Below are 57,671 nucleotides of genomic sequence, written 5' to 3' on the forward strand. Positions count from 1 at the left end.
CAACGTCGCCATGAGTCTGCCGTCGGAGCGCAGCGACATCGTCACGATCTACGACGCCGAGGACATTCCGGACCCGCTCCAATTGCGTAAGGCGGCTGCGGTGTTCGCCGCCTCCCCGCCGGACGTCGCCTCCGTGCAGGCGCGTCTCGGCTATTACAACGAGCGTGAGAACCTGCTGACCCGTTGGTTCGCGATCGAATACGACCAGTGGTTCTCCTACATGCTGCCGGCGCTGAGTGCGTCGAAGTGCGTCATTCCGCTCGGCGGGACGTCGAATCACATCCGCACCCACGTGCTGCGTGAGGTCGGCGGGTGGGACGCCTACAACGTCACCGAGGACGCCGATCTCGGAATCCGTCTAGCGCGCTACGGGTATCGAACCGTGGTCCTGGATTCGCTGACCGGTGAAGAGGCCAATGCCGACGTGGTGAACTGGGTCCGCCAGCGGTCGCGCTGGTACAAGGGCTATCTGCAGACGTTCCTGGTCCACACCCGCCGGCCACTCGACATGGTTCGGGAGATCGGACTCGTTCCCGCGCTGCGCATCTCGAACCTGACCGCGGGGATGCCGATCGCCAACACCCTCAACCTGTTGTTCTGGGCGCTGCTGCTGGTGTGGTTCGCGGGCAAGCCCGACTTCATGCACTCGTTGTTCCCAGGGCCCATCTACTACCTGTGCCTGCTCATGTTCACCGTCGGCAACCTGGCCACCATCATGCTGGGCGTCGTCTCCGCGCGCACCCAGGGCAAGCCGTTCCTGCTCGGCGCAGCTCTCCTCGTCCCCGGCTACTGGTTCCTGCAGTCCATGGCGGCGATCAAGAGTATGGCCCAACTCATCTACAAACCCTCCTACTGGGAAAAGACCGTGCACGGGCTCTCTGCCATGCCCGGTGTCCCCGCACCGCCGAAAGGTTCTGAAGATGCCTAGCAAGACCCGTGTCCTCCGCCGCATCTGGTGCGCCGTCGTGGCGGCCCTGATCGTCGGAGGGGTTGCGGTGGCACCTGCCGTCGCCGCCCCGGGGGACGGACCCACGACGCTCGACTGGCGACAACTCGGGATGGGCAACTCGGTGTCGTTCGACAGCGCCGACGTCCCGGTCGGTGTGAGCATCCCGGTGCCCGAGGGGATGTCACCGACCAGGCTGTCGGGAGTGGTGGCGTCGGCGACCAATGTGTCCGATGCCTTCATCCAGGTCGCCCGCTCCGATGGCACGATCGTCGGCACCGTCGTAGTCCCGCGATTCGGTCCGCGGCAGCTGAGCACACCGTTCTCGGTCCCGCTCTCTGCGGTGCCCGTCGGTGACAACGGCCGTGCGGATCTGCGTCTGACACTGCGGAACGGCGACGACGACTCCGTGTGTGGACCCATCCCGGACGTGTCTCTGACCGGCCTGAACGTCGCCTATGCCGGTGTTGCGTCGTCGCCCCGCACCATTCAGGAGTTCTTCGGCACCGTGGTCGGTGACGTCACGATCGTCACGCCCCAGGACCCGAGTGCAGCGGTCGCGCAGGCCACTCTGGGTACGGTTGCCGCGATCACGGATCACTATCGTCCGCAACGGGTGTCGATCGATGTCGTCGAGTCGGCCGGGACGCGCGTGCCGACCCCGGGCGGCCCCCTGGAGCGAACCGTCGTCATCGGCGAGGAGGATGGTCCGGGAGGTGTTCGTCTGGAACGTGCCGGACAACCGTCGGCTGCTCTGGTGATCGGCGGCAACGCCGACTCGCTGCCGGACCAGGTGGCGTTGTTCCGCGACGGGCTCACCGATCTGGCCCAGACCGGTTCTGCCGCCGTCGAATCGGTGTCAGGGCGTCCGGTACAGGGGTCGGATTCGGTGACCTTCGGCGAGTTCTCGGATCGATTGTCCACCGAGGTGCTCGGAATCACCACGCTGGTACTGGGTTTCGACCCGACGATGCTCTCGCTCGGACGTCCGGGTCTGGTGAACGTGCACCTGCTCGCGCGCTACACCCCGGTCCGGGAGGACGAGCGGGCGAACGTGCTGGCGGTCAGTGGCGGGGAGATCCTGCACACGAGCGCCCTGAACGCGTCGGGAAGCCTCGACACCGAATTCACCATTCCGGCTGCCCAGGTCGCGGCCAACGAACCGCTGGAGTTCCGGATCTCCTACGAACCGGGACCAGGTGCGTGCTCGCCGCGGAGTGTGCCGCTGAGCTTCCAGATCGACCCGTCGTCGACGGCGTCGTCGAGCACGACACCGGTTCGGATGGGCGGGTTCTCGTCGATCCCGCTGGGCTGGCAACCGACTGTTCAGGTCGCGCTGGACGACACGAACCCCGCCCAGCTCGACGCAGCTGCCGAGCTGATCGCGTCGGTGCAGCGGAGTTCGGTGACCCCGTTGGCGCCGGTGCTCGTCCCGCTCGAGCAGGCGATCGCCAGCAACACCGGCGCGCTCGTGGTGGCGTCGGCAGCGAACGCGCGTCCGCTGAATCCGCCGATCAACTCCGAGGATTCGTCCACCCTCGTCGATCTGCCGGCGCAGGTCCGGCTGGCGATCCCCGAGGGGCTGGGAACCATCCAGGCGTTCGCGCAGAACTCACGAACGGTCGTTCTCGTGAGCACATCGGGCTCGTGGGATCTCGTCGAGCCGCTGTTCACCTACCTTGATGAGCAGCAGGGTGATCTGGCGAATCTTCGAGGGGACGTGGTGGTGGCCGGGCGAGCGGGTCAGGCCGAGCTGATGACGATCCGGGCCGACGGCCCGCGGGCACAGGTCGATCAGGTCGGCACCAGCTGGCTGATGTGGCTGGGGATCAGCATCGCGGTGGTGGCAGTCGCGGTCCTCGTCGCGGTCGGGATCACCGTCTATCGCAGGCGTTCCGACGATCCGTCCGACGACGCCGGGCTCGACTCCCCGTGACAGTCGAGGTCCGTGAGCGTGCCGCGGAGACGACGACCGGTCCGGGGGCTGTCGCCTCGGGCCGTCGTCGGCTCACCCGGGTTCAGTGGTGGGGGATCTCCCTGTTCACCGGGCTGGCGTTCGCGTACCTCGCGGTCGGCGTCTATCTGTACCTGATCGTCGGGTACATCAACCCGGATGCGAGCAGTCGCGTCGGCAACGCCGGTTTCACGATCTGGAGCCGCGACCCACACCTGGGTGCGATCGGCTTCGTGTGGAATCCGCTGCCCAGTCTGGTCGAGATCCCACTGGTCGAACTGTCGGCGCACTGGCCTCTGAACCGGTGGCCGGAGCTGCGTCGCGTCGGGTTCGCCGGTGCGGTCATGAGTGCGTTGTTCATGGCCGGTGCGGGATGGCAGGTTCGACGCATCGCACTCGATTACGGCGTGGGCCGAGTTCTCCGGTGGGTGGCGGTTGCGACGTTCGCACTCAACCCGATGATCGTCCTGTATGCGGGAATGGGGATGAGTGAGGCCCCGTTCCTGTTCTTCTTGCTGTGGACCTGTCGTCGAATCCTGCTGTGGGTGAATCGGTTCCGCGTTGTCGATCTCGTCGTCGCCGGGGTTGCGCTGGGGCTGGCCTACCTGACCCGATACGAGGCGTTGCCGGTGGCCGCGGGTGTGGCGCTCGGCGTGTTCGTGATGTCGACTCGGCGGCACCGCCCGGCAGGGGTGAGAGGGCGCACTGCATGGCGGGCCGGCGCACCGTTCGGTCTGCACGATGCGACGATCGTGGCGTTGCCGACCGTGTTCGCGTTCGTCCTGTGGGCGGGGCTCGGATGGCTGCTCGACGGCAATGCGTTCTCCCAGTTCTCCTCCCAGTACGGCAACGCTGCTCAGGTGGAGGCGGCGGGGATCATCTCCGCCGAGGACGTCGGCGCCGGTCCGCTGGCCGAGGTCATCGCAGGCAATCTGCTTGGCATGCAACCGCTGCTGTTCGCGGTCCTGCCGATCGTCGGCTGGATCGCCGTTCGTCGGCACCGCGTCGACGCCGCCGTGGTGGGGGTGGTCTTCGGTTCGGTCCTGCTGTTCCAGATGTCTGCGGTGATCCTGGGGTCGACCTTCGGCTGGTTCCGCTTCTACATGGCGGCAACACCCCTGGTGGTAGTCGCCATCCTCGTCGCCCGAGGCCCCGGCTCCTTGAACCCTTTGCTCCCTGAGGTGCGAGGAGCGCAAGCGACGAGCCTCGAAGGGTCCTCCCTCGCCAACCCACGCTCCTTGAGCAGCGACCGGAGCTTGCGGAGGTCGCGTGTCGAAAGGACTTCGCTCACCGCATTCATGGCGCTCGTCCTCGTGACATCGCTGCCGGTAACCGCGACGTCGATGCTGACCCCGTCGCTCGGCAAAGAGGAGTACGGCCTGCGGTCGGCATTCTGGCCGGACCGATACCCGTCGTCGGAGTTCTGGTTCTACTGGTTCGGCGACGTGTCACGCAACGTCGCGGGATGGTTCGACGATCAAGCCCTGCCGCCGGGTTCGGTGCTCGTCGACACATTCGGCATCTCCCGGATCTGGCTGTTCTCCGACCGACCGGAGCAGTTCGTGGTCCGCAGCGATTACGACTTCTTCGCCAAGCTGAACGAACCGCGAGCGCAGGGCGTCCAATACATCCTGACCCCGCGGCCCACCGGCCTCGGCCGGCTCGACGCCATCAACGTGCGCTACCCGACGCTGTGGGACGACGGTGCCGAGATCGCCACCCTGGAGATGACGGTCACCAGTCCCAGCGGGACGCCGCAATTCCGTATCTATCGGATCAAAGGGTCGGGTTGAGCCTGATCTTCGCTGGTTGAGCGGCCACTGCTGGTGAGCGGCCACTGTGGGTGAGCCGCCTCGGTTAGTTGAGCGGCCTGCTGCTGGTTGTGCGGCCCGCTGGTTGAGCTTGTCGAAACCACCCCACCTAGCTACCGTCATGTTCTCTTGCCGCGCTCCCGCGCCCGATAGACCGTGACTGCTGCGATGGCGACCGCCAGCACCGACAGCATGTCGGATTCCGTAATCCCATGCTCGATGCTGAACGACACGAGGACACGACCCTCGATCGGCTGGTTCCACAGCGCCCAGCCCACACCGGTGGCCACCAGGAGCGCGGCGGCGGCAAAGCTCGGTCGGGCCAGACACCAGGCACCGACAACGAAGAGCAGGTTCATCAACACGAGGGCGTGGAACGGGTCTGGCATCAGGACAGTATGGGCATTAGGGCATCTTCGTGCTCGGTCCCCATATGCTAGTTGTGCTGGGCTCGGTCACGAATAGGCTGTCTGAGTTTCAGAGTCCGCCCAAAGCGACCTTCTGCTTCCTACGCCGTTTGACACCTAGCAGGTACGGCGACATCGCTGTGAGAGCGAGTGTGAGGGCGGCGGTCCAGGGCAACAGCAATGCAGCTCCGAAATCGGCCCAGCTACCGGTTGATGGGGTCCGCAGGAGCCAAAGGACCGCCGCGTGCGTCAACACAACCATGAAACCCGCGGCAGCAAGTCTCGTCGTCCAATCGGACTTCTGCCCCGTCCAGTGAACCGTAGATTCCGCCACTAGTATCAACCCGCCCGAGATCGCCGCTGCGACAATCACGCTGAGCGCGGGTGTGCCGAAGTCTGCTTGTTTCATGTCCATGGGGCTGCTCAGGCCAGAAACAACAAGAGCTGACGAAACACACAAGGCGGTGAGACCTAGCAGGGTGGGGTGCTTCAGATGTGTTCGTATGGAGCGGAATGCGATGCCCGCGAGAACAAAAAGCATCGCTGGCACGGCGACACCCAGGGATAGTGGTAGTGCAGCGACGACTGACCTGCTCGCGTAGCACACGACGAGCCCGACCGCAGCTACGAGCCACGGCATCCAAGTTGGCAGACGCTGCATAGACCGCAGAAGTACGGCGGCAAAGAATAGGGCTGTGACAAACCAAAAGGCCGAGTAGGGACGACCGAGCTCAGCTCCACCCCTGAGAATGTCGAGAATAATAGGTACCGGTTCTTTCGAGTCTCGAATTACCGACAGGATTAGATATGGGACTGAGATGAGAAGGAGCCAGCAAACGTAAGGGACGAGAAGGGTGCGTGCGCGTTTCTGCACCTCCGTGTTTAGCGGTCGCGCTGTTGTCCACAGGTAACCCGTTAGGAAAAAGAACAGCGGCACGTGCCACGTGTAGATAGCCTCGCGGGTGAACAGGTTATCCCAGACATGTCCCGCGACAATCGCAACGATTCCGAGAACGCGGAGAAGGTCGATGGACACCGACCGACTTACGTTAGGTGTAGCCCTAGTGCTCAGGGTACTTGCCTTCCACGCGCCGGAAGCGACGAGAGATAGTGTCCGTAACCGGACTTCATCAGCTTTTGCGCACTCGCAAGCAGTTCCTCATCGCTGATGAAGCCCTGTCGCCACGCAATCTCTTCCGGTGCAGCGACTTTCAGCCCTTGCCGTTGTTCGACGGTGCGTACGAAGTTGCCGGCGTCGAGGAGGCTGTCGAACGTTCCGGTGTCGAGCCAGGCCGTTCCGCGGGGCAGTACTCGTACTGACAGTTTGCCGCGGTCGAGGTAGTGCGCGTTGACGTCGGTGATCTCGTACTCGCCGCGGGCGCTCGGTTTGAGATTCCGGGCGATGTCGATGACGTTGTTGTCGTAGAAGTACAGTCCCGGCACCGCAAAGTTGCTCTTCGGCTTAACGGGCTTCTCCTCGAGTGAGAGAGCGTTCCCGTCGGCGTCGAAGTCGACGACGCCGTAGGCCTCCGGGTTGGCCACCCAGTAGGCGAAGACCGCACCGCCATCAATCTCCTCGAATCCTCTAAGCCGGCTACCCATCCCGGGGCCGTAGAAGATGTTGTCGCCGAGCACGAGTGCGACCGACTCGGTCCCGATGTGCTCGGCGCCGAGGACGAAGGCCTGGGCGAGGCCGTCGGGCGAGGGCTGGGTCTTGTAGGTCAGGTTGATGCCGAACTGGTCCCCGTTGCCGAGCAGGTTCTCGAAGGCCGGGGCGTCGTGCGGGGTGGTGATGATCAGGATGTCGCGGATGCCGGCCAGCATGAGCGTCGAGAGCGGGTAGTAGATCATCGGTTTGTCGTAGACCGGGACGAGCTGTTTGCTCACCCCCTGCGTGATGGGGTGAAGCCGGGTGCCCGTACCGCCGGCCAGGATGATGCCCTTCATTCGCTTAGATTAAGCCTATTGTGTACATTTCGCAGAATTGCGAATCGTGCCGCAAGTTCGCGACTATTCGCTGTGATCAATGTTAGTTAATACGGGTCAGGGGCCCGGTGGTCCAAGGAGTCCGTATGCGAATCTTCGTGACCGGGGGTGCCGGGTTCATCGGCGCCAACTTCGTGCTGCGCACGCTGGCCACCCGCCCCGACACCTCGATCCGGGTCCTGGACAAACTCACCTACGCCGCCAACCCCGACACCCTCGCCCCGGTCGCCGACCGCGTCGAACTCGTCGAGGGCGACATCACCGACGCCGCCCTCGTCGACCGCCTGGTCGCCGAGGCCGACCTCGTCGTGCACTTCGCCGCCGAATCCCACAACGACAACTCCCTGGCCGACCCGTCGGCCTTCGTCACCACCAACCTCGTGGGCACCTACACCCTGCTCGAAGCCGTCCGCACCCACCAGGTGCGCTACCACCACATCAGCACCGACGAGGTCTACGGCGACCTCGACCTCGACGACCCCGCCCGCTTCACCGAGACCACCGCCTACAACCCGTCGAGCCCCTACTCCTCGACCAAGGCCGGCAGCGACCTCCTCGTCCGTGCCTGGGTCCGCTCCTTCGGCGTCGCCGCGACCATCTCCAACTGCTCCAACAACTACGGCCCCTACCAGCACATCGAGAAGTTCATCCCCCGCCAGATCACCAACGTGCTCTCCGGCGTGCGCCCCAAGCTCTACGGCGACGGCCGCAACATCCGTGACTGGATCCATGTCGACGACCACAACGACGCCGTCTGGACCATCATCGACCGCGGCCGGATCGGTGAGACCTACCTCATCGGCGCCGACGGCGAAGTCGACAACCGCACCGTCGTGGAAACCATCCTCGAACTCCTCGACCAGCCCACCGACGCCTTCGACTTCGTCACCGACCGCCCCGGCCACGACCGTCGCTACGCCATCGACTCCACCCGCCTGCGCACCGAACTCGGCTGGACCCCCTCCTACCTTGACTTCCGCACCGGCCTGGCCGCCACCATCGACTGGTACCGCGACCACCCCGCCTGGTGGCAACCCACCAAAGAATCAGTCGAACAGAAATACGCCGCCACCGAACGCGTCACCGGCTGAAATAGTCGATCAGACCGAATATGTCACATACTGTTCATCGCCCATCTACAGCGAGATGCCTGACCGGGAAAGTTAAAGCATTTACTTCGCCCGCCGCTAGAAGTAGTTAATATGCGCTGGAGTGTCAAATTCGCGATCGCGAACACTCGTTAGTATATGTCTGGCGTCTTAGATTTGTCCCTATTTTGTAGTACGAGCCAAACTGTTGAGCGTTCGATCGCTGTTCGGGTGCCACGATGCGGTCAGGACCTTTCTCAACCTGAGTGAAAGGCCAGTTCAGCGAACATGTCGCGGTGCGTCCGATCGCTTCGTCGGCAAGGCCTGAGTCCGACAGTTGCGAGGAAGTAAACGAACCGCGCACGCCTCACCAACTGGGAAATCGACGGTGCGCGGTCGAGTTGTCAGCGTGATCGAAGTGAAATAAGCTCGCCGCACAGGACGCGTCTTCAATGTTGAGAAACGTTCGCTTATGGCGTTTGGGGAGTTCGCCTTTTCCTTCAGTATTCGGGGTCCTTTGGAAGGTGGGCAATGGCCGATCGTCAGGCCTACCAACGGCCGGTGCGGAGCACTGGCCGCCGCAGTCAGCGGCTCCGGTTTGTCGATCGTGCACAGGACCGTTCGCGTTCATGGATGCGGACGTACCTCATTCGGGTATCAATCTCTGATGCTGCAATCGTCGCACTCGCGGTGGCGGTGGCTCAGCGGGTTCGGTTCGGCGCCGATGGCGCCATGACCCCGAATGGTGCGGTCGGAGCACCGGCGATCTACGTCTCCGTAGCGTTGGCAATCTCGTGGCTCCTCGCTTTGCGGGCGTTCCAGAGCCTCGACCGCCGCATAATCGCCTCCGGCTCGCAAGAGTATAGCCGCGTTGTTACTGCGTGCTTGTCGGTCTTCGGCGTTCTTGCGATGTGTGATCTGCTGTTTAAACTCAACATCGCACGCGGATTCTTGGCCCTCGCGCTGCCGATCGGCACGTTTGGGCTCGTGATGTCCCGGTGGCTGTGGCGACGTGTTCTGCTGATTCAGAGGCGAAGGTCGGAGAATCTCGAGCGCGTCTTGGTCGTTGGCACACGGAGTTCAGCGGTACCTCTGATGGAGCGTCTGGTTGAGCACCCGGAGTTGGGCTACCGCGTTGTCGGCATCTGTCTTCCCGAGCGCAGTGGGCGACCACGTCTGATGGCGGTCGGCAAGACGCAAGTGCCTGTCCTTGGAAACTTCGATGAAGTCTGCGATTCAGTTTTAGATTCGGGCGCTACCACCGTCGCAGTTACCTCGGCCGAGGCACTGGGACATGATGCGATGCAGGCGCTTTCATGGGATCTCGAGGGGCTCGATGTTGACATGATCGTGTCTCCTGGCGTCACTGACGTCGCCGGACCCCGTGTCATGGTGCGCCCGGTCGCCGGGTTACCGCTACTCCATATCGACAAGCCTCGCTACGAAGGAGCAAATCGCTTTCGCAAAGCCTTCGTCGACAGAGTCGGGTCAGTAGCAATTTTGACCGTTCTGGCCCCGGTCTTCTTCGCGGTGGCAGTCGCCATCAAGCTGGATTCACCGGGCCCAGTGTTCTACCGTGCGACACGGGTCGGAGTCAACAACGGTCCATTCCGCATGTGGAAGTTTCGGTCGATGGTTCAGGACGCGGACAAGCGCAAAACCGAACTCGTGGAACTCGACGAGGGTGCCGGTCTCTTATTCAAGATGCGGGACGACCCGCGCGTGACAAAAGTGGGCGCCTTCATCAGGCGTTACAGCATCGACGAGATACCGCAATTGCTGAATGTGCTTGGCGGCACGATGAGCCTCGTCGGTCCGCGCCCACCTTTGCCCGAGGAAGTCGAGCAGTACGACGGACGGGTGGCGCGGCGTATGCTCGTCAAGCCAGGAATGACTGGTCTCTGGCAGGTGTCGGGGCGTTCCGACCTCTCTTGGGAAGAATCTGTCCGACTCGACCTTTCGTACGTCGAGAACTGGTCCATCATGCAAGACGCCCTGATTCTATGGCGCACCATTCGCGCGGTACTTCGCAAAGACGGAGCGTACTAAGGGATGGGTGGTCCAGCGGCCCGCGCGCTCGCATCCAGGATGGATGTCAACGAAAGCTTGAGGAGCCCGGAAGCGATGGACGTTCGTGTCCTTAGCGTGATGCTGCCTGTTGTACTGCTTTTTGCGTCGTGTGCAGCGCATGACTCTAGACAGTCCGTGCAGGCGCAGATGCTCGGGGAGTCGGGATACGGGTTTGTCTCGGACAGTGTTGGCCTGTCCATCGAATCCTCAACCCTGGCCGGCGATGGCAAGGCAATCCAGAGGCAGGACCTAGTCAGTCTGTTCAAAGATTTTCGTCCGGGGATGGTGTTGCGGGTCGGTGGGAACACCTCGGACCAGATGTTCTGGACCTCGGCCGGCGAGCCGCGGCCGTCTGGCTACCGATTCACCGTCACCCCGAAGGGCTTGAACCGGCTTGCGGAACTAACCAAGGAGCTTGGCTGGCGCGTAGTGATGGGCGTCAACCTTCGGGCCAGAGACCCACAGCGTGCTGCCGATATGGCTAGATACGCGCGGTCGATCTTCGGGGAGTGGCTGACGGCGATTGCAATCGGCAATGAGCCCAACGTGTATTACCCTTCGAACCCTCCGTTCGGCACATACGCGAGCGACGTTCGTCGGTATGGGAACGAAATCCGCGCCGCAGTTCCTGACGTCAGCATCCAAGGCCCGGACGCTAGTGGTAACAGGAGTGACTTCATCTGGAGTAGCGCCTCCCAATTCGCTCGGTCGCCCGCGATCGCGCCGGACGTCTATGCTGCACATTTCTACGGGTCTCAAGGATGTGATACCGAGACCATGCGCCCGAGTGCGTTGTTCACGGAGTTTGCCGATGAGAGAAGAAAGTCATCGCTGACAGATATCTACCGCGCTTCTTCGTTGTCGAACTCTCCGAAAGCGGTTCTGTCTGAGGTAAATTCAATCAACTGCGGCGGGATGGCGGGCATCAGCAACCGGCTTGCCGGAGCGCTGTGGATGCTCGACTTCGCCTTCTATGCGGCGACACAGGGGTTTAACGGAGTCTATTTCCATGGAACCCTCACCGACTGCATCGCCTACTCGCCGGTCTGCGTTGCCGATGATCGTGAGATCAACACGGCGGATCCGTTCAAGGCGTTGCTCTTGCTGAATCGCATGGCAAACGGTATGGCAATGCTCTCGGTTGCGCCTTACGGAGCGAACTCAAACATTCGACTCTATGGTTTACGGGGCCGAAACTCGCTCGCTCTGGTTGCGATCAACACCGGGGAAGGTGACGGCGACTGGGTCGACGTCAACGTCGATCTTCCCGGGTCTGGTTTTGCTGAGCTGGCATCCGCGGAGCTCTTCACCAAGGACGAGACATCGACTGACGGAACAAGACTTGCTCGAATGACATCGATGGACGGTATGCCGCCGGATCTCGACAAAGAATGCGCATCCGGCCAGATCGACATTGAGCCTGTGGCCACGGCTCGCGTTGCCAGTCGACCGGCATCAGCAAAGGTCGTCTTTTTCTGTGAACGTAACGACTAGAGATCAGCTGCAAACGCTGGTCCCGATCAAGGCATTGAGAAGGGAAATCGGATGAGGATTGTTGTCTTCGGGCTCGGTTACCTCGGCGCGACGCATGCGGCCTGTATGGCCGAGCTCGGTCACGAGGTCCTGGGTATCGAACTCGACGATTTCCGCCGGGAAGAACTAGCACGGGGCGAGGTCCCGTTCTACGAGCCCGGGTTGCCGGACCTGGTCCGAAAGCACCTGGAATCAGGGCTACTGAGGGTGTCCGCGAGCTACGAGGAAGCCGCGGAGTGGGGTGGGGTGTACTTCATCGCGGTCGGCACACCGCAGCGCAAGGGTGAGTACGCTGCCGATCTCCGCTATGTGGACAGCGTGGTCGAGGGTCTGGTGCCGCTGTTGACAAGGGACGCACTCATTCTGGGTAAGTCCACAGTGCCCGTCGGCACCTGCGAACGCCTCGCAAACCGCGCGCAGGATCTGGCCAAAGACGACGTGACCGTCCACCTCGGATGGAACCCCGAATTCCTCAGGGAGGGGCATGCGATCGACGACACGCTTCGGCCGGACCGTATCGTCGTTGGCGCCGAGCGGGGAAGTGAACTCGAGGGCGCGGCGCGTGAGGTGTACGCCCGGATGATCGAGGCCGGGACGCCCTACATCGTGATGGACCGTCAGAGTGCCGAGATGGTCAAGGTCGCCGCCAACTCGTTTCTCGCAACGAAGATCTCGTTCATTAACGCGATCGCCGAAGTTTGCGAGGCCGCCGGTGCTGATGTGACCGCCGTAGCAGATGCGATCGGCCACGATGACCGAATCGGACGCAAGTTCCTCAACGCCGGACTCGGTTTCGGCGGCGGGTGCTTGCCGAAAGACATCAGAGCTTTCATGGCGCGAGCCGGCGAGTTGGGCGCGTCCGAGGCGTTGTCGTTCCTCAGAGAGGTCGACAACGTGAACATGCGTCGTCGAAACCGCATGGTGAACCTGACGAAGCGCTCATGCGGCGGTTCTCTGCTTGGAAAGCGCGTGGCGGTACTCGGAGCGGCTTTCAAACCAGAGTCCGACGACGTGAGAGATTCGCCTGCGTTGAACGTCGCCGGTCAGCTACAGCTCCAGGGTGCTTCGGTGGTGGTCTACGACCCGAAAGCGAACAACAATTCCAAGCGCCTGTTCCCGACTCTGGACTATGCGGCGAGTGCTCGTGACGCCTGCCAGGACGCCGATGTGGTGGCCGTGCTGACGGAGTGGAAGGAGTTCCGTTCCCTCAAGCCCGTGGACCTGAACCCGATCGTGCGGGGTCGCACCATTATCGACGGCAGGTTGTGCCTTGAGAAGTCGGTGTGGGAGGCCGCCGGTTGGTCGTTCCTCTGCTGATCGCGAATTGCAAAGAGACATACGGAAGCGGGAATCGAAAATACATGCAGTTCAACAGTATTGGAGATGAGCGGTCGCGGTTTCGACGTGCGGTCGGCGGTGTGAAGTTCCGCGCTCAGAAGCAGTCACTGATTATTCGGATCAGGATTACCAACGCTCTGCCACTGCGGCGGTCCGCGCTGGGTGACCACGGCGCTCCCATCGTCAGCCTGACGAGCTACGGAGATCGCATCACCCTGGCCCATTTCGCGATCGAGTCGATCCTGAGGGGGAAGCTTCGGCCGTCACGGATAGTTCTGTGGGTAGACGACCAGCAGGCGGTTGAATGCCTGCCAAAGGAGCTGAAGCGGTTGCGCAAGGTGGGCCTCGAGGTCCGCGCCGCCGACGGGGGCTCTGGTCCGCACACAAAGTATTTCGACGCTCTCGCGCTCGCCCTCGAGGACGGTGTGCCGCTGGTGACAGCGGATGACGACACGGTGTACCCGGCGCACTGGCTCCACAGACTTTTCGCCTTCCACCTCGGCCACCCGGACGGAATTTCCTGCTATCGGGCTCGGCGCGTGGTCGTCGACACTTCTGACGTGGACCGTGGGCCACGTTTGACCCCTTATTGCCGGTGGCCGCTCGTCCAGGACTCGTTCGTGTCGAACCGGAACTTCGTGACCGGGGTGTCTGGTGCTTTGTACCCCGCCGAACTGATGCGTGCACTTGTTGCCCGTGGCACCCAGTTCAAAAGAGAGTGTCCCAGGGCAGACGATGTGTGGATCAACCACACGGCACTTCAGGCGCAGATTCCGATTCGCGTCGTCGACGGTCGAAGTCGGGACTTCATTTCCCTCGAACCTGCTCAGGCGACAGGACTGAAACACGCGAACGTGACGCAGGGAGGGAACGACGTGCAGATCGCAGCGACGTACTCGGAACTGGACCGGAAGCAGTTGGCCGGCTCGTCATGACTGTGCCGAAGATTGCGGAGGCGATGGATGAAACCGTCGTGGCTGGCACCAATCGGGACTCCACGCGTGATGTCGGTCGAAGCATCGCGATCGTCACTCTCGGAAATCTGACGCCACTGCTGGCGTCGCTCATCACGGCGCCTCTGCTAGCGCGCGCGCTGGGCGCGGAGGGTCGCGGTCTCGTCGCCGCTGCAACGGCTCCCTTGCTGGTGGCCTCAGCTGCACTCACCATGGGAATGCCCGACGCCGTGACGTACTTCGTAGCGCGTCGCGTTCGGACGCTGCGAACACTCGGTCTTGGGCTGCTGGTCGTGTGCATCGTGGGTCCACTCGGTAGTGCCTTGATCACGTCGATATCCGGGATCTTGGCGGGAGACCACCCGGACATCCAGGGTTTGATGTCGATGATCAGCTTGATGCTCACGCCGGCCCTCGTTGCACTTGTGATCCGTGGATACGCCCGAGCTGTGCAGGCGTGGTTCCTCGTAGCATCCGATCAATGTCTCGCGAGCGTGTTCCGCGTTGGTGCGTTGGGAGTACTTCTCGCGATTGATGGGCTGACGGTTACCTCAGCTGCTTGGGTGCTTGCGATCGGCAACTGCGTGGGAATCATCGCGTACCTCGGGTTGCTCGGGAGGTACCGCGGGCTGTCCACAACTCAAGATTCGGACCTGCAGGTAGGGAGGCATGCCGCACAGCTGACACGATTCGGGCTTGGTGCTTGGATCGGTTCCGCTGCTGGGGTGGTTCTCGCGAGGTTGGATCAGGTTCTGTTCCTGCCGCTGTCCTCAGCCGAACAGCTCGGCATTTACATCGTCGCAGTGTCGTTGGCTGACATGGTGCGAACCTTCAATGCCGCAGTCAGGGACGTAGTGTTCTCGGTGCAGTCAGCGAAGAATGACGACGAGAGCCTCGGACGCGCCGCGCGGCTGTCCACCATCATCACTGCCACGGTCGGAGTGGCTGCGGTGCTTGTGGGGTGGTGGCTCGTTCCGCTGGCGTTCGGACCTGAGTTCGGCTCGGTCACTGGAGTTCTCGCGGTCGTCCTCGTCGGTACCATCATCGGAAATCCGGGATCTGTAGCTGCAGCGGGTATGACGGCCCGCGGGCGCCCGATCCTGCGGAGCATCGCGATTCTGTCGTCCGTAGTACTGAATATTGCACTGCTGATTCTACTTCTGCCGACGATGGGTGCCATGGGCGCCGCGATCGCATCGATGGTGGCCAACGCAATATGTGGCTTGTTTGTTCTGGTTCTCGCCAACCGCGTGTTCGGCATGAAGCCGGCTCTGTTCCTGCGGGTTCGACGCGATGACTTCGTGCTCCTCGGCCAGAAGGGCCGGGGCTTTGCAAAGCGCGCGACCGCCGTCGTGCGAAAGCGACACGATGTCAAGCGCTCGGGAGATTGATATGACAGTGCAGGAGAGTGCGGCACAACGCGTCCGCTGTTCTTACTTGATCTCGGTTGCCACCTATATGCGTCCCGATGGCTTGAAGCGTCTGCTGGACAGCCTGACCGCGGTCGGCGAGGTCGCCGATGTTGTGGTGGTGGACAACGACCCTGATGGTTCAGCCCGAACGATCGCCGAAGAGCATCCCGCCGTTACGTTTTATGCGATTCAACCTGAGGCCGGAATTGCTCAGGCGCGCAACGCCGGCTTGGACTACTTCACTGCGGGGTACGACGGGATCATCTTTGTTGATGACGACGAATGGGTTGAGCCCGAGTGGTTTTTCACGCTTACCTCCTATCTTGAGTCCAACGACGCTGATGTGGTTCAGGGGCCCGTGATCACCTGTCTGCCAAAGGATTGCCCTGCCTGGATTCGGCGCGGCGGATTCTTTCAGCGAGAGAGGGTTCCGAGCGGAACTCCCTTGTTGTCGGCGGCGACCAATAACACCGCGCTCGCCCGTGAAGCGTGGGTACGAGCTGGTGAACCTCGGTTCGATCCGTCGTTCAGCGAGACGGGTGGCAGTGATTGGGACTTTTTCTGGGGTTTGCGAAGAAGCGGGGCGCGTATCGCCTACTGCAACGACGCCGTCGTCTCCGAGGATGTACCTGCGTCGAGACTCAGTGCCAAATGGCTTGTACGAAGAAGTATGCGTAGCGGAATCGTGCATTCACGGGTTCGCCTAAAGTACGGCGACAGCCCGGTTCGTGCACTTTTCAAAGGTGCGCCGCGAGCGGGCTACTACGGTCTACTGCTCGTTCGCGGACTGGTCTTCGACCGCAGAATAGCCGCCAAGCCGTTCACCGTAGTGAGTTTTGAGATTGGAAAGGTACTCGGACTGATGGGTTACCGGACCTACGAGTACCGCCGAACCGACAATGGAGCACCCGTTGCGTAGATTAGCGTCCGAGGACACGAAGGTAGCGCTCATGGCGTTTCCTATGCACGGCCAGCACAAGCTGAGCCGGGAAGGCTATCGAACTCGCGACGGGCACTTGATCGAGTGGTTTGGGCGGTTGCTCGCCGGGACAGGGAGCACCGCGGTGATCTCGCGTCCTGAGCCGCACTTGACCGGTGCTTCCGTGAGATCCAGGAACCTGAGTCTCGCGGAGAACACGATGGCGCTCAACACCTTCACGTGGATGTTGCCTCGCCTGTCCGACCGCCAAGCGTGGTGGGTGGATTCGCTGCCTAAGTACCCGCGGCTCGGTGCTGAGATGGCTGTCGCGGACGCGGCGGTCTGGAACCCGTTCGTGTCTTTGAGCTCTTCCTGGGCGGATCTGAGTGGGGGAGACCGGGTGCTTGTCTTCGATCTATTGGATGACTGGACGGTGCACTTCGCGTTTCAAGGGATCAGTGACCAGGTCCATCGGGCATACGAGCGGATGTTCTCTCGGGCGGACTACGTAACAGCTAACTCGGAAGCGACGGCTGAACTGGCGCAGCGTTTCGGGCGCTCCGACGTGCATCTTGTACTCAATGGGTGCGACCCCGAGCGGTTCACACAGGAGTCTCGCGCTCAGGGGGCGATCACCGTCGGATATGTCGGAAAGATTGGTCGTCGCCTCGACCTCGACCTGATATGTCAGACAGCGGAGAGACTTCCGGATGTCGACTTCGTATTCGCCGGCCCCATTCTCGATCGGGAATACCGTGGCCCCCTCGCCGCGGCGGGCAACATTCGTCTGCTTGGAGACGTCCACTACGAACAGGTGCCGGACCTGCTTACCACGTTTGACATCGGATGGGTTCCCCATCGGGTGGGTCGCGGTGAGGTCGGTGGTGATGTGATCAAGACATACGAATATCGAGCCGCCGGGCTCCCGGTTCTGACAACGCCAGTATTGGGAACCGCGAATCGAAAGCTCGACGATGGAGTCTTCGCCGTCGACGCGGATGGGCATCAGGCGTGGCTGAACGAACACTTACGAGGAGGCCGGCCCAAGCGCATTACGGCCTGTATCCCGGATTCCGTGACGTGGCGTCACAAAGCGCAGTTCATTCTCGATCTGCTTGGGCGGTGAGTCGATTGGTGGAGGACAACTACCGGGTTCACCTCGTTGCAGCCCCGCTGATGGCCCGGAGCGGGGTGTACAATTCGCTCTTCGACTTGATCGAGGAAGCGCGCAGTCAGGGTATGCCCTGGACGGGCACGGTCGCGATGAGACCAGGGGCGCCCGGGACCGTACGTCAACATTATGCGGTTACTTCTGCCGAGGTCCATCGTCACGGATTGGCAGTGGTCCCCGAAATTCGGCGGCTTCTCGCGTCGGATGAGAGCTATGCGCGCGCTGACTGGGTCGTCACACTGATCACGCAGTCCGACGTCGCCGTGTTCTTGGACACGCTCGCGGGGCGCAGGAACAGGGCGACCTGGGTCTCATACATCCGGGGGCTCCCGTGGCCTGCGAAGGGGGAACAGAAAGCTCCACGCCGGCAGCTCCTCCGTCTCCTCGAGACAGTGGCACTGCGTCGCGCGCGGGATGTCTGGGTCACCACTCAGACGCTTGGCGAGGACGTTCGTCCGTGGATCGCGCCCAGCGTCGTCCAGCCCGGGATCAAGTCACTACCGAAGAGCAACAGCGGCCGAAACGTGTCTGGCTACTTGGTGTGGGCGGGTCGTCTCGACGTCGACAAGCGACCTGCATTGTTCGCTGAAGTCTGCGAGACCGTCCAACGCGACGGACGGATCTTCGGCGACGGACCGTTACTGGGGGAACTGCGTGCGGCGACCCGGGTCTTCTCCGAAGTCATGGGCTGGGCGACGCCCGAGGACATGTGGCCGGCGGCATCGATCTATGTGGGCACGTCGTATCGCGAGGCGTTTGGCCGGAGTGCTGTCGAGGCGAGTCTCGCGGGAGTGCCGATCGTCATCGGCCACAGGTACGGTGCCGCCCGCATGCTGATCACCGATCCAGACATCGCGGCGTTGTGCGTCGTCGAGTCGACGGACCCGGCGGTGTGGTCTCGGGCAATTCGTCGGCTGCTTGACGATCCCGACTTGATGGCGCGGGTCTCCCAGCACACTTACACGAACGCCCAGAAGCTGACGATCGAGAGCTCAGTCCTGGGTATTGCCGAGAGATTGACTGGTCTGCAGGAGTCCGCTGGACGTCAATCTGCCATGCACGTACAAAACTCGAAGGATTGACAATGGCGAGCACATCCAAGCCGACCGTGGCGATTGTGGGTACGCGCGGTTACCCGAGCTATTACGGGGGATTCGAGACCCTGGTCCGTAAACTGGTTCCCTTCCTGACGGAACGCGGGTGGAGGGTAGTAGTTTACTGCCGATCGGGAGTCGACCGTATAGGTGATGACACAGATGATGCCGCTGTTGTCCAAGTTTTCACTCCCGGAATCGAAAAAAAATCCCTCAGCACGCTTTCATATGGGCTGACGAGTTCTATTGACGCGGCGTTTCGAAACGTCGACGTGGCGCTTGTCATGAATGTCGCCAACGGCTACTGGCTGCCCATCCTGAGGGCACGTGGCATCCCCGTGGTCCTGAACGTCGATGGCATCGAGTGGGAGCGTCAGAAGTGGGGTAGCCTGGCCAAGCTGGTTTTCCGAACGGGCGCCGTTTTGACTGGTCGTTACGCCGACCGCATCGTGTGCGACTCTCTAGCCATCCGCGACCGCTGGGTGGCCGAATTCGCGCGCGTGGGTTCATACATCCCCTACGGCGGAACGGAGACCGGCCAGCTTGCCCCGGTCCGAGGGTTCGGTTCGGGAAAGTACGTTCTATATGTCGCACGGTTCGTCCCGGAGAACTCGGTCACGGAGTTCGTTGAAGCTGTCAAGCGTCTTCCCGACGATATGCAAGTAGTCATAGTGGGCTCCTCGGGTTATGGCGGCGAAATCGAAGCGCAAGTTGCAGCGCTGGCAAATGCGTGCGAAAGTGTGACCTGGTTGGGTCACATATCGAATGACGATGAGCTCCTCGCTTTGTGGCAGAACTGCGGTGCATATTTCCACGGTCACAGTGTCGGAGGTACTAACCCCGCACTGGTCCAGGCGATGGCGTGTGGAGCGCCGACTGTAGCCCGTGACACCAAGTTCAATCGAGAGGTTCTGGGTGACGCAGGAGTGTTCACCCCGGCGGATCCAGGATTGATTGCGGAGGCACTGATCGACGTGATGGGCAGCGAGGACGCCCGCCTTAGGCTGGGCCGCTCTGCCATGCTTCGGCAGCAGGAACAGTTCACCTGGATCGGTGTATGTGAAGCCTACGAGAACGAGCTCCTCGCGAGTCTCGATTCTCCCCGAACATCCGCGTTGAGCTAGGCGGAAATTTCATCCGGGGAGGTTTCGATAAGAGGGACCTCACTCGATTCAACTCAGGCCCACCGGCTCGACAGTCCGAGCCCACAACCGAGGCAGGCATTGTGAACCAAACTGAAGCTGTTGACACCGCGTCGACGGGTGACCGTCTGCGGGTGTTGCTCCGCGTGATCCGCGACGGTTGGTGGATCATCGGACTATGCGTTCTGATCGGTGGCGCTTCAGCGGTCGGGCTGAGCCTCACCCAGACTCCGCTGTATCGATCCTCGGCTGTCCTTTACGTGACCTCGGGGACTGAGGCGACGGTGCAAAACGCTTACCAGGGCTCGCTGGCCTCGCAACAGCGCGTGGCCTCGTACGTGCGTCTGGTGGACTCCGAGGCCGTACTGAGCAGCGCGTTGGCGGACTCTGGTCTCCAGATGAGTGTCGAGGACGCGCGGGAAGACGTTTCCGCCTATACCTCGGTCGAGACGGTCATCTTGACCGTGAGTGCGACAAATTCTGACCCGGTCGTTGCCAGCGGCTTGGCGAACCGAGTCGCAGAGTCTCTTGTCGAATACGTCTCTGTTCTGGAGACCCCGAGTTCGGGGGGCGACCCCCTCGCGAAAGTCACAGTGGTGAGTCCGGCGACGACCAGCGATGCTCCGATCTCGCCGCGCACCAAGCGAAATCTGGCGATTGGGCTCAGCGTCGGACTGCTGCTGGGTCTCCTCATCGTGCTTGCGCGTCACCGGCTGGATACGCGGCTTCGTAGCGAGTCGGATGTCACGGAGCTTCTGCCCAACGTTTCGTCACTTTGCACAGTGCCGGACGATTCCGCCCTACAGGACAAGGTCTTGCTGGACTTCGCGCCGGCGGGAGCGAGTCCGACGGGCGAGGCCTACCGCCGTCTACGCGTCAATCTTGGCTTCGTGAGCGTCGATACTCCTGCGCGCAGAATCCTGGTCACAAGCGCGAATCCAGGGGAGGGCAAGACGACGACTGCAGTGAATCTTGCGGCCGCGTTTGCCGAATCGGGGAACAGGGTGGTCCTGGTTGAGGCTGATTTGCGCAAGCCCTCCGCGTCCCAGCGTATGCGCCTGACAAACAGCATCGGACTCACCGACTATCTGCGCGGTAGCGTCGAGAACGTCTCGGATGTGATCCAGCAGTCGAATACCCCGGGTGTCGATGTGCTCGCCTCAGGTCCGGTACCGCCGAACCCGGCAGAGTTGCTCGCGTCGCAGAGAACGGGCAGGTGCTTCGCCGCACTCGAGGCGCAGTACGACCTTGTCATCGTCGATTCGGGGCCGGTCATGCCTGTCACCGACGCGGTCGAGCTGACCAAATGGGTGCACGGTGTGGTCGTCGTCGTACGCGCCGGCAGCACGAAGCGTACAGAACTACTGTCGACGTTTACCGAACTCAAACGTGCGCAGGCAATCATCTTGGGTGTCGTGGTGAACGGAGTCAGCGATCGTGAGCGGACTTACCGGTACGGTTATTACGGAAATGCATCCGAAGTCGACGCCCGGCACGTGAATCCAGCGACAGTTGAGGCCCGTGCATCTCGTGACGCTGTGCCAGAGAGTCCGAATGACGGGCATTCCGTCTACCGATGAGTCGATGGGTCTGATGCCGGGCGATCTGGGAGCCACTCGCAGGTCGTGGAGAGCCACTCGCAAGTCGTGGAGTGCAACAGATGGTAGGTCTTCATGACAGTGGTTCTCGCCCTGTTAGTGGTTGGACTCGTGTGCGCTGTGGCGTACCTCGATCCGCGCTTCGGAGTCGCGACTGTGCTGGTCGGTTACGCGGTGGTGCCTTTTGCCGCTCGCGTCTCCCTCCTCGGTGTGCATATATGCACGATCCTGACAATTGCAGTCGCGTGCACACGTCTGCTGATTCCAGCTAGAGATCTTCCGCCGAAGTCGCAAGAAATACTCACTGCGATCCCCAGGGGAGCTACAGGCCTGGTAATGGTGTTTCTGCTCGGATCGCTCGGCTCGGAGCTGATCGTCGGAACGAGTCCGAGTGCTGCAATATCCTTCTGGCTCAACTTCATTTGCGCGCCGGTGCTGGTCTTCGTGTTGTGTTGCGATCTCGCCGAAAGATACGGTTCGTTCTATCGGATGCTCGCGATCGGATACGTGGTTGCAGCATGCGCACAGAGCGTGCTCGCATTCTTAGTATCTCGCAACATCGTTCCGCAGCCGTATCAGGACCAGTATGCGCGACGTTTCTGGTGGCACATTGTTGATGAGGCCAATCGGCAGATGGGTACCATCGACCACCCGCTTGACTTAGGCCTGTTCATAGCGACTGCGATTCCATTGCTCGCGCTGATGCGGCGCACGTGGCTCACTTACTTGGCGCTTGTTGTTCTCGTGGTCGGAGTGACGCTAACGCAGTCGCGCATTGGCCTCCTGGGAGCGGCGTTCGGTATTATCTTTCTTATATTCACGAGCTCGGCGACGTCCGGGCGGCGAATTATCCTGGGGTCTGGGGTTCTAGGGGCGTATCTCCTCTTCAGTGCCCTCGGCGCCTTTGACGCGGTTTCCGGCCGAATCGCGGATGACTCCGGTTCAGCTCAAGCTCGACGTAACGCCTGGACAGTTCTCTTGCCTGATGCCGGTAACTTTTTTCCGTTCGGCGAGGGCATTCAGAGAGTCAAGCCCTTCGTAGCTGCCGAATACGGCCTCCAGACCAGCCCCGAGTCGGCGTTTCTCGGATACCTAGTCGGTTTTGGATCAGTTCTTGCGCTGTGCTTCTTTGCCGCTGTGCTGTGGATTATTGCCCATCGGATTGCTGCAGACCGCACGGTCAACCCCGGTATGGCCTCGGTGCTTATCGCTTTCGTGTCGATTCAGTTGTTCTCATCTATCAGCACAGGGGGCACAGTCACCGCCTACGTTGTGTGGATCTGCATGTTCTTCGCTGTGGCCTATCCCACGTCAACCCTTACGGTCCCAGTGGTGCGACGAGCGCGGTCCTCCGCTGGAGGCAGTAGTGACGCACGCGCCTCCCGCTTGTCAGGAGCCCCGTGACACTTCGCCCATGCCTACCGACTGAGTGTGATTCCTCGGTCTTCGGCGGGCCGCGGGTGTCGAACGGTGTCCAACGTGCCGAGAGCCGACCGTTTCGCTGTCGCAAATCTCTCTGTACATAGAAATACACATCAAAGACCACAGCTGTCTCGTCACAACCCGCAGACCACGCACGTACGTTGGCGAGCAGCGCTAGCAGAAGCTCACTGTTTCGAGGCTCTGGTCAGTGCAGAATCGATAGCGCGTCTCCTTGCTGGGCGCAGCCAAAGCACCGACAGACGTGGGTAGCTAGGAAGAACGAAGAGAACGTCAAATGCTTTTAGGTTGTGGCGCAGCCAAACCAACGCAAAACCGCCTCCAAGCGCTGACAGGAGTCCGGCGAAGAGCAGAACGAGCGGTTGATCGACTGGCAGGGCCCGCGCGAGAACGTAGTAGGCGACCGCGATTATCGTGTAGTGGCTCGTATAGTAGACAATCGTCTCACTGCCGACAGACTGCAACAGCCTAGCCACCTTCGTATCGCCGATCAGTTGAGCCGCGCGAATGATGACGAGGATTCCTGCTGCAACCGGAATACAGTAGAGCGCCATGTACCGGACCTGAGTCCCGAGCAGTACTGCCGAAACCCCCGCTACGCCGGCGACGATCGCGGCGCCGGACAACGCCCACCACGAGCGGACCCAGGCCCGGTCGAAGAACTGCGAATTCATGGCCGCGTCTCCTAACCAAAAAAACGCAAGCATAAAAAGAAACTTGTACAATTGATAATAGCCGTCTATGTAATTCAGGGGTGCGGAAGCTGCGAGGAGTACTGGTATCAGGAATAGGCGTACGTCCTTAGAGATGAATAGGCTAATAATGTAATATGCAAACAAGAATGACAAGAACCATAAGTAAGTCGCCGTCCCGGTCGCGATGCCTAAAAGCTGTCCTGTCAGGGAGTCCTGACTTTGTCCTGCACCGGTTGCGGCGAGGAGTGTAATGAAAATGAAGGACCACACACAATACGGCCACAGGAGATTCCGCACTTTCCCCAAGATATAATCTCTACGGGGTTTGGACAGCGACCGGCTGAGGAGCATTCCAGACAGAAGTACCAGCGTGGGCATGCGGAAGGGTTCCCAGAAGTTGTTGAAGTCGGACAGCCATGGGAGCGCTTCGGGGTCGTACCTGGTGACTCGAGTTGTCGCGTGGTAGAGAACTACCAGCAGGATCATCTCGCCCCGGACCGTGTCCATCCAACGGACACGCGACGACACTTCGGGCTTCATCAACGCTCCCAAGAACTATAGTTTCAACTTGTGCTTGAATCGTGGCACACGCGACTGATCCATGCGAGCTGACATTGATGTGGAATACTGTGGTGGCTGTGCTTGCCAACGGTCTCACCTAGGCGTCAAAAGCTTCGGAACCGTTCGGTGTCACGGGTCAACACGCGTTCGACTCAATGGCTTTTCAACGGCATGCGTGGTTTGGGGTAGTCCGGACGGACGAATCCGGGACCTCTGATCCGTGCAGTTCTGCCGTTCGAAGCAATGCGAGGCATGATTCTATGGTGAAGACTCAGCGGTTCGAGTGGATGGACACTCTACGTGGAATTGCGATGCTGCTGGTGGTCGTTCTCCATGCTGGACTGGCTCTCCACTATTATGCAGATTCGTATCCGCGAATAATTGAGATCTTTAATCTCGCATTTCAGCCGTTTCGAATGCCGACGCTGATGTTCCTCAGCGGCATGTTGTTGACCAGGTCGTTGTCCAAGAATGCCCCCGTGTACTTCGCTGGGAAGGGCCGGAAGCTGCTCTGGCCTTACCTTGTATGGACAGTCATCATCCTTGCGGTGCAAGGGGACATTGATGGCCACACGCTGAGCAGAGCGCTCTACGACCCAGTCGAAACGCACCTGTGGTACCTGTGGTTCCTGCTGATCTTCTACACGATTGCGTGGCTGATCAAGCCAATCCCGTTCTGGATCCCCGGGCTGATCGCACTTGCCGTGTCACAGTTCATCATCGACGAGCTTCGGCTGCCAAAGATGGCATTTCTGTTCGCATTCTTCATGTTCGGCAAGGTCTACTCTGACCACGCCGAGCGCCTGTCTGTGTTTAATCGTGGTCGATATCTTGTTCCAGTCTTTGCGATTGGAGCGATTGCTTCTGGTTTTAGCATCGCACATTGGGAAGTGCTGTACGAACCAACCTACGTCTTGCCGGTCGCGTGCGGGTTGTTTCTTGCGATCTGTCTGGTGCCCCGTATTCCGAGAAGTCGCACACGCGAATGTCTCGAATACCTTGGCAGAAACTCCCTGATTCTCTACATTGTCCACCTCGTCGCCATAAAGTCTGTCGGCACTGTTCTCGGTGGCCACGGGATGACCAATCCTTGGTTGTTGTTCCCAGTGCTGCTTGCTGTTGGCGTCGGCACGAGCGTGGCGTTTATGCTGCTGCGTGACCGTTTCCGCGCTGTTGGCTGGTTGTTCGAGCTACCGAGCCGGGGGGCGAAAGGTCTGTCTCGAGCCGAGGACACTCGGCGACGCGAGGTTGAGTACCCACGCCGCCTAGCTGCGACGGACGATTCTCATGATGGCCGTGGGGGCCCGAACTGATCACTTCGGACCGATAGCTTGCCCGTCGAGTTCGACGCTTGCGCTTCGTCGATTCAGTCGTGGAGGCGAGTTCGAAAGCGCGAGCTCCTCATTTGATCGGATTTCCAGAGGCGTGCGCCATACTAGGTGATGCGAATGAGAAGTTGTCCTCATCGCATGTCGCGCCGGTGAAGCGAAGGTCCCGTAGATCCTAGCCTGTTCGCTTAGTTCAGGGACGGTCCGAGAGCGGAGCGTGCCGGTAGTGCCCAAGCCTGATTCGTCTGAAACTGTGACCGGATCGAGCAAATCGACGAGTGAAGCCGTTAGTTCTAACTCATCTCGGTGTCGAGTCTTGGGTGATGTGGTTCGATTGATAGAAGTCTTCAACAACGGCGGGGGGACACGTGCGCCGACTCTCAGCGACAGCCTGTCTATTGGCTGTGCTCACACTGATCCTGCTCGCCGCGCCGCAGTCGGCACACTCAGCTCCCCGCGTCCGCGTAGGCGTGGCGTCCATCTCGACCCAGTACGCCGGCGCCGACTTCGCCGGAGAGGCCGAGCAGATCAGGGCCACCGGAGCGACGGCCATCCGGATCCCGGCGAAATGGAATCTGCTTCAACCTTCGAACTCGAGTTCGTTCACGTGGACGCGATTGGATTCCGCGGTCAGTGCAGCCAGGTCAAAGGGGCTGTCGATCCTGATGAATCTCGAGGGGCCGGCTCCGGTATGGGCACAAAAGTCCGGTGCAAATCCGCTTGCCAACGGGAACGGGCCCGCGGACCCGGCCACTTTCGGTGAGTTCGCGAGACAGGTTGCAGTGCGATACTCATCGCGAGTAGCCGCCTGGGAGGTATGGAACGAACCGAATCTTGCGCACTATCTGATCCCGCCCACGGCCAATGAGTACGTCCCACTGCTCAAGGCGGCGTTCGGTGGAATCCGGGCGGGAGCTGGCAATCAACCTGTCATCACAGGCGGGCTGTCAAGTCTTCGAACCGAGACTCGAGACGTCACCTTCATCTCGGACATGTACGCACTCGGCGCGAAGCCGTACTTCAATGGGATCGGCGTCCATCCGTATACGCTGCCGTACCCGATCACCGCGGACCCGCGCGCCGGAGACGGAGGCGGCGCGGCGGTGCTGCCCGAGGGGCGCGCGATCATGGTGGCAAATGGGGACTCCACCAAGTCCATCTGGGTGACCGAGTTCGGGCAACCGACCGGGAACACGCCTGCCTCGACAACCGAAGCCGTCCAATCCAGCATCATCACTGACGCGGTCAACCGCGCGAACGGACTGTCGTGGATCGCGGCGATATTCCTTTTTACGTCCCGTGACCTGTCCGCGAACAAGGCGGATGACAACTCGAACTTCGGTCTGTACCGCTTCGACGGCTCGCCCAAGCCGGTCGTCGGGGCGCTGCAGGGTGTCCTGAACTGAGGGTCTACCAGCGCGTCTGGTAGCGATCGATCATCCCGGTCAGCCACTCGACGCCCACCGGGTTGGCGCTGTGAACGCGAACCTCGCGGGGCCACTGCTCGTGCTCGCACATCCACAGCACCACCGCCCGCGTGGTGTCGTCACCACCCAGATCGTGATCGAGCGACATCACATCGACCTCCTCGACTCGGGCGTCGAGGAGGTCGATTGCTTCAGCACTTGTCTTGGCCCACTCCCAGCCTTCTGGCGGGATGCGGAGATCGTCGACCCACAACTTCATGACCGACGATCATGCCGGGCGGGCGCGGGTGGGCATCTCTTTTGACGCCAGCTCCCGGAAGCGGAAAGCGCGTCGCCATACGGTCAGATGGCTCGGCCCGGCCCGACGAATCCGCCACCGTGCCGCGTTGCGGAGTGCCGGCTCAGGGTGTGGCGAGCTGTGTAACTGGCATTGCGGGGGGTGGTTTCGACACGGCTCCTCGCTTCGCTTGTCGCCTGCTCAACCAGCGGGGGTTGGCTGCCTGCTTCGCTCGTCGCCTGCTCAACCAGCGGGGAAAGGCTCGGTGCCTGTGTAACCAGCGGCGGGCGGGCTCCGGGTGCGTTGGTTGGGTGCTCGACCAGCGGGGCCCGGTGATTCGCTGCCGTCGACTGTTCGACAGGCACATGCTGGCTCCTCATCGCGCTGGACGGGCGGTTGATGGTGACCTCGATGTCGCCGGTGGTCGGACCGTCCGGGATGCGGTCGGACTGCTCCACATCGGACACGCCGCCGCGGCGACGATGGAGCAGCAGTGCGATCAGGGAGCCGGCGAGCGCACCGCCGATCGCGCCGATGCCGAGGAGCACCGGGTCGATGAGTTGCTGACGCACGGCGCCTTGGGTATTCGGGTCGACGACCACCAGTCGAAGTGCCCCGGGGCCGCCGCTGGCCGGCTCCTGCAGAGCGGTGACCGTGCCGACGAGTTCCTGCGCGAGGGCGGTGGACAGCCGTTCAGCGTCGGCCGACGTCGAGTTCTGGACGGACACATCGAGGATGACGGTCTGCGGCGGGACGCTGACCGAGATCTCGGAGATGAACTGTGGCAGAGAGATGTCGACCCCCGATCTGGCGATCGCCCGCTGCGCGACGGTCGGGTCGGTGGCCAGCACAGCGAACGTCTGGATGCTCGCCCGGGCCGCTTGGTTTCCCTGGTATGCCTCCAGCATGTCGGAGGTGCCGGTGGCGATGTAGGTCCGAACGGTCGCCACGTAGGTCTGCGGTTGAAGCAGCGAGTAGCCGATGGCGGCGATGAGGCCGATCAGGGTGAATGCCACGACGAGCATCCATTTCGCGGCAACGATGTTGAGGACTTTCATCGGGACTCCATCTGTGACTCGGTGGACACCTCGTGACCGGGCACGGGCGACAGGGATTGGGACGAACGGTGAACGGGCGGACGGTGGTGGTACAGGAAGTACGGGAGCAGTGCCGCAAACGGCGCGATGCCGAGGAAGTACGGCACATACACGGCCTCCAGCGAACTGAGTGCCAGGATCGTGCTGAAGTAGGCGAGCAGGAAGGCCCGCGTCGTTCCGTCGGTGGTCTGGACCACCTTGACAACGGCGGCGACGACGATGAGCAGAACCCCCCAGACCCCGACCGACAGCAGGATCTCCAGCCAGCCGTTGTGCGGGGAGTAGTTGGCCTTGAACAACAACGACGCGCCGGATTCCACCCAGAACGCCGGATTGTGGCCGAAGAACCACTGGTCGGGGATCTCCCGCAGCGCCTGGTTCCAGAGGTAGCCCCGCAAGCTGTAATCGGCGTTGGTGTAACCGATGTAGAGCGGGAACAGCGAATAGACGGTGCTCGCAACCAGCGCGAGACCCAGCAACAGGTTCCGAACCCGAGTGGTGATCGAGGGGATCGCCAAGACGACTCCGAGCAGACCTGCGACGGCGATGCCGCCGAAGGCGGTTCGGCTGCCGGCGAGGAGGCCGATCAGCGCAACCCCGGCGACCGCGGCGAGTACACGCCACATGGACACGCGGTACACCGCGAACGGCAGCAGGGCCGTGATGGTGATTCCCGCGAGATTGCCGTTGCCGGCGAACGGTGAGGTGAGCACCGCACCGAGGTCGGTGCACTTGTCGATACGGCACGCCCCGACGACGCGAGATGAGTTGAACAGCACCGACACCAGCAGGCTCCCGGTGGTCACGACGAGCGCGATCCGGGCGGACCTGGCCACATCGTCGAGCCCGAACGACCGGTAGCGGAACACGAAGCCCACCAGCAGTGCCATCGACATCACGAGATTGACGATCCTGCCCGAACCGTCGACAATCATCGCCGCGCAGGCGTACAGCATCAACAACGCGAGGATCGCCGCCGAGCTGTCGATGCGCAGATCGCTGGCGGAGACCGCACGAAGCGCTGCAGCCACGCTGATTCCCGCCGCAGGCCCGTACAGCAGAACCGCGAAGATCGGCCCGGCGGCGTCGGCCGTCGACCACAAGGCCGGGGCCACGGCGTAGATGACGATGACCGGCCATGCCGTCAACGCGATCAACCAACTGCACAGGAACCGATCGACATGCCGGGCCCACTGCCTGTCGTGGGCAACTGCGACGAAGAGTCCCAGTGCGACCAGCAACGTCACGAGAATCAAGGTCATGACGCCCACAACTCCCGGAATGACGCGGGACTCGTGCCCGGGGCGTCTTCGTAGAGTTCCCAGGTCGCCCAGCTCCCGGCGAATTCGGCGATGCGGCCGTCGGTGAACACGATCGACGTGGCGTCGGGAAGGTAGACCTTCGCCCGGTCTCCGTCGAGTTCGATCTCGAACCGAGCGGCGTCGCGGTCGAAGGCGGTCCGATAGGTGCCCTGGCCCAGGATTGTCTGTCCGACATCGCCCGCCTGCCAGATCGCATACGACCATCCCGTCCGCGTCGCGACGAAATGCACCGCCGCATCGGGTGCCGCGTCGGACTCGTTCTCCGGCACCGGTTTCGCGCTGACGAGGAGCGCGATGGCCCCGGAATCGTCTCCGGTGAAGCTCGCGGTCGCGCCGATTCGTGTGACTCGGGCGGGCGCGAGATCGGTCGAGATGTACGACGCCGCATCGGATGCGGAGGACGTGCCGTGCAGCAGACGCCCGTCCGCGACCCGGAGTGGGTGCAGACTGCGGCCCCGCTCGACGGCGACGAAACCGGGCGGTACCGCAGCCGCCGTGGCGTAATCGACGTGCACGGTGGCGCCCCGCGCCGAGGCGACCCGATCGTCAGACCGTTCGGCCTGTGCCGCGGTGGTGCACGCCGAACCCAGGACGACGACAGCGACGGCCAGGACTACGAGGGCCATCGACGACAACCGGGGCGTGGAGGTCGGAACCATCAGAATCCCTCGACCTCCCGCACCGGGGTCATATACGACGACCGGTACCACCACTTGCATTCGGGGAGATCGCGTCGCCACCGTGCCGGCGCCCCGGCGTACAGCCCGGCGTCGCCGACGGCGGATTCGGTAGACGCGGTCACCACCGATCCGGCGGCGACGAGCGAATAGGGAGGGATCACAGCGTTTTTCAAGATGAGGCACGCGGTCGCGGTCAGACTCCGCTCGCCGATGGTGATGGTGCCGATGGTGGTCCGGTCCTCGACGATGTCGATCTCGTGGGATTGCAGGAGACTCCGCGTCCCGCCCACTGCGCTGTAGGGCTCCATCTCGATCCGGCCCGAGCAGTCGAAGTAGTGGCGGTTCGTGACGGCGGCCTGCTCGGCCATCGACAGCACGCCGGCGCGCTCGCTGAATCTCTGGTACGACGGTGCGGCCGTGAACTGGTTCAACCGGCCGATGAAGTTGTCCTTCTCGAGTTCGACTCGCGCCATCTGCCGAAAGATGTTGAACGGAGCGATCACTCCGCGGTCTCCGATCCGGAACGGTCCGCACCCGAGCACGAGGTTCGGTCCGAGGCTGACGCCGTGACCGATGGTGTTGCCGAGGATGCGCAGCATCGCGTTCTTTGCCGTGGACGCGGGGAGCAGCCAGACGATCAGGCTGAGCCACTTGTTGGGTCGCTTCATGGTGTCCTCCAGACAACTGCGGTCGGTGTGGGTTGGGGGAGTGGTTGTCGGGCCGGGCGACGCGCGAACATCGCGGCGAGAACCAGTGCGGTCAGTCCCGCCAGGGTCGCCAGCAGTGCGGTGCGCACCGGCGCATCGGGGAATGTCCGATCGGCGTCCACCGGTCCGAGGACGAGTGATTCGATCGGTGCCGGTGACTCGAGTTCGGCGAGGGCCGCGGTGAATTCGCGCCCGACGCCCAACGCTGCTGCTTCGACGATGCGCGCGTCGTCGCCTCGGACGGTGAAGTCCATGATCGTCGTCTCGGGCGGAGCGGTGATCGACACCGCGCGCCGGAGTTCGGCGGGACTCATCGCGATGTGGTGGGTGTCGATCACGCGACGGAGGAAGTTCTCGCTGGTGACCAGCGACGAGTAGGACTCGATACTTCGCGTCAGCAGCATGGTGGGTGCGGGGTCGAAGTCCTGCGGTAACTGCATCGCATCGCGTTCATAGGTGAGGACGACGCGCGATGTCGCCTGGACCGTCGTGTGCTGTGTCGAGAAGGTGGTCACCGCCATCGCGAGGATCAGCCCGAGACATGCGGTGACCCCCAACGCGGTCGCCGCACGGATGACCCGTGGGCGGTTGTGAATGACGCGCGGCCGGTTCATTCGCAGCTCCCCTTGCGCGCCAGACTTTCCAGGACCGGTGTCATGTGGTCGGCGATGATGGCATGCCCCTCGTCGGTCGGGTGACGCAGATCGGCACCCACGATCGAATGGTCGCGGGGGGCGGCGTACCAGCCGCTTCTGATCGGATCGACGAAGGAGGCCCCGTGCCGCTTGGCGGCGCCGGCGAGCAACCTGTTGGCGCGCAAATACTCTGGCGCAACCGGGGCGTCGTGAATCCAGGAGAGCCCGACGATGACGACCGGCAGTTCGGGCCGGGCCTTGCGCACTGAGCGGATGGTGTCGTCGACCGCGTCACGGTACTGCTTCGACGGATGGGAGAGGTCGTTGCCACTGCCCACGAGCACGATCGCCGAGACATCGGGAGTGAGCAGTCGCTGCGCCTCCGAGGCGAACGTGGTGTGCCGGATTCCGGTGGTGAGGTAACCGGCGCCACCCCGGCCGGACACCCGTAGCAGCACCGGGCACGTGTTGAGGCGGGTCGCTGAGAGACGGCCCTGTGCGATGCGGGTCCAGTTCGAGCTGCCTTTGCCGCCGTACGTTGTTCCCTCGGTGAAGCTGTCACCGACGACGAGGATTCTGACGGCCGTGCCGTCTGCCGAGGTGCCGGTCGCCGACCGCGAGGTCGACGCGGCAGAGCTGACCTCGGCTCCGGCGTTGTGCGTCTCGGAACCGGGTTCGCGCGCGCCGGCGAAAGCCACCCCGCCGGTAAGGGCGAGAACCACGACGGCGGACGTCAGAAGTGCTTTCTCCCAGTGAGTTCGGATGAGTCGGGTCATTCTCCCACCTTCGTGGACGTCGGAGAGCAGGGCGGCGAGTACGAGTAGTTGACCGGCGACGGGTGCGAGCCAGAGGGCGTCGAGGTGGTCGAGTGCGCCGGCGAGGAGCAGGAGGGCCAGCGTCACCGCGCCGCCCAGGATGATCGCTGTGGTCACCGTGCCGGGACGGCCCGCGGCGATGTGCTTCGAGCTGATCGCCTGCGAGAGCGACGAGATGCCGGCCGCGATGATCATGCCGATCAAGAGGGTCTGGGCCGGTTCGTATTTGGTGCCGACGATCTGCACGATGACCCAGGCGACGGGCCACGCCGCGATGACGACGACGACGCAGTAGGCGATGACGATGTTTCGGTAGCGTCGGTAGATCCGGTCGAAAGCCGACGCGTCGTCGACGGTGCGGGCGAGTTCGGGGACCGCAACCGTCGACAGCGCGGCAGAGAGCAGTGTCAACGGCCCGGTGACGCGCGTGGCCATCGCGAAGTAGCCGACGGTCAGGGGCGGCGCGACCACGGCGAGGGCGGAGACCTGCAGCTGCGCCAACGTTCCCGACATCGCGAGCGCCCAGTAGCGGGCGGTCTCTGCGTCTGGCGCGTGGAGTGCACCGGCGGCGGTCCGAAGCCCCCGGACTCCGACGGAGACCGCGGGGACCATCAGCGCGGTCACGGCCGTACACGCGAAGACCAGCGCGAGTGCGGAGGCGTCGAGACTGCGGCCGGACACTGCCAACCCACCCCACACCAGGAGGGGTGCGGCGCGCTGCACGACGACGAGGCAGCTGGCGGCGGTGTGCGCGTGGGTGCCGGCCAGGAAGTTCTGCGCGAAGTTCTGCGCGGTGTCGGAGTAGGCGAACAGCGCGCCCGCCACGACGATGAGCGGAAACCCGCACGAGACGAGTCCGGCAACGGCGACGACGAAGACGGCGGACACGGCGATGGTGTGCGCGACGTACAGGCCTGCGGCGGTGTGGTTGTCTCCCGACGCGCTGACGCGCATCACCCGGATGGGTGCCCCGAAGCCCGCGGCGAGGCCGGCCACCACGCCGAGCGTGTACGCGAGGACGAACTGGCCGAAGGCGTCGACCGGGAGGGCTCTGGCCAGGAGCAACAGGAAGACACCGAGCATCGCGGAACTGGCCACCCGGGCCAGAATTCGCACGGAGGCATCGGTGCGCAGCCGGTTGCCTGCGCCTGCGCTCTGGTCAACTGCGGAAGACACCGCGCACCCTTCGATAGCCGGGAGTCAGCCGGATGCGGAACACCAGAAACGAGACGAGCTGTTCGAGGGTGCCGACCAGACCCAGCACGCGGTCCGTGGGGGACGTTGCATAGCGCAACCGGAGACGGAACGACTCGACGAGGAACGTCTGCCACAGGTTGGCCGACTTCGAGGCATCGTGAAAACGCAACGCGCCGATCGGAACCGGGATTGCCTGCTGTACCGGTGCGGTCTCGGCGATGCGGAACTGCAACGAGTAGTCCATCGTGCAATGCAGATCCTTGTCGAACCCGCCGAGCGAGGTCAGGTAATCCCGACGGATGAGAACCGAGCCGGAGAACGATGCGCAGGTGGATCGTCGCAACAGGGTTCGTGTCTCGATGGGCTTGCCGCGGTAGGTCCCGACCACCTCGCCACCGGCGCGCAGCAGTTGGTGATCTCCGGTCAGCACCGCTGCGCCGGGCGAATCGCGAAGCGCGGCACGAACAGCGTTCAGTGCGCCCTCGACGAGGATGTCGTCGGCATTGAGCCAGAGAACCCAGTGGCCGGCGGACCGGGCCAGTGCCCGGTTGAGCGCATCCGACTGGCCGTCGTCTGCCTCGATCACGGCTTTCACCCGCGAATCCGATTCGGCGAGAGCGGCGATGAGGATCTGGGTTCCGTCGGTCGACCCGGCGTCCTGGATGAGGATTTCGTCGTGCGGGCTCATCTGGCCGAGTGCCGAACGGATCGCCGGTTCGAAGTGAGCACCCGGGTTGAAGGAAGGGACGAGGATGGAGACGCTGACCGTCCCCACGCTGTTCGTCGGGTCGGCGAGATCAGCGGGCCGCATCGTAGCGCTCCTCCAGTTGTCGAGCGATCGACGAGATGCCCCAGTGCTTTTCGACAGCGATTCGTCCCCGCAGTCCTTGCGCGCGGGCCCGCGCCGGGTCGGTGAGGAGTCCGGTCAGAGCCGCCGACAGGGCGCCGATCGAGTCGTCGACGACGAGACCGGCGTCGGCGCCGGCAACCAGACCGGCGAATCCGCAGGTGTCGGTGACCACCACCGGCAGACCGGCGGCCATCGCCTCGAGAACCGACATCGGCAGCGGTTCATGAACCGACGGGAGCACGTAGATGGTCGCCTGTGCGAGACGCTCCGCCACCAAGCGTGCCGGAATCGGTGCCCCCCGACGGATGCGGTCGGCGACCTCGGGGTCGTGGGACGCGCGGAAGGTGCGAAGCACGTCGTCGACAACCGGCCCATCGCCCTCGTCGGGTCCGATGATCGTAAAACGGGCTGGGATCAGCGGCGCGAGTTCGGTTGCGACGCGGGCGAAGGTCACTGCACGCTTCCGGGGATGCAACCGGGCGAGAAAGAGGACCTCGGGCAGCCCGTCGGGGCTATCGGCCGGCATGGCGTCGGGCAGTGGCACACCATTGCCCAGGTAGGAGTAGCGCGGTGAACCGCCGATCGCCGATCGGAGCTTTCGCAGCTCGACCTCGTTCAGGTAGAACGCTGTTCGGGCATCGCGCACAGCCGGGATCGTGAGCGCCCGATCGATCACCTGATAGGGCAGCGACGGCCGGGGGTTGATCATCCCGTGTGTCTGCACGTGTGTCGGGACGTTGCCCCATGACAGCAGGCGAGCGGCGGGGAGGGTCACGAAGTCCCGACCGAGGTGGACGTGGGCGACGTCGAAATCGTCGGCGTGCGCCCGAATCCAGCACAGCATCGACGGCGCGATGATGCGTGAGAAGCTTCGCCCGCGGCCGACGGTTCGCGTCGGAAACGTGAGGACACGGACACCGGGCAGGTCAGGGGCGGCCGCCGGCCCGTCGTACGAGCCGGCGATGAGCGTGACCGCGTGACCCAGTTCGGCGAGCGCGCGACTCTGGTTGATCGCAACGGTTGCGGGTCCGCCGAACTCGCCTGCGGGCGACAGGAGTGTGAGTACCTGCAGGATCCTCATGGTCGGCCGCCCGGTGTCGAAGAACGCGACTTCGCCGAGATCGCCGGGATGACCACCGCTCCGGCGGGCACCTGCGCACCAGGCTGGAGCACAACGCCTTTCAGTACCGTCACGCCGTTGCCGAGATGGCAGCGATCGCTGATGACGACTGACTCGCTCGTGCGGGTGAAGGTGGGTGAGCGGTGGTCATGACCGCCCGAGCAGATGACCGTCCGTCGTCCGAGCGAGCAGTGGGCGCCGATGGTCACCGGTTCCGGGTTGATGATCCACACATCGCGGTCGATGCGCACGTCGTTGTCGAGGTCCAGCTTCCATGGGAAGTGCACCCGGAAGCTCCGGTGGATGTCGCATCCGGCACCCACCCGCGCGCCGAAGGCACGCAGCAGACGGGTACGCAGCACGGCGCCGCCGACCCCGCTTCGCAACACGGCGCCGACGCCCAGCCAGGTGACCATCCACAGTCGATTGCGTCCGCGATCGGACTTGTCGACGATGTAGTCGCGCAGGCGTCGGGGTTCGAGTTCGGACAGGACCTCCGAGCGCGCGGTGGTCGTGGTCGGAGTCGTCACGGTCATGCCCGCACCGAGGCATGGTGCGACAGCTTGCGCAGCCACATCTCGAATTTCTCGACGGCGGCGTCGGCACCGAGCACCTCTCGCGAATACCGTTCGCCCGCTTCGCCCATGATGCGTGCCGCGGTGCTGTCGGCGGCGATCTGGGTGATCGCTCCGAGCAAAGCAGCCGGATCGCCCGGGGGGACGACGACCCCGGCGAGCGAGCGCCGTACCTCGGCAGCGGTGATCCCGCCATCGGAAACCGCTGCCACCACCGGTATTCCGTAGCTGAAGTAGGTGGTCAGCTTGCTCGGCAGCGACATCTCGAGGACGCCGGGCTTCTCGTTGACCACCAGGACATCGGCGGCGGAGAGCATGAGGTGGAACTGATCGTCGGGCAGGGAGTCGACGAAGGTGACGTCCGTGCAGCCGCGCGCGCGGTCCTCGAGATGCCGGCGCTGATTGCCGTCGCCGACCAGATACAGGTGTACGTTCCGAGCTGCGTCCGACGACCCGGCGACGAGTCGTGCGGCGTCGACCAGGTTCTCCAGGCCCTGCTTCTGGCCCATGTTGCCGGCGTGCACCGCGACGATCGCGTCGGCGGACATGCCGAGTCGGTCTCGTGCGATGTCCCGGGGCGCACGAGGTTCGTGGCGCACCTGCGTCCAATTCCGGACGTGGGTCACCACCGCCGGGTCGACGCCGAGTCGGTCGACGATGATCTCGCCAAAGCGCGGATGCACGACCGCCACCTCATCGGCGGAGCAGAGGGCGAACTTCTCGAGTCTGCTCACGAGGGCGCGGCTGAGGGACCCGCCCGCGGCCGCTTCGCTGACTGCCTGGCTGTACAGGTCGTGGACCCAGACCCCCATCGGTGACAGCGTGCGACGCCCGACCCTGCGGCGCATCATCACCAGCGCCGACGCGATGAGCGGCGGACTGGCCATGACGGTGACGGCCTCCGGTCGCAGGTGGGCGACGATGGCGCGCAGGCCGAACTCGAGCTCCATCCGCGAGCGTGACACCAGAGCAGTGCCGTCTGGGATGCTGTGCGGTACTCGCACCACGATGACGCCCTGATCGACGACCGTGGACGTGTAGTCCGACATGTTCCCGTCGAGTCGCCACTGCGGGTAGTGCGGGTAACCGGTGATGACGCGCACGCTCCACCCACGAGCGGCGAGGCGTCGGGCGATGTCGGTGACGTAGGGCGCGATCCCGGTGACCTCGGGGGCGTAGTTGATCGCGATGAAGTCGACACACTTGCGACCCTCGGACCGATCCATCGGTTCGGCGACGCCGTTCATCGGGCCCGATCCACCTCGGGTTCGATACGATGGCGGTCGTGTTAGCTCAGTTGTCATCGCTGGCTTGGCCTTTCGTGATGCGTGCGATCGGGTTGGTGTTCGTGCCCAATTCCGTTCGCCTGGCGGTGCTCCGGGTGTTCGGTGCGGAGATCGGCCGCGGGGTGTTGATGCGACCACGTGTGCGGGTCACCAGTCCGGCGCGACTCGTGATCGGCGCGGACTCGTGGATCGGCGAGGCGGTGACTCTCGACAGCGCCGGTTCGATCCGGATCGGCGCGAACGTCGTGGTGTCGCAAGCCGCCGCGCTGCGGTGTCCGGCTGATACACGCGGTGAGCTGGTCGTGGCGGACGGCGCGTGGATTGCGTTGCGCGCGCGCGTGATAGGTCCGGTGACCATCGGACGACGCGCGGTGGTGGGTGCCGCCGCGGTGGTCTCCCGCGACGTCGCGCCCGGGACGGTGGTCGTGGCATCGGTCATCACCGACGACTCAGATCCGGACATCGCCGGCCCCGACCTCTGAGCAGGGGTCCATATCGGGGTGGTGAGCTGCGCGGTACCACTCGACGACGTCGGCGACACCCTGCTCGAGACTGATCGTCGGCCGCCATCCCAGGCTGTGAATGGTGCTGATGTCGAGCAGCTTTCGTGGCGTTCCGTCGGGTTTGGTGGTGTCCCAGTCGACAACACCGCCGTAACCGACGGCGTCGGCCACGATCGCGGCGATCTCGGCGATCGAATGGTCCATGCCGGTACCGATGTTGACCTGGCGCGGATCGTCGTGATTCTCGAGCAGGCACAGGCAGGCCTCGGCCATGTCGTCGGCGTGTAGGAGCTCGCGACGCGGTGTCCCGCTTCCCCAGTTGGTGACGCTCGGCGTGGCCCCCCGGCGCGCCGACTCGTAGCGTCGGATCATCGCTGGGAGCAAATGGCTCGTCTCGCCGGAGAAGTTGTCGTTCGGCCCGTACAGGTTGGTGGGCATCGCGGAGATCCAGGGCAGCCCGTACTGGCGTCGCGTCGCCTGCACCTGCATGATGCCCGCGATCTTGGCTACCGCGTACGCGTCGTTGGTCGGTTCCAGGGCGCCGGTGAGCAATGCGTCCTCGCGGATCGGCTGCGGGGCGAACTTGGGGTAGATGCACGACGACCCCAGGAACAGCACGCGCTCGACGCCATATGCGGCCGCCGCGTCGAGGACGTTGACCTGGATGCGCAGGTTCTCGGAGAGGAAGTCGACAGGCCAGGCGTTGTTGGCGGCGATTCCGCCGACCCGGGCGGCCGCGAGGATCACCACGTCGGGTGTGTTGTGCGCGAAGAACTCGAAGACGCTGTGCCGGTCGCGGAGGTCGAGTTCACGGCTGGTGCGCCCGATGATGTCGGAGATTCCCCGCCGCCGCAGCGCCCGCACCAGAGCCGAACCGGCGAGGCCGCGGTGGCCCGCGATGTAGAAGGTGGCCGACGGATCGAGCGGCCCGGGCTCCCAGCCGCGTCGTCGCACAGACCGCGTCATGACGCGCGACTCCAAGCGAGCAGTTGCGGCTTGTCGATCCACTCCGTGCCCTCGCATTTCAAGGCGGCGATGTCGGCATCGACCATGATCCGAGCGAGTTCCGGTGCGCGGACCGCGGCTCGCCACCCGAGGTCAAGTTCGGCCTTCGATGCGTCGCCGATCAGCGAGTCGACCTCGGTGGGACGCAGGTAGCGCTCGTCGAAGACGACGTGGTCGCGCCAGTCGAGGCCGGCGTGGTCGAAGGCGTGCTGGAGGAAATCGCGGACGGTGAAGGGCACACCGGTCGCGAGCACGTAGTCGGCGGGCTCGTCGGCCTGCAGCATGCGCCACATCCCCTCGACGTACTCCGGCGCGTAACCCCAGTCGCGCACGGCGTCGAGATTGCCCATGTAGAGGTCCTTCTGTACGCCGGCCTTGATGCGGGCGACTGCGCGGGTGATCTTGCGTGTCACGAAAGTCTCGCCGCGGCGGGGGGATTCGTGGTTGAACAAGATGCCGTTGACGGCGAACAGGCCGTAGGCCTCGCGGTAGTTACGGGTGACCCAGTACGAGTAGACCTTCGCCGCCCCATACGGGGAGCGAGGGTAGAACAGGGTGTCCTCGTTCTGCGGCGGGGGAGAGGCGCCGAACATCTCCGAACTGGATGCCTGGTAGTACCGGCATCGAATGCCCGCCTGGCGCACCGCTTCCAACAGTCGGACCGAGCCGATTCCGGTGGTGTCACCGGTGTGCTCGGGCTCGTCGAAGCTGACGCGGACGTGCGACTGCGCGGCCAGGTTGTAGACCTCGTCCGGGTCGATCGACGCGAGCAGCGTGACCAGTCGGGCGCCGTCGCTGAGATCGCCGTAGTGCAGGAACAGGCGGGCGAACGGGTCGTGCGGGTCCTGATAGAGGTGGTCGATCCGGGCGGTGTTGAACGACGACGATCGTCGGATGAGTCCGTGTACCTCATAGCCTTTGGACAAGAGCAATTCGGCGAGGTAGGAGCCGTCCTGACCGGTGATCCCGGTGATCAGGGCCTTCTTCATGGTGCTTCCTTCGAGTGGTGTCGATCCGTGGTGGCGGTGCGGATGATGGGTGGACGTGGCGGTCAATAGGCGCCCCGACGAGAGAGGACGGCGCTGGCGGTCCGCCAGAGGATGACGAGGTCGGTTGTCAGTGACCAGTTCTCGACGTAGGAGAGATCGAGCCGCACGGAGTCCTCCCAGGAGAGGTCGCTGCGACCGGAGATCTGCCACAGGCCCGTCATCCCGGGGCGGACGAGCATGCGTCGCCGGACGACCGGGTCATAGGACTCGACCTCTTCACGCAAGGGCGGGCGCGGACCCACGAGGCTCATCGTCCCGCCCAGCACGTTGAACAACTGCGGCAGTTCGTCGAGGCTGTAACGGCGGATGATTCGACCGACACGGGTGACTCGCGGATCGGCGTGGAGTTTGAAGAGGACTCCGTTCCCGTCGTCGCGGACGGCGAGGCCGGCGCGCATGGTGTCCGCGTCGACGACCATCGAGCGGAACTTCCACATCGCGAACGGAGTGTTGTCGGTGCCGATGCGTTCGGCGCGGTAGAACACCGGGCCTCTGCTGTCGAGCTTGACAGCCAGCGCGCAGAGCGCGAGCAAGGGTGAAAGAAGCACCAGCGCAACCACTGTCAGCACCTTGTCGAAGGTCTGTTTCAGAAAACGGTTGGCACCTTTGTATCGCGGTCGATCGATGTGGAGCAGTGGGAGTCCGGCCTCGGGACGCATGGTGATACGCGGGCCGGCGACGTCGATCAGTCCGGGGGCCACGAGCATCTCGACATCGCAGTTCTCGAGCTCCCACGACAGTTCACGCATCGCCCGATGGCCGAGTGCGTCGGCGGAGGTCACGGCAACGGTGTTGGCCCCGCAGGTGCGGACCAGCTCGGAAGCCCGGTCGTAGCCGGCGAAGATCGGGACTTCGGCGACCACGCCCTGGGTCGCGTGTCCGGCGGCGAACTTCGGGGTCGGAGAGGCGCCGGGCGGATCGGTGAGGCACACTCCCACGACTCGGTAGCCGAGGGCGGGATTCGTGTTCAACCGGTCGATGAGTGCTCGAGCGGATGATCGGGAGCCGACGACCAGTACCGATCGCAGGAATCGTCCGCTCTCGCGGCCCGCCAGGAGGTGTCGGCGCCAGGCCCATCGGCCGACGATGAGCATCAGCGTCCCGGCCGGGAGCGCGATAGCGATGAATCCGCGGGCGATGCCCAGAGCGAATGCGAGGTCGATGATGGCCCAGGCACCGAAGCAGACGAAGCAGGCGCTCAGGACACGGTGGTACTCGACAGGTCCGGTGCCCAGTATGCGGGGATCGCCGGCCTGTCCGACGCGCAACGCCGTCTGCCATCCGACGATGAGGGTCACGGTGACCAGGAGTGCGGGGATACCGTCGCGGCCGATCGGCCGGAAGGGGTCGGCACCGAACCGTAGGAACTGTCCGGCCAGAACGGCGATCGAGATGAGCGACAGATCGGTCCACGCGACGTGCCGCGCGTACTGGACCAGCCAACTCTGCGACGTGGTCGGCGTCGCGTCCGGAACACGGTCGGTACCGATGAAGGCCCTCGTGAACCGGTCAACTGGAACGCTCATGTACTCCCCCTGAGTGACGCCGAGGCGAACGGCCGGTTGTATTCGAGCGGCTCGCTGCCTTGGCGATTCGGAACACTACAACGCATTTCTCGGCTTTTACACAGATTGTTTTCGCGCGGGTTCGTCTGGACTACGTCGCTTTGTCGGAAAAGGCGGAGAACCTGGACGACTGACTCAATCCCGGTTTCAGAGCGGGATTCTCGATCACTGTCGAATGGGCTGGTATCGGCGTCGGGCGCGTTTGTCAGGCGATGCTTGTCGAGTGTTCCGAGAGCTGAGATTCGCGCCCATGAGACAACAGTGGTTGTCTCGTCGGTGGCTCTCTAGGTGTCCTGAACTGCAGGTTTACCGGGCCGTCCGTCAGCCGGTGCGCTCGGCGGTGCTTCGGTCGGCGTGTGGCGACGCTCGCGCCTGTGTTGCGAGTTGACAATCGCCGGTTGAGAAATGCCGGTTGACTAATGACCGCTTATTTTTGTGAGTCGTTTTCGTTGATCGGAACGTGAGCTATCGGGGCGTTCCCGAATCGAACCGGAATTGGACAATTCGACGGGTTGTCGTCGGTCGGAATGTCTCGCAGGAGAGTTCCGGGAAACCGCTCGGGACTGCCGGTGAGTTGGCACAATTTTGTACCGAGTCGGCGTGTCCCGGAGGGCGGCACGGCCAAAGGTGCGCACAGCGAACGGGTTTCGGGTTCCGCCGGTATGAGACGGCGATCAGCTCTGCAACGTGGGCTTCTACGGGGTCTAGAGCGCCCGGGCGATCAGATTTGCGATGGCTTTGCTTCCCAACGGCGTCGGGTGGCGGGGTTGGGTCTGGGATTGCGAGGCGTTCCCTTCGAACCAGCGCGCTGCGCCCGCGCATGCGTCATGTCCGACCGCGGCGGCGGCCACGTCGACGAAGGTCATCGATCGTGTGACGGCGGCTGTCCGCAGGATCGCGTCGAATCGCTTGAAAAACGCGTAGAGGTACGCGGCGTCGGCGTTGCTGATGTTCGCCTGGCCGGGGCAACCGGTTCGGCCGTAGTAGCCGCCGTGTCCGACGAGAACGACGCGAGCGAGGGGTGCACGGGCGGCGATGGCGCTCAGAGTTGCGCCGATCTTCGGTGCGACTGCGGTGAGGGCCGAGGTCATCCGGTCGGCCATGGCTCGATCCTGTCGACACCGAGCGTCCTGGCCGAACCTGGGCGTGAAGCAGGAGGAGACAATCGACCACCAGCGGAGATCGTTGCCGCCGATCGAGAGAGTCACCAGTCGCGTGGACCACGACAGGGCGTTGATCTGGACGGGCCGGGCGCCAAACGATGTCGTCTGTCGGCTGGTCGTGACGTCTGCTGTCGTGGCGTTCACGCAGGCGACCGAGGTGAAGCTCATCCGGAGCTGGGAGGCGAGGTGGTTCGGGTAGGCGTCGCGCGTACGGCCGCACCCGTCCGGATGCTGCGCCGAGGTCAGTGTCGGCGCCGCGGCGCGTGAGTCCCCGAGGGCGACGTAAGCGGGTGCCGCCGGCGCGGCGAGAACCGACGGTACCGACACACAGCTGATCGCGATGGCGAGGATGGCGACGAGTGCGAGGCGGATTCGGGTCACGGCGGGAGTATCCCAGCTGAACCGGCGGGCGTTACATGAGGCCTGCCTCGGACGAAACAATCAACGGGGCCGTTGCCGCCCGTTCACGCGAACCCTTTAGCATGACGGGGTTCGATTTCGATGCGAGCAGTGGCTGACCAGCGGGGTGTTCCGGTCCGGGATCGCTTGTGTGACAGGAGTGTTGGCGATGCCGGCATGGTGGAACGTGCGGGGCTGGATGCTGCGCGCGGCGGCCGCTGCAGTTGCGGCGACGGTGATGACGATCGGCGCGGTCGGAGGCCCGGCGGAGGTGTGGGCCGAGCCGCCGAACCTCGGTCCCGCGCCCTCCGCGGTGCCCGAAGCCATCGACGCCACGGTGCCGCCACCGCCGGTGAAGGAGCTCGAGCGCATACCTGCACGCTCGGTGACCCCCGGCGCCTCCCATGAGCTACAGGAACTTCGCGAGGCGGTCATGCCCTCGCCGAGTGGTGACCGGTTCTTCGATCAGTGGCCGGCGGATCTCACGCGCAGGGCGAGTGGAGAAGTCATCTCCACTCGCGATGTCATGCGCACAGCGCAGTTGTTGATGACGGTTCCGTTGCGGTCGGCCCGCCAGGTCAAGTTCCGCAGCGTCGACGCCGGTGGTCAGCCGATTTTCGGTACCGCGACCCTGTTGGTCCCGGCCAAGGCGTGGCAGGGACCTCGTTCGCGTCCGGTGCTGATTCACAATTCGCCGATCGTGGCGCTCGGTACGAAATGCACGCCCGGTTACACGCTGGCTCACGGCTATCACGCCGACACCAACACCACCGACCTCGTCCCGCCGTTCGCGCAATTGGCACTCGACCGCGGCTACGCGGTGATCGTGCCCGACCACACCGGCCCCCGGATGGCTTACGCCGAACCGTATGTCGCGGCACACGTGATCATGGACTCGGTACGTGCGGCGAGCCGGCTCGACCCCGACAACTTCAGCCGCGGCCCGATCGCCCTGCACGGATACTCCGGCGGTGCGATCGCGACCAATGCAGCAGCGAAGCTGGCCGATTCCTACGCTCCGGAGCAGGCCGAGAGGATCGTCGGCGCGGCATACGGGGGTGTGCCGGCCGACTACCGTTCGCTGGCCGGCGCCATGAACGCCAATCTCGGTTCCGGGGTGTTCCACGCCGCCATGCTCGGCGTCGCACGCGAGCGTCCCGAAGTCCTCGCGATGGCGAACAACGCGGCACGCTGGTTGGCCACGTCTCCGATGCGGGACCTGTGTACCAGCGGGATGGGTGCTCTGGGGGTGTCGCACATACCCACCCAGGTGTTGTCGGCAGATCCCGATCCCTACCATTCACCCGTCGCCGAGCGACTGTTCGAGATCACCTCGATGACGGACCACAAGGCGACGATGCCGTTGCGGATCTATCACGGGACGTACGAATGGTGGATACCGGCGAGCCAGGCGCGTGCTCTGTTTGCCGAGCAGTGTGCGCTGGGGGCATCAGCGTCGTACCGCGAGTACCCGGCCGAACACATGACCGGGATCTTCGCCGGCCTGCCTGACACGTTGACGTGGCTCGACGCCCGCCTGCGCGGGGTGCCCGCGCGGAGTGAGTGTCGCTGACGGGACGACTTGTTTCGACGTCGCCGCCGGCCGGCCAACGGTGGGGTGGCTTCGAACTCGGCGCCTCGCTTCGCTCGGGGCCGGCTCAACCAGCGGTAAGGCCCGGGGCCGGCTCAACCAGCGGTGGGGCCCGGGGCCGGCTCTGCCAGCGTGGGGCTCGGGACCGGGCTCAACCGGCGGTGGGGTCAGAGCGCTGCAACGACCAGATCCGCGATGGCGCGGCTTCCCAGCGGGGTGGGATGGCGGACCTGGGTCGCTGACCGCGAGATGTTTCCCTCGAACCATCGGGCGGCACCCGCGCATGCGTCGTGTCCGACGGCGGGGCCGGCGACGTCGACGAAGGTGACCGACTGCGCGTGGGCGGACTTCTCGAGTACTGCGTTGAAGCGCTCGAAGAACCGGAGGACGAACGCGGCGTCTGCGGTGCTGATGTTGGCTTGGTCGGGGCAACCGGTCTGCCCGTAGTAGCCGCCGTGACCGACGAGTACGACCCGCGCTTGGGGAGCGCGTCGTCGGATCTGGGTCAGCGTGGCGTCGATCTTGGGCGCGAGCCGGGACAGGCCGGAATCGATTCGCCTTGCCACCGAGGCGTTGCCGCGGCAGCGTGCGTCGTGGCCGAACCTTGTTGTGAAGCAGGACGACACCAGCGACCACCACTGCAGGTCGATGCCGCCGATCGACAGGGTGACCAGCCGCGTCGACCGGGACAGCGCGCGTGTCTGGGCGGGATGCGGACCGTAGAGCGTCGGTTGCGGTGTCGTCATGACATTCGCAGTGGTGGCGTTGACGCAGGCGACAGACCGCAAGGTGAGCCCGAGTCGCGCGGCCACGTGTACGGGGTAGCCGTCATGAGTGCGCCCGCATCCGTCCGGGCGCATGCTGGATCCGTTCGTGGGCGCCGCAGCGCGCGAGTCGCCCAGGGCGACATACTCGGGACCGCCGCCGGGGGATGCCGTCGCCGGCACTGCCAGCACGGTGCTGAGTACACAGATGAGGGCGGCGAGAGTCGTGATGCGGACTCGGGTCATCACGGGGCAGAGGATGGCCAGAGAATCCAGCCGGGCGGTTGCCGTCACCACCGGATCGTAGGTAGCCCATGCCCTCGTCGGCGCGTATGCCGACAGAGTTCGTCCGATCGGGTGACACTGACATCTGCTGTGCCGCAGGATGCTTCGTGGTGCGCGTCGATGTGGGTGCCCCCACCAGGGCTCGAACCTGGGACCTGCGGATTAAAAGTCCGTAGCTCTACCAACTGAGCTATAGGGGCAGGACCCCGGCGAGCCGGGGCGTCGATGAGTTTACAACGTGTGCACGCGGCGAGAACGTGGCCCTCCATGTGCGTGTCGTCGAACTCCTCGAGATGGCCCGTTTATGGTCCTGACCAGTCGATTTGTAGTTTGCGCGAGACGTGTCATAAGCTATCCAAGCTCCCAACGGAGAACACGACCGGCCCCCTTCGTCTAGCGGCCTAGGACGCCGCCCTTTCAAGGCGGTAGCGCGGGTTCGAATCCCGTAGGGGGTACGCCTGTCCGGTACTCGGCGACGAGGACCGGACAGATAATTGAACAAGGCCCTGTGGCGCAGTTGGTTAGCGCGCCGCCCTGTCACGGCGGAGGTCGCGGGTTCGAGTCCCGTCAGGGTCGCCAAAGGTTTCGGTTCATCGCAACCGGCACCTTCCGGCCAGGTAGCTCAGTTGGTACGAGCGTCCGCCTGAAAAGCGGAAGGTCGTCGGTTCGATCCCGACTCTGGCCACCACAACAATCCCCAGCAGTTCACACTGCTGGGGATTCTTGCGTTCGGACCCCTTCGTTCTCAGCGCCCAGAACGCAACCGCGACATGCGGTCTCAGAACGCCACCGACGATTTCGAATGGTTCCCCACAGCAACATCGGTCCGTCGCAGACGCGTTGCGGTGCACATGGGTTCGCTGACGGTGTCGTGGTTGCTCTGGAATGTTCTGGTCGCCAGGTGGTTTCGACTCGGCGCCTCGCTTCGCTCGGTGCCGGCTCAACCAGCGGAAGGGGGCACCTGGTCAACCAGCGGGAGGGGGCACCTGGTCAACCAGCGGGAGGGGGCACCTGGTCAACCAGCGGGAGGGGGCACCTGGTCAACAGCCGGGAGGGGGTGCCGGCTCAACCAGCGGGCGGGGGCACCTGGTCAACCAGCGGGAGGGGGTGCGGGGAGTGGTCGCCAGGTGGTTTCGACTCGGCGCCTCGCTTCGCTCGGAGCCGGCTCAACCAGCGGAAGGGTGTGCCGGCTCGACCAGCGGGGGATGGGTGGTTTCGACGAGCTCAACCAGCGGGGGTGGGTGGTTTCGACAAGCTCGACCAGCGACGACGGCCAACCGGCCATACTCGTTCAATGAGAACTCGCGCGACCACGGTGGTCGTCCGCAGCGTGTACGGCACCGCGGCCGTCGAGTGGTTCCTGATCATCGCGATCGCGACGATCATCGTCACCAGGCTGTACCTGCACCTGACCGGGTATCCGCAGATCGGCGGCGGCACCCTGCACATCGCGCACGCGCTGTGGGGCGGGGCGCTGATGATGCTGGCGCTGATCACCGGTTGGCTGTTTCTCGGGGCGACGGCGCGGATCGTCGCGATCGTGCTCGGCGGCATCGGTTTCGGGTTGTTCCTCGACGAGGTCGGCAAATTCGTCACCCGCACCAACGACTACTTCTACGGGCCGTCGGCGGAGATCATGTACGTGCTCGTCGTGATGATCCTGTTGATCAGCCGCGTCGTCCGAGATGTCCAGCGACCCACCGGCGCCGAAGCGCTCGCCAATGCGGCGGTCATCGCGGCCGACGGTGTCGCACACGGGCTTCCGGAGCGCCGACGACGCCAAGCCGAAGAGTTCCTCGTCGTCGCGGAGGACAAGGGCCTCGATGCCGAGACGATCGGTCACATCCGGGCGCTCCTCGAGTCGAGCGAGGGCACGCCGGACCGGTTGATGCGGCTCCGCGACCGCGCGGTGGCGTTGATCCCCGGCTTCTTCCGGAGTCCCCGATGGATTCCCGTCGTCGGCTGGGGATTGGTGGTGGCCTCCGGGCTCACCATCGTCGTCGGCGTGTTGAGCTTCTACTTCACCGGGGATCGCAGCGAGGAACTCGACATCTACATCGAGCTCACCGGCAGTACTCCCGCCACGTGGATCCTGCTGGTCAGCGGCATCATCACCCTGGCGCTGGCCCTGCCGGCAATGGTCGCGCGTGGACGCGGGGTGGCCTCGGCGGGACCGCTTCGCGGGCTGCGTATCGCGGCGTTGGTGTTCATGCTGTCGAACGCCCTCGTCGACTTCGCGCTCGAAGGGTTCGGTGCCCTGTTCAACCTGGCCCTCGGGCTGTTCGCACTCAGTATCGTGAGCTATCACCTCACGCAGGCGGTCACGACGGATGGCCGACATGATCAACTGAGGGTGTGACTACTCTCGATCGGGCCGTGGCCGCCGCGCGCGTCGACGCCTTTGACCGGCGCACCGCCGACGTCCCGGACGCCCGCGCCGCCTCGGTCGTCCTCGCCGTCGCCGAGAAGGACGGACGCCAGGGCATCTGGCTGTCCAAACGCCCGGCAACCATGCGCCGCCACGCCGCGCAGTTCGCCCTGCCGGGCGGTCGGCTGGACCCCGGTGAGGACCATGTCACGGCCGGTCTGCGTGAACTCGACGAGGAGCTCGGCATCCAGTTGCCCCCGAGTTCGGTGCTCGGTGCGCTCGACGACTACCCGACTCGCTCAGGGTTCGTGATCACCCCGATCGTCTGCTGGGCCGAGGAGTACCAGGAACCGACGCCCAATCCCGACGAGGTGGCCCTGCTGTTCTTCGTCACCTTCGAGGAACTGCTCGTCGAACCGCGATTCCTCACGATTCCACAGTCGGATCTGCCGGTCATCCAGCTGCCCATCGTCGGCTCCCTCGTCCACGCGCCGACGGCTGCGGTCATCTACCAGTTCGCCGAGGTGGTCCTGCGGGACCGACACACCCGGGTCGACGGCTTCGAGCAGCCGGTGTTCGCCTGGAAGTGAGGCGTCAGCCGTCGCCGAGTCGATGCTCGGCGCGCCGCAGGTAGGGACGGGCGCCGGTGTCGCGCGCGACCCGTATGGCCTCCCGCAGATCGGCCGAGCCATCCATCCCGACGATCTGGCGTGCTGTTCCTCGATAGAGCGTCACCGGACCCAGGCACACGAGTCCAGGCCACTGCACCAGAAGGCCCGACGACCAGTCCGCGGTGAACGGCTCGATGCGTCCGCAGATCTCGCGCGCGGCATCGCGGTGACGGGGATCGCACGAGATCGCGTACAGCGTCTCGATCAACAGCGGAACCCGGGCGACCACCCGCGAACCCGTCCACCCACCGGCGTCCGCGGTGAGCTCGGTCGCCAGGTCGAGGGCGCGGTCGAGGTCGCCGCTCTCGGCGGCGCCGAGAGCGATGACGAGGGCGAAGTCCTCGTCGACCTCTTCCGCGAGCGCGTCGAACGGCGGCAGCGCCGAGGCGAGGTCGCCTCGATGCCACGCCGCGATCGAGGCGCTGGTCGCCATCGAGGACTCGGCGAGAAGCCTTGCACGGTCCGACAGTTCGCCGACCGTCGCCGCGAACCGTTCGGTCAGCCTCGTGCTGGTCTCATGATCGCCGCGCAGGAGCGCGATCATGACCTGCCACCACAACTGCATGGTCTCCGCGTCGGTGCCGCCACCTCGTCCAGCGAGTCGGGTGAACTCGGTCGACAGCCGCCGCGCCAGACGGAGGTCACCTGCCTCCAGCGCACACACACGTTGTAGGTGGAGTGCGGTGAGGCGCTTCTGGATGTCGCCCGCCGACAGTTCGTACAGCTCCCGCGCGATCTTGCGCCGATCCGCCAACCGGTCGGGAACCCACCGGACGAGGAAGTCGGCGAGCGCGATCTCGAAATCCACGGCGCCGCCGCCGTGGACGACCCGTGCGGCCCCGAGGTGATCGTCGGCGCCCGGCAAGCCGAGGACCGTCAACCGGGCTGCCTCCGACGCGTGCAGGCGCGCCGACACCTCTGGGGCCAACGCGTCGCCGTGTGTCAGCGCCTCACGGGCCAGCGCGGCGTCGTCGGCCTGCACGACGCCATAACCGGACCAGTAACCCGCGACCCCTCGGGGGGTCGACAGCAGCGCGGTGTCGGCGAGGGAGCGCCAGTCCCGCGCAGCCCGACTCGGAGCTGCGGCCGATTCGAGAGAAGCAGCCGCGGAATCGAACTCGCCGACACGGAGGGCGGCCTCACCGGCGATCCGGTGCAGCTCGACGGTCGACGACGGGTCCAGCCCGGGAAGGGAGAGCCCGCAACGGGCCAGGTCGAGCGCGCGATGGTCCGCCGACGCGGACAATGCGCGATGAGCCGCCCGGATACACGCCTGAGTGGCAACGGCGATCGATGCCACGTCGACGGTGCCCCGGAACTCGCTTCTCAGAGGAATGAGGTCGGCCAGCAGGCCGCTGCGCCGCGCCTCGTCGCCCACGCCCCGACCGAGAGCATCGGCCACCTCGGTGACCACGTCGTCGGGGAGTTCACCTCCGGCCACCGCAGCGATGGTGACGAGTGCACGCGCGGCGTCGGACAGGTCGTCGAAGCGTGTCGAGATCATCGATCGGACCGGTTGGTTCCGATCCCACGATCCACCGGCCGCCGCTGCAACGCACAACTGTTGCGCCAGAGCGGGATTGCCGAACGAGCGGGCGACCAGCGTCTCGGCGTCGAGGTGTTCGGTCTCGCCGAAGTCGCCGAGGCGCTGATCGATGAGGGCGCGGATGTCGTCGGTGCCGAGCTCGCGCAGACGCAGGTCGGCGACCGGGCCGTGCCGATCCAGCGTTGACCGGAGGATTCGGACGGGCTCGGCGTCCGGGTCGCGGGAGGTGACCAGTACCGCTATCGGTGCCTGTCCGATGCCTGCCAGCACCCGGCCCAGCACACGCGCGGAGTCGGTGTCGAGCCATTGGGCGTCGTCGACGAGCAGCACCGATCGCCCGAAAGCGGCGACGTCAGACCAGATGTGGGCGGTGAGGTCGGTGACGATTCGCCCGGCCGGGATGGACGTCGTCGGGCCGGATACGGGTGACTCGCCGAACAGTTCCTCGAGTCCGCCGAACATCGGTCCGGGCGGCCCGGGGCGGCCGATGAAGCGGCGCGCGGTCGCACCGTGTCGGGAGACGAGGTGTTCCACGAGCGCGGTCTTCCCGATGCCCGACGGCCCGACCACGACCGCACCCGCGGGACGACCCGTACTGGCGTTCCAGACCTGTTCGAGGACAGCGTGTTCCGCGGTGCGGCCGAACAGTTCGCGTGTCGTCCGGGCCGGCGACGGTCGCGCGGCGGCAGGGGAGGTCCGCATGACCACGGGCGACGGGTCGAGCAGATCGACTTCGAGGGCGACGGTATCGGGGTGTGGATCGAGACCCAGGTCGTCGCGCAGGCCCTGCCGGAGCAGGCGCAGCACGTCGAGGGCGTCGACAGTGCGTCCGTCGTCGTGCAGTGCGTGGGCAAGTGTCCGCGCGGCGCCCTCGCGGTAGGGATGGCGTCGGCACAGCGGCGTCAGCAGCGCCACCGAACGACGGTGCTCGCCCACGGTGCGCAGCGCGTCGGCGGCGGTCTCGGTGAGTTCGGCCCGCATCTCCTCGAGTCGGACGAGTTCGGGTGCGATGTCGGGGATGTCGGCGATCTCCGGAACCGGATCGCCGCGCCAGAGTTCCAGGGCTCGGCACAACACCTCTGCGCCGGCCCGAGGGTCGGTCCGGATCAGCTGCAGTCCTTCTTGTCCGAGTTTGTCCAGCAGGTCGAGGTCGGTGACCGCTCCGTCGCAGCGCAACACGTATCCCGCGGGCACGGTGTCGATGCGCACGACAGCGGTGGGTCCGAGCGTCCGGCGCAATCGTGAGACGTAACCGTGCAACGTGCTCACCGCCGATGCCGGTGGACGACCGCGCCACAGCAGTTCGGTCACCCGCTCGGGGGAGCACGCCGTGCGTTCGGCGGTGAGGATGGCCAGCAATTCGGCGTGTTTGCGGGCCGTCATCGTGATCGGCGACCCGTCGGCGGCCGTCACCGACAAAGGGCCCAGGACCCGGATCGCCAGTTGTGGATCGGAAGCCAACACACGCGCCGTTCGTCGGGCCGCACCAGTCGCGCACAAGGCTAACACCAGTGGGGGCAGTCAGCGTTGCGGTCATGACTACCACCGCACACACCCAGAACCAGAACGACAACGCGACCGGCGCCGATGGTCCCGGCCCGTTCCGCAGTCCGAGTTGGCAGGTCCTGCGCCGCCTCAGCGGGGGCGCCCTGACGTTCGGCGGGCTCGCCTGCATCGCCGGCGGCACCCTGCACCCCATCGTCGACGGCGAAGCCCATTCGGTGCAGGCGCTACAGGGGGCGGGCGCGCCATGGGCGCAGATCCTGCTCGCGATCGGCACGACCCTGCTGCTTCTCGGCCTGCCCGGGATGTATGCGTGGCTGGCGCCCCGGATCGGGATCGCCGGACTGATCGGCCTCGTCGCCTACGCGGTCGGCAACCTCGTCACCGCGACCGGTCACCTCACGATCGAATTGTTCGTCGCGTATCCCTTTGCGCATGATCCGGACAAGGCCGCGCTCATCGCTGCCGACGACTCGATGCTGGGCACCACGGCCTTCGAACTGCTCAACACGGTCGGCGGCCTCGTGATGCTCGCCGGGATGGGGATCTTCGGCGTCAGCCTCATCCGCAACCGGGCGGTACCGCTCTGGATCGGGATCCTGACCGTCGTCGGCATGGTCGGGTTCATGCTGCCTATCCCGGCGATCGCCGGGATCTCCGGCTTCATCTACGAGGCGCCCCGCGGCATCGCCATCGCCGCGATCGGAGTGTTGATGATGCGGAGGTGACGTAGATCACATACGCGCTCGGGATGAAATCGGACCGCGGTCCGGTTAGTGTCTGGTGATGGGTCGCGAAGGCCCACAGCCACCATTCGAGACCCGAACGAACACTTCTTGGAAGGACCACGACATGACCTCCGCAACCACCGTCAAGGCACCCGTCCCCGCCGGCACCTGGACCATCGACGCCGTGCACTCGGCGATCAACTTCACCGTCAAGCACCTCATGGTCAGCAAGGTCCGCGGTAGCTTCGACACCTTCTCCGGCACCATCACGGTCGACGAGAACGGCACCCCGGCCGTCCAGGCCGAGATCGACGTGACCTCGATCAACACCCGTAACGAGCAGCGCGACGGCCACATCAAGTCCGCCGACTTCTTCGACGCCGAGAAGTTTCCGACGGCCACCTTCGTGTCCACCGGCGTGCGTCAGAACGGCGACGACTACCTGCTCGACGGCGACTTCACCCTGAAGGGCGTCACCAAGCCCGTCACCCTCGAACTCGAGTACCTGGGGACCAACCCCGGCATGGGCCAGGGCACCGTTGCCGGCTTCGAGGCGAAGATCGTGCTCAGCCGCAAGGAGTTCGGCATCGACATCGAGATGCCGCTCGAGGGCGGTGGCGTCGTCGTCGGCGACAAGATCACCATCAACCTCGAGATCGAGGCCCTGCAGGCCTGATCCGCACCTGACCCCCGAATGGACCGGCACCGTGAGGTGCCGGTCCATTCGGGGTTTCGACACGCCGCGTGGCCGCTTCGCGTCCGCGTGGCGGCTCAACCAGCGGGGGATGGGCGCGTGGCGCCTGGTCGAAGCCACCTGGCTTGCGACAAGGGTCGTTGGACACCTCTGCGCGGCGCCTCCTTGGGTAGGCTGCGGAGAACGCCGTCAGGCAGGAGAGGCCGATGGGACGACCACGCCGGACCCGTCGTGGTGCGTCGTGGATGCGTCTGCGCCGACGCACCGCGGGTTTTCTGTGGGGCGTGTCGACGGTCCCGAGTCCGCGCGGATGGGCCCGGATCGGGCCGACGATGCGCAGCAAGATCGCTCTTCACGCCACCGTCACTGCGATGACGGCCGTGATCGCCAGCAATGCGGTGATCGGCGTCGAGACCTTCCTGCTCGTCCAACTCGCCTTCAACGGCGGACAACTGACCTTCGACGAGACGCTGGGTGCGCCGAATTTCCCGGTCGTCGTAGGGGCGATCGTCGTCGGTATCCTCACCAACCTGCTGCTCGGAATGCTCGCGGTCCGGCCTCAACTGCGCTGGTTCATCAGCTGCCAACCCGCCGACCATGCCCGACGACGCGCAGTGCAGCGGATACCGATCGTGCAGCTCGGGGTCACGGTCGTCTCCTGGAGTGCGGCAGCCCTGTTCTACGTGTTCATCGCCGAGGAACTGACGACCGCGACCGTCGCGGGCGTCGCGGTGGCCTTCGCGCTGGCCGGTATGTCGAGCGCTTGTCTCACCTACCTGTTCGCCGAGCGCGCCGCCCGGCCCCTGGCTGTCGTCGTTCTCGAGGATTTCCCGACGAATCACGTGATGAACGGTGTGCGGGTACGGATGCTGGCCGTGTGGGCCGTGAGCTCGGCGGTGCCGATGGTCGGTCTGCTGACCGTCAACGCAGGCCGGTGGACCGGTCTGTTGCCCGACGTCTACGGTGCCGTCGACTGGACGACGGTGATCCTGTGCCTGGTGGGTCTCGCATCGGGAGCCCGTGTCATCGCGCTTGTCGGACAAGCGATCACCGACCCGTTGACCGAGATGCGCCGCGCGGTTCACCGCGTCGACCACGGGGACTACAAGGCACGCGTGCCCGTCTACGACTCATCGGAACTCGGCGTGCTGCAACACGGTTTCAACCAGATGGTCGAAGGGCTCGCCGAACGTGACCGCATGCGTGAGATCTTCGCGCGACACGTCGGCGACACCGTGGCCGATCTCGCGATCTCCGACGGGGTCGGCATGCACGGCACCAACAAACGAGTCGGCGTCCTCTTCGTCGACATCGTCGGATCGACCGGACTGGCGCAGCAACGCAGTCCCGATGACACCGCCGCGCTGCTCAATGCGTTCTTCAGCATCGTCGCCGACGTCGTCGACCAGCACTCCGGCTTCGTCAACAAATTCGAGGGCGACGCCGCGCTCGCCGTCTTCGGCGCACCCGTCGAGATCGACGACCCGGCCGGCGCCGCGTTGGGAGCGGCCCGCGATCTCGCCGACCGCCTGGCCAGCAGCCTCGACATCCGTTGGGGGATAGGCGTTTCCTACGGCGAGGCGTTCGCGGGCAACATCGGCGCCGAACGGCGCTACGAGTACACCGTCATCGGCGACCCGGTGAACGAGTGCGCCCGGTTGTCCGACATGGCCAAGACCGGGCGGATCCCGGCGCTGGCGAGCGGGGCGGCCGTCGAGTCGGCAGGCGAGGAAGCCGAGGAATGGAAGCTTCTCGGTACTCGGATCATGCGCGGACGCTCGGAGCCAACCGCCTTCTACGCGCCGATCCAGCTCGTCGAGCGGCTCGGATCGTCGACCAATCTGATCGCGGAACTGTTGCGGCCTGCCCGGCGGATCGTCGGCGCGAATCCGTTGCGGCTGACGACATTCTTCGGCGGGTAGGCCCGCCGAACGCCGGGGACGTCCACGGCGACTCGTTGACGTCGTCCCGGCCGGTCAATAGCGTGGGCCGCATGGACCCGGCGTCGGTGCCGGGCCTGACAACGCATCCCAGGGGGTCGTGATGAGTGGTTGGACGAATTCAGATGTGCCGGACCAGGCGGGCCGGACGTTCGTGGTGACCGGCGCCAACAGCGGTCTCGGCTATCAGACCGCCAAGGTCCTGGTCCGCGCCGGCGCCGACGTGGTCCTCGCGTGCCGGAACACCGCGAAAGCCGACGCCGTGGCGTCGGAGCTGGGGCCGAAGGCGACCGTCGCCAAACTGGACCTCGCCGACCTCGAATCGGTGCGCAGCTTTGCCGCCGGGATCACCGGCGCCGACGTCCTCATCAACAACGCGGGGCTGATGGCGGTGCCGTTCCGGCGCACCGCCGACGGGTTCGAGATGCAGATCGGCACCAATCATCTCGGGCACTTCGCCCTGACCGCGCTGCTGCTGCCGAAGATCACCGAGCGCGTGGTGACCGTGTCCTCGACGATGCACCAGATCGGCGACATCCAACTCGACGACCTGAACTGGGAGCAGCGCCGCTACCGCCGGTGGCGGGCCTACGGCGACTCGAAGATGGCCAACCTGATGTTCGGCAAGGAACTCGCCGCGCGGCTGGCCGCGGCCGGGTCGTCGAAGAAGTCGTTGATCGCCCATCCCGGTTATGCGTCAACGGAATTGCAGGGCAGGAGTGAGAACTTCTCCGACTTCTTCGCGAAGCTGGGCAACAAGCTGCCGATCGCCCAGCCGGCGGCCGACGGTGCACTGCCACAGCTGTACGCGGCGACCGTGCCGGACGCGGAGTCCGGGACGTTCTTCGGGCCCACCCAGATGTTCGGCATGCGCGGTGCGCCCGGTCGGAGCGGTTACAAGAAGGCCGCCGACAAGGCGGAGTTCCGAGCGGCGCTCTGGGAAGAATCCGAGCGCCTGACGGGTGAGAAGTTCGACGTCGGCGCCGCGGGCTGACGAATGGAGTCGCCACGCGATTCGTTCCCATGATCGGACGAATTGTGTTCGGGATCGAGAACTTCGGATGTTGGTGCCATAAATTCTCGGCATGACTCTGTCGAAAGTCTGGTTGCGAATCGTCCTCGGCGGCGCCGCGTGTGTTGCCGGCGCGGCATTGTCCACCGTCTCGGCTCCGTCGGCGTCGGCCGAACCCACCGGATGTGTGGCGGGTTCGGCGTTCGTTGTCGCGGCGTCGTACTGCAGTGGCGGGACGGGAGAACACAGGGTCGAAGCGGCCTGCGTCGTACCTTCGCTCTACGCCACGTTGTTCACAGCCCCCGGACCCTGGACGGCGCCTGGCCAGCTGTCCGTCGTGACGATCGGTGCGCCGACGACGTCGCCGACTGCGGCCGGGAGCTGCGTTCTCCCGGTCTTCGCCGGAACCGGGACGCGCTGACACCGAACGCTCGGCCGACGTCCGGCGACGTGACTACTGGACGCTGAACGCGATGCTGTTCGACGCACCCGAGATGGTGTCGGTGACGCGGATGGTGAAATCGCCCGCGCCCTTGAAGAAGTAGGACTTCACCGCAGTGCAGTCCTGCGTTTTGAACAGGGAAGCCTGCTTGGGGACCTTGGGTCCGGACAGACGGACCTCCATGCGGCACTCGTTGCCGTCGACGATCGGCCCGGCGTCGATGATCGAATTCCAGCGCACACCCAGACGCGAGTTCTTCGGGTAGGTGTTGGGCACGATCGCCTGGGTCTTGTCGGGCGTGTAGACCCACACATTGATCGACTTGATGCCGTTCGGCGCGCCGGGACGACCGAGCTTGCCGTAATGCGTCACCTTGTCGCCGCCTGACGAACCGAGCGCGGCGCTGCCGGAGTCGAGGCTGCCGCTCGCGCTTCCGAACAGTGTGTCGAGCGGGCTCGCGGTCGCCGGCGCGACCGGCAGGGCCAGGGCGGCGGTGGCGAGCAGGGCGGCGGCGATACGGGTGCGCTTCATGACTTCTCTCGGTCCTCGCGGTTTATAACGAAATGATTAAAGCACGATCGCCCGCTGGTTGACCCGGCACCGAGCCGAAACCACTTGGCGACCTACCCCGCCGCTCGGCTGGCAGGAGAGCCCTACCCCCGCTGCTCGGCTGGCAGGAGAGCCCTGCCCCCGCTGGTCTCGGCGAGCGGGAGAGCCCTACCCCCCGCTGGTTGAGCCGGCTCCGAGCGGAGCGAGGCGCCGAGTCGAAACCACTTGGCGACCGCAACGGCCCACATCACCACACCCCGGGCGGCCTCAGTTGAATGCTGATCCGGGCGCCGACACCACGCACCTTGGGGACCGTGTGCTCCCAGGTGCGTTGGCAACTCCCACCCATGACGAGCAGGTCGCCCGACGACAGCGTGAACTTCAGTGACCGCCCACCACCGCGGGGTCGCAGCATGAGGGGGCGAGGTGAACCGAGCGAGATGATGGCGACCATCGTGTC

The 57,671-nt window shown here is 64.5% G+C and carries 49 protein-coding genes and 4 tRNA genes (2 of these 53 only partly in view); 29 read left to right on the top strand and 24 right to left on the bottom strand.

Features of this window, described 5'->3' with window-relative positions; translation table 11 throughout:
- The 3 genes in view from BCM27_RS06265 to BCM27_RS06275 are tightly spaced (each overlapping or abutting the next) and all read left to right on the top strand, a layout consistent with a single transcriptional unit that may run on beyond the window.
- On the top strand, positions 1-928 hold the 3' portion of the coding sequence (locus BCM27_RS06265; protein ID WP_004023408.1) for a glycosyltransferase family 2 protein. Its footprint begins 515 nt before the window's first position; 928 of the gene's 1,443 nt are visible here — the last part of the coding sequence; the start codon falls outside the window, past its left edge; its stop codon occupies positions 926-928.
- On the top strand, positions 921-2,882 hold the full coding sequence (locus tag BCM27_RS06270; protein WP_004023409.1) for a hypothetical protein: 1,962 nt from the start codon (positions 921-923) through the stop codon (positions 2,880-2,882). Before BCM27_RS06265 ends, BCM27_RS06270 begins: the two co-directional genes overlap by 8 nt.
- Complete coding sequence (locus BCM27_RS06275; protein ID WP_004023410.1) at positions 2,879-4,693, top strand: glycosyltransferase family protein; 1,815 nt, start codon at positions 2,879-2,881, stop codon at positions 4,691-4,693. Before BCM27_RS06270 ends, BCM27_RS06275 begins: the two co-directional genes overlap by 4 nt.
- 137 nt (positions 4,694-4,830) lie before the next feature.
- On the opposite strand, the gene BCM27_RS06280 is transcribed toward BCM27_RS06275, so the two are convergent.
- From BCM27_RS06280 to rfbA, 3 genes are all read right to left on the bottom strand, one after another.
- Positions 4,831-5,100, bottom strand: a complete 270-nt coding sequence (locus BCM27_RS06280) for a hypothetical protein (RefSeq protein ID WP_004023411.1) — start codon at positions 5,098-5,100, stop codon at positions 4,831-4,833.
- Between the two features lie 88 nt (positions 5,101-5,188).
- Positions 5,189-6,154 carry an acyltransferase family protein gene (locus BCM27_RS06285; protein WP_004023412.1) on the bottom strand — a complete coding sequence of 322 codons (966 nt, stop codon included), beginning with the start codon at positions 6,152-6,154 and terminating at the stop codon, positions 5,189-5,191.
- Positions 6,155-6,186: 32 nt separating this feature from the next.
- Positions 6,187-7,065 (bottom strand): glucose-1-phosphate thymidylyltransferase RfbA, encoded by an 879-nt coding sequence (gene rfbA / locus BCM27_RS06290; RefSeq protein ID WP_004023413.1) that lies wholly within the window; start codon positions 7,063-7,065, stop codon positions 6,187-6,189.
- A 125-nt stretch (positions 7,066-7,190) separates the two neighbouring features.
- On the opposite strand from rfbA, the gene rfbB reads away from it, so the two are divergent.
- The 12 genes from rfbB (at position 7,191) to BCM27_RS06350 (ending at position 22,826) form a co-directional block, all read left to right on the top strand.
- Entirely contained in the window at positions 7,191-8,195 is a 1,005-nt protein-coding gene (rfbB, locus tag BCM27_RS06295) for a dTDP-glucose 4,6-dehydratase (protein ID WP_068884373.1), read from the top strand.
- A gap of 528 nt (positions 8,196-8,723) precedes the next feature.
- Entirely contained in the window at positions 8,724-10,241 is a 1,518-nt protein-coding gene (locus tag BCM27_RS06300; protein WP_033205000.1) for a sugar transferase, read from the top strand.
- A 75-nt stretch (positions 10,242-10,316) separates the two neighbouring features.
- Positions 10,317-11,756: a hypothetical protein gene (locus BCM27_RS06305; protein WP_174316852.1), complete on the top strand. Its 1,440-nt coding sequence runs from the start codon at positions 10,317-10,319 to the stop codon at positions 11,754-11,756.
- A gap of 51 nt (positions 11,757-11,807) precedes the next feature.
- Entirely contained in the window at positions 11,808-13,112 is a 1,305-nt protein-coding gene (locus BCM27_RS06310) for a UDP-glucose dehydrogenase family protein (RefSeq protein WP_004022712.1), read from the top strand.
- Positions 13,113-13,156: 44 nt separating this feature from the next.
- Complete coding sequence (locus BCM27_RS06315; protein ID WP_004022711.1) at positions 13,157-14,068, top strand: hypothetical protein; 912 nt, start codon at positions 13,157-13,159, stop codon at positions 14,066-14,068.
- Entirely contained in the window at positions 14,065-15,477 is a 1,413-nt protein-coding gene (locus tag BCM27_RS06320) for a lipopolysaccharide biosynthesis protein (RefSeq protein WP_004022710.1), read from the top strand. Before BCM27_RS06315 ends, BCM27_RS06320 begins: the two co-directional genes overlap by 4 nt.
- A 1-nt stretch (position 15,478) precedes the next feature.
- On the top strand, positions 15,479-16,417 hold the full coding sequence (locus tag BCM27_RS06325) for a glycosyltransferase family 2 protein (RefSeq protein WP_004022709.1): 939 nt from the start codon (positions 15,479-15,481) through the stop codon (positions 16,415-16,417).
- 220 nt (positions 16,418-16,637) lie between these two features.
- Positions 16,638-17,543 carry a glycosyltransferase gene (locus BCM27_RS06330; protein WP_239450670.1) on the top strand — a complete coding sequence of 302 codons (906 nt, stop codon included), beginning with the start codon at positions 16,638-16,640 and terminating at the stop codon, positions 17,541-17,543.
- A gap of 437 nt (positions 17,544-17,980) precedes the next feature.
- Entirely contained in the window at positions 17,981-18,670 is a 690-nt protein-coding gene (locus tag BCM27_RS26045) for a glycosyltransferase family 4 protein (protein WP_239450671.1), read from the top strand.
- Between the two features lie 2 nt (positions 18,671-18,672).
- Entirely contained in the window at positions 18,673-19,806 is a 1,134-nt protein-coding gene (locus BCM27_RS06340) for a glycosyltransferase (RefSeq protein ID WP_033204997.1), read from the top strand.
- 101 nt (positions 19,807-19,907) lie between these two features.
- Complete coding sequence (locus tag BCM27_RS06345) at positions 19,908-21,404, top strand: tyrosine-protein kinase domain-containing protein (protein WP_004022705.1); 1,497 nt, start codon at positions 19,908-19,910, stop codon at positions 21,402-21,404.
- A gap of 93 nt (positions 21,405-21,497) precedes the next feature.
- Positions 21,498-22,826 carry an O-antigen ligase family protein gene (locus tag BCM27_RS06350; protein ID WP_004022704.1) on the top strand — a complete coding sequence of 443 codons (1,329 nt, stop codon included), beginning with the start codon at positions 21,498-21,500 and terminating at the stop codon, positions 22,824-22,826.
- Positions 22,827-23,029: 203 nt separating this feature from the next.
- Here BCM27_RS06350 and BCM27_RS06355 read toward each other — a convergent pair whose 3' ends face one another.
- On the bottom strand, positions 23,030-24,097 hold the full coding sequence (locus tag BCM27_RS06355) for an acyltransferase family protein (RefSeq protein ID WP_004022703.1): 1,068 nt from the start codon (positions 24,095-24,097) through the stop codon (positions 23,030-23,032).
- 308 nt (positions 24,098-24,405) lie between these two features.
- Between BCM27_RS06355 and BCM27_RS06360 the strand changes: the two genes are divergently transcribed.
- Together BCM27_RS06360 and BCM27_RS06365 are read left to right on the top strand one after the other, a co-directional pair.
- A complete protein-coding gene (locus tag BCM27_RS06360; RefSeq protein WP_275425838.1) occupies positions 24,406-25,431 on the top strand; it encodes an acyltransferase family protein in 1,026 nt (341 codons plus the stop codon).
- A 419-nt stretch (positions 25,432-25,850) separates the two neighbouring features.
- Positions 25,851-26,852 carry a cellulase family glycosylhydrolase gene (locus BCM27_RS06365; protein ID WP_004022701.1) on the top strand — a complete coding sequence of 334 codons (1,002 nt, stop codon included), beginning with the start codon at positions 25,851-25,853 and terminating at the stop codon, positions 26,850-26,852.
- 4 nt (positions 26,853-26,856) lie between these two features.
- Here the strand turns inward: BCM27_RS06365 and BCM27_RS06370 are convergent, their stop codons facing one another.
- The 11 genes from BCM27_RS06370 to BCM27_RS06420 form a co-directional block, all read right to left on the bottom strand.
- Positions 26,857-27,132, bottom strand: a complete 276-nt coding sequence (locus tag BCM27_RS06370) for a cyclic-phosphate processing receiver domain-containing protein (protein ID WP_004022700.1) — start codon at positions 27,130-27,132, stop codon at positions 26,857-26,859.
- A gap of 83 nt (positions 27,133-27,215) precedes the next feature.
- Entirely contained in the window at positions 27,216-28,208 is a 993-nt protein-coding gene (locus BCM27_RS06375) for a YveK family protein (protein WP_004022699.1), read from the bottom strand.
- Positions 28,205-29,509, bottom strand: coding sequence for an O-antigen ligase family protein (locus BCM27_RS06380; protein ID WP_004022698.1), 1,305 nt, complete (start codon positions 29,507-29,509; stop codon positions 28,205-28,207). The genes BCM27_RS06375 and BCM27_RS06380 overlap by 4 nt, the downstream gene beginning before the upstream one ends.
- On the bottom strand, positions 29,506-30,228 hold the full coding sequence (locus tag BCM27_RS06385) for a hypothetical protein (RefSeq protein WP_004022697.1): 723 nt from the start codon (positions 30,226-30,228) through the stop codon (positions 29,506-29,508). The genes BCM27_RS06380 and BCM27_RS06385 overlap by 4 nt, the downstream gene beginning before the upstream one ends.
- Complete coding sequence (locus BCM27_RS06390; RefSeq protein WP_004022696.1) at positions 30,228-30,917, bottom strand: LbetaH domain-containing protein; 690 nt, start codon at positions 30,915-30,917, stop codon at positions 30,228-30,230. The genes BCM27_RS06385 and BCM27_RS06390 overlap by 1 nt, the downstream gene beginning before the upstream one ends.
- A complete protein-coding gene (locus tag BCM27_RS06395; protein WP_004022695.1) occupies positions 30,914-31,570 on the bottom strand; it encodes a YveK family protein in 657 nt (218 codons plus the stop codon). Before BCM27_RS06395 ends, BCM27_RS06390 begins: the two co-directional genes overlap by 4 nt.
- Positions 31,567-33,582 (bottom strand): GDSL-type esterase/lipase family protein, encoded by a 2,016-nt coding sequence (locus tag BCM27_RS06400; RefSeq protein ID WP_004022694.1) that lies wholly within the window; start codon positions 33,580-33,582, stop codon positions 31,567-31,569. The genes BCM27_RS06395 and BCM27_RS06400 overlap by 4 nt, the downstream gene beginning before the upstream one ends.
- Positions 33,566-34,414: a glycosyltransferase gene (locus BCM27_RS06405; RefSeq protein WP_033204992.1), complete on the bottom strand. Its 849-nt coding sequence runs from the start codon at positions 34,412-34,414 to the stop codon at positions 33,566-33,568. The genes BCM27_RS06400 and BCM27_RS06405 overlap by 17 nt, the downstream gene beginning before the upstream one ends.
- Entirely contained in the window at positions 34,401-35,534 is a 1,134-nt protein-coding gene (locus tag BCM27_RS06410; RefSeq protein WP_004021363.1) for a glycosyltransferase, read from the bottom strand. The genes BCM27_RS06405 and BCM27_RS06410 overlap by 14 nt, the downstream gene beginning before the upstream one ends.
- Positions 35,531-36,109: an LbetaH domain-containing protein gene (locus tag BCM27_RS06415; RefSeq protein WP_004021362.1), complete on the bottom strand. Its 579-nt coding sequence runs from the start codon at positions 36,107-36,109 to the stop codon at positions 35,531-35,533. The genes BCM27_RS06410 and BCM27_RS06415 overlap by 4 nt, the downstream gene beginning before the upstream one ends.
- Positions 36,106-37,395, bottom strand: a complete 1,290-nt coding sequence (locus tag BCM27_RS06420) for a glycosyltransferase family 4 protein (RefSeq protein ID WP_004021361.1) — start codon at positions 37,393-37,395, stop codon at positions 36,106-36,108. The genes BCM27_RS06415 and BCM27_RS06420 overlap by 4 nt, the downstream gene beginning before the upstream one ends.
- A 77-nt stretch (positions 37,396-37,472) precedes the next feature.
- On the opposite strand from BCM27_RS06420, the gene BCM27_RS06425 reads away from it, so the two are divergent.
- Complete coding sequence (locus tag BCM27_RS06425; RefSeq protein WP_240492362.1) at positions 37,473-37,916, top strand: LbetaH domain-containing protein; 444 nt, start codon at positions 37,473-37,475, stop codon at positions 37,914-37,916.
- On the opposite strand, the gene BCM27_RS06430 is transcribed toward BCM27_RS06425, so the two are convergent.
- From BCM27_RS06430 to BCM27_RS06445, 4 genes are all read right to left on the bottom strand, one after another.
- Positions 37,884-38,903 (bottom strand): GDP-L-fucose synthase family protein, encoded by a 1,020-nt coding sequence (locus BCM27_RS06430; RefSeq protein ID WP_004021359.1) that lies wholly within the window; start codon positions 38,901-38,903, stop codon positions 37,884-37,886. The genes BCM27_RS06425 and BCM27_RS06430 overlap by 33 nt on opposite strands.
- Entirely contained in the window at positions 38,900-39,931 is a 1,032-nt protein-coding gene (gene gmd / locus BCM27_RS06435; RefSeq protein ID WP_004021358.1) for a GDP-mannose 4,6-dehydratase, read from the bottom strand. The genes BCM27_RS06430 and gmd overlap by 4 nt, the downstream gene beginning before the upstream one ends.
- 62 nt (positions 39,932-39,993) lie before the next feature.
- A complete protein-coding gene (locus tag BCM27_RS06440) occupies positions 39,994-41,517 on the bottom strand; it encodes a sugar transferase (protein ID WP_004021357.1) in 1,524 nt (507 codons plus the stop codon).
- Positions 41,518-42,260: 743 nt separating this feature from the next.
- Positions 42,261-43,100 carry an SGNH/GDSL hydrolase family protein gene (locus BCM27_RS06445; protein ID WP_004021356.1) on the bottom strand — a complete coding sequence of 280 codons (840 nt, stop codon included), beginning with the start codon at positions 43,098-43,100 and terminating at the stop codon, positions 42,261-42,263.
- Between the two features lie 187 nt (positions 43,101-43,287).
- Here BCM27_RS06445 and BCM27_RS06450 point away from each other — a divergent pair, with 187 nt between their 5' ends.
- A complete protein-coding gene (locus BCM27_RS06450) occupies positions 43,288-44,691 on the top strand; it encodes a lipase family protein (protein WP_004021355.1) in 1,404 nt (467 codons plus the stop codon).
- Positions 44,692-44,876: 185 nt separating this feature from the next.
- Here the strand turns inward: BCM27_RS06450 and BCM27_RS06455 are convergent, their stop codons facing one another.
- Both BCM27_RS06455 and BCM27_RS06460 read right to left on the bottom strand, forming a co-directional pair.
- Positions 44,877-45,767 carry an SGNH/GDSL hydrolase family protein gene (locus BCM27_RS06455; protein ID WP_239450673.1) on the bottom strand — a complete coding sequence of 297 codons (891 nt, stop codon included), beginning with the start codon at positions 45,765-45,767 and terminating at the stop codon, positions 44,877-44,879.
- A 118-nt stretch (positions 45,768-45,885) separates the two neighbouring features.
- Positions 45,886-45,958: transfer RNA gene (locus BCM27_RS06460), tRNA-Lys, on the bottom strand.
- Between the two features lie 182 nt (positions 45,959-46,140).
- Between BCM27_RS06460 and BCM27_RS06465 the strand changes: the two genes are divergently transcribed.
- From BCM27_RS06465 to BCM27_RS06485, 5 genes are all read left to right on the top strand, one after another.
- Positions 46,141-46,213 (top strand) — tRNA-Glu (locus BCM27_RS06465).
- A gap of 47 nt (positions 46,214-46,260) precedes the next feature.
- Positions 46,261-46,337, top strand: a tRNA-Asp gene (locus tag BCM27_RS06470).
- 32 nt (positions 46,338-46,369) lie between these two features.
- Positions 46,370-46,446 (top strand) — tRNA-Phe (locus BCM27_RS06475).
- A 606-nt stretch (positions 46,447-47,052) separates the two neighbouring features.
- Positions 47,053-48,117: a hypothetical protein gene (locus BCM27_RS06480; protein WP_081487008.1), complete on the top strand. Its 1,065-nt coding sequence runs from the start codon at positions 47,053-47,055 to the stop codon at positions 48,115-48,117.
- Complete coding sequence (locus tag BCM27_RS06485) at positions 48,114-48,716, top strand: NUDIX hydrolase (RefSeq protein WP_004021352.1); 603 nt, start codon at positions 48,114-48,116, stop codon at positions 48,714-48,716. Before BCM27_RS06480 ends, BCM27_RS06485 begins: the two co-directional genes overlap by 4 nt.
- Positions 48,717-48,720: 4 nt before the next feature.
- On the opposite strand, the gene BCM27_RS06490 is transcribed toward BCM27_RS06485, so the two are convergent.
- Positions 48,721-51,807 carry an ATP-binding protein gene (locus BCM27_RS06490; protein WP_004021351.1) on the bottom strand — a complete coding sequence of 1,029 codons (3,087 nt, stop codon included), beginning with the start codon at positions 51,805-51,807 and terminating at the stop codon, positions 48,721-48,723.
- A gap of 71 nt (positions 51,808-51,878) precedes the next feature.
- Between BCM27_RS06490 and BCM27_RS06495 the strand changes: the two genes are divergently transcribed.
- From BCM27_RS06495 to BCM27_RS06515, 5 genes are all read left to right on the top strand, one after another.
- Complete coding sequence (locus BCM27_RS06495) at positions 51,879-52,574, top strand: hypothetical protein (protein ID WP_033205033.1); 696 nt, start codon at positions 51,879-51,881, stop codon at positions 52,572-52,574.
- A 124-nt stretch (positions 52,575-52,698) separates the two neighbouring features.
- The gene (locus tag BCM27_RS06500) at positions 52,699-53,250 is read left to right on the top strand and encodes a YceI family protein (RefSeq protein WP_004021349.1); all 552 of its coding nucleotides are present in this window, start codon (positions 52,699-52,701) and stop codon (positions 53,248-53,250) included.
- A 224-nt stretch (positions 53,251-53,474) separates the two neighbouring features.
- A complete protein-coding gene (locus BCM27_RS06505) occupies positions 53,475-55,190 on the top strand; it encodes an adenylate/guanylate cyclase domain-containing protein (RefSeq protein WP_004021348.1) in 1,716 nt (571 codons plus the stop codon).
- A 121-nt stretch (positions 55,191-55,311) separates the two neighbouring features.
- The gene (locus BCM27_RS06510) at positions 55,312-56,202 is read left to right on the top strand and encodes an oxidoreductase (protein ID WP_004021347.1); all 891 of its coding nucleotides are present in this window, start codon (positions 55,312-55,314) and stop codon (positions 56,200-56,202) included.
- A 91-nt stretch (positions 56,203-56,293) separates the two neighbouring features.
- Positions 56,294-56,641 (top strand): hypothetical protein, encoded by a 348-nt coding sequence (locus BCM27_RS06515; RefSeq protein WP_004020261.1) that lies wholly within the window; start codon positions 56,294-56,296, stop codon positions 56,639-56,641.
- A gap of 33 nt (positions 56,642-56,674) precedes the next feature.
- Here BCM27_RS06515 and BCM27_RS06520 read toward each other — a convergent pair whose 3' ends face one another.
- Positions 56,675-57,193, bottom strand: coding sequence for a hypothetical protein (locus tag BCM27_RS06520; protein WP_004020260.1), 519 nt, complete (start codon positions 57,191-57,193; stop codon positions 56,675-56,677).
- 265 nt (positions 57,194-57,458) lie between these two features.
- Positions 57,459-57,671 carry the final stretch of an alpha-ketoglutarate-dependent dioxygenase AlkB gene (locus BCM27_RS06525; protein WP_004020259.1) on the bottom strand. The gene runs 417 nt beyond the window's last position, so the window shows 213 of its 630 coding nt (coding positions 418-630); its start codon lies off the right edge, out of view; the stop codon is at positions 57,459-57,461.

The organism is Gordonia terrae (assembly GCF_001698225.1).
GTDB classification, from domain to species: domain Bacteria; phylum Actinomycetota; class Actinomycetes; order Mycobacteriales; family Mycobacteriaceae; genus Gordonia; species Gordonia terrae.

What these genes read in the sequence shown, in the direction of transcription:
- BCM27_RS06310 (WP_004022712.1), top strand. Translation starts at nt 11,808, where the DNA reads ATGAGGATTGTTGTCTTCGGGCTCGGTTACCTCGGCGCGACGCATGCG.
- BCM27_RS06450 (WP_004021355.1), top strand. Translation starts at nt 43,288, where the DNA reads ATGCCGGCATGGTGGAACGTGCGGGGCTGGATGCTGCGCGCGGCGGCC.
- BCM27_RS06340 (WP_033204997.1), top strand. Translation starts at nt 18,673, where the DNA reads ATGGCGAGCACATCCAAGCCGACCGTGGCGATTGTGGGTACGCGCGGT.
- BCM27_RS06360 (WP_275425838.1), top strand. Translation starts at nt 24,406, where the DNA reads ATGGACACTCTACGTGGAATTGCGATGCTGCTGGTGGTCGTTCTCCAT.
- BCM27_RS06430 (WP_004021359.1), bottom strand. Translation starts at nt 38,903, where the DNA reads ATGACGCGGTCTGTGCGACGACGCGGCTGGGAGCCCGGGCCGCTCGAT.
- BCM27_RS06315 (WP_004022711.1), top strand. Translation starts at nt 13,157, where the DNA reads ATGCAGTTCAACAGTATTGGAGATGAGCGGTCGCGGTTTCGACGTGCG.
- BCM27_RS06480 (WP_081487008.1), top strand. Translation starts at nt 47,053, where the DNA reads ATGAGAACTCGCGCGACCACGGTGGTCGTCCGCAGCGTGTACGGCACC.
- BCM27_RS06380 (WP_004022698.1), bottom strand. Translation starts at nt 29,509, where the DNA reads ATGACCTTGATTCTCGTGACGTTGCTGGTCGCACTGGGACTCTTCGTC.
- rfbA (WP_004023413.1), bottom strand. Translation starts at nt 7,065, where the DNA reads ATGAAGGGCATCATCCTGGCCGGCGGTACGGGCACCCGGCTTCACCCC.
- BCM27_RS06305 (WP_174316852.1), top strand. Translation starts at nt 10,317, where the DNA reads ATGGACGTTCGTGTCCTTAGCGTGATGCTGCCTGTTGTACTGCTTTTT.
- BCM27_RS06355 (WP_004022703.1), bottom strand. Translation starts at nt 24,097, where the DNA reads ATGAAGCCCGAAGTGTCGTCGCGTGTCCGTTGGATGGACACGGTCCGG.
- rfbB (WP_068884373.1), top strand. Translation starts at nt 7,191, where the DNA reads ATGCGAATCTTCGTGACCGGGGGTGCCGGGTTCATCGGCGCCAACTTC.
- BCM27_RS06425 (WP_240492362.1), top strand. Translation starts at nt 37,473, where the DNA reads ATGCGTGCGATCGGGTTGGTGTTCGTGCCCAATTCCGTTCGCCTGGCG.
- BCM27_RS06375 (WP_004022699.1), bottom strand. Translation starts at nt 28,208, where the DNA reads ATGAAAGTCCTCAACATCGTTGCCGCGAAATGGATGCTCGTCGTGGCA.
- BCM27_RS06405 (WP_033204992.1), bottom strand. Translation starts at nt 34,414, where the DNA reads ATGCGGCCCGCTGATCTCGCCGACCCGACGAACAGCGTGGGGACGGTC.
- BCM27_RS06270 (WP_004023409.1), top strand. Translation starts at nt 921, where the DNA reads ATGCCTAGCAAGACCCGTGTCCTCCGCCGCATCTGGTGCGCCGTCGTG.
- BCM27_RS06280 (WP_004023411.1), bottom strand. Translation starts at nt 5,100, where the DNA reads ATGCCAGACCCGTTCCACGCCCTCGTGTTGATGAACCTGCTCTTCGTT.
- BCM27_RS06395 (WP_004022695.1), bottom strand. Translation starts at nt 31,570, where the DNA reads ATGAACCGGCCGCGCGTCATTCACAACCGCCCACGGGTCATCCGTGCG.
- BCM27_RS06415 (WP_004021362.1), bottom strand. Translation starts at nt 36,109, where the DNA reads ATGACCGTGACGACTCCGACCACGACCACCGCGCGCTCGGAGGTCCTG.
- BCM27_RS06495 (WP_033205033.1), top strand. Translation starts at nt 51,879, where the DNA reads ATGACTACCACCGCACACACCCAGAACCAGAACGACAACGCGACCGGC.
- BCM27_RS06440 (WP_004021357.1), bottom strand. Translation starts at nt 41,517, where the DNA reads ATGAGCGTTCCAGTTGACCGGTTCACGAGGGCCTTCATCGGTACCGAC.
- BCM27_RS06370 (WP_004022700.1), bottom strand. Translation starts at nt 27,132, where the DNA reads ATGAAGTTGTGGGTCGACGATCTCCGCATCCCGCCAGAAGGCTGGGAG.
- BCM27_RS06410 (WP_004021363.1), bottom strand. Translation starts at nt 35,534, where the DNA reads ATGAGGATCCTGCAGGTACTCACACTCCTGTCGCCCGCAGGCGAGTTC.
- BCM27_RS06500 (WP_004021349.1), top strand. Translation starts at nt 52,699, where the DNA reads ATGACCTCCGCAACCACCGTCAAGGCACCCGTCCCCGCCGGCACCTGG.
- BCM27_RS06300 (WP_033205000.1), top strand. Translation starts at nt 8,724, where the DNA reads ATGGCCGATCGTCAGGCCTACCAACGGCCGGTGCGGAGCACTGGCCGC.
- BCM27_RS06510 (WP_004021347.1), top strand. Translation starts at nt 55,312, where the DNA reads ATGAGTGGTTGGACGAATTCAGATGTGCCGGACCAGGCGGGCCGGACG.
- BCM27_RS06420 (WP_004021361.1), bottom strand. Translation starts at nt 37,395, where the DNA reads ATGAACGGCGTCGCCGAACCGATGGATCGGTCCGAGGGTCGCAAGTGT.
- BCM27_RS06325 (WP_004022709.1), top strand. Translation starts at nt 15,479, where the DNA reads ATGACAGTGCAGGAGAGTGCGGCACAACGCGTCCGCTGTTCTTACTTG.
- BCM27_RS06350 (WP_004022704.1), top strand. Translation starts at nt 21,498, where the DNA reads ATGACAGTGGTTCTCGCCCTGTTAGTGGTTGGACTCGTGTGCGCTGTG.
- BCM27_RS06330 (WP_239450670.1), top strand. Translation starts at nt 16,638, where the DNA reads ATGGCGCTCAACACCTTCACGTGGATGTTGCCTCGCCTGTCCGACCGC.
- BCM27_RS06320 (WP_004022710.1), top strand. Translation starts at nt 14,065, where the DNA reads ATGACTGTGCCGAAGATTGCGGAGGCGATGGATGAAACCGTCGTGGCT.
- BCM27_RS06515 (WP_004020261.1), top strand. Translation starts at nt 56,294, where the DNA reads ATGACTCTGTCGAAAGTCTGGTTGCGAATCGTCCTCGGCGGCGCCGCG.
- BCM27_RS06390 (WP_004022696.1), bottom strand. Translation starts at nt 30,917, where the DNA reads ATGAAGCGACCCAACAAGTGGCTCAGCCTGATCGTCTGGCTGCTCCCC.
- gmd (WP_004021358.1), bottom strand. Translation starts at nt 39,931, where the DNA reads ATGAAGAAGGCCCTGATCACCGGGATCACCGGTCAGGACGGCTCCTAC.
- BCM27_RS06505 (WP_004021348.1), top strand. Translation starts at nt 53,475, where the DNA reads ATGGGACGACCACGCCGGACCCGTCGTGGTGCGTCGTGGATGCGTCTG.
- BCM27_RS06520 (WP_004020260.1), bottom strand. Translation starts at nt 57,193, where the DNA reads ATGAAGCGCACCCGTATCGCCGCCGCCCTGCTCGCCACCGCCGCCCTG.
- BCM27_RS06385 (WP_004022697.1), bottom strand. Translation starts at nt 30,228, where the DNA reads ATGGTTCCGACCTCCACGCCCCGGTTGTCGTCGATGGCCCTCGTAGTC.